General features: G+C 33.6%; 50 protein-coding genes, 1 tRNA gene, 1 other RNA gene and 2 pseudogenes (2 of these 54 cut by a window edge). 22 read left to right on the plus strand and 32 right to left on the minus strand.

The features are described from left to right. Window positions 1–1,030, plus strand: the 3' portion of a protein-coding gene (locus ACQY44_RS20815) for a DUF6377 domain-containing protein (protein WP_428232196.1). 569 nt of this gene lie to the left of the window's left edge; 1,030 of the gene's 1,599 nt are visible here — the last part of the coding sequence; the start codon falls outside the window, past its left edge; its stop codon occupies window positions 1,028–1,030. Window positions 1,031–1,075: 45 nt separating this feature from the next. Here ACQY44_RS20815 and ACQY44_RS20820 read toward each other — a convergent pair whose 3' ends face one another. The 12 genes from ACQY44_RS20820 to ACQY44_RS20875 all read right to left on the minus strand — a co-directional run bounded on the left by ACQY44_RS20820 (window position 1,076) and on the right by ACQY44_RS20875 (window position 12,350). Further along, window positions 1,076–2,299: a sterol desaturase family protein gene (locus tag ACQY44_RS20820; protein ID WP_428232197.1), complete on the minus strand. Its 1,224-nt coding sequence runs from the start codon at window positions 2,297–2,299 to the stop codon at window positions 1,076–1,078. Window positions 2,300–2,450: 151 nt separating this feature from the next. Beyond that, entirely contained in the window at window positions 2,451–3,737 is a 1,287-nt protein-coding gene (locus ACQY44_RS20825) for a Glu/Leu/Phe/Val family dehydrogenase (RefSeq protein ID WP_428232198.1), read from the minus strand. A gap of 461 nt (window positions 3,738–4,198) precedes the next feature. Further along, the gene (locus tag ACQY44_RS20830; protein WP_428232199.1) at window positions 4,199–5,053 is read right to left on the minus strand and encodes an EamA family transporter; all 855 of its coding nucleotides are present in this window, start codon (window positions 5,051–5,053) and stop codon (window positions 4,199–4,201) included. A gap of 30 nt (window positions 5,054–5,083) precedes the next feature. Continuing rightward, a complete protein-coding gene (locus ACQY44_RS20835) occupies window positions 5,084–6,403 on the minus strand; it encodes a serine hydrolase domain-containing protein (RefSeq protein ID WP_428232200.1) in 1,320 nt (439 codons plus the stop codon). 5 nt (window positions 6,404–6,408) lie between these two features. Next, window positions 6,409–6,846, minus strand: a complete 438-nt coding sequence (locus ACQY44_RS20840; protein ID WP_428232201.1) for a MarR family winged helix-turn-helix transcriptional regulator — start codon at window positions 6,844–6,846, stop codon at window positions 6,409–6,411. 257 nt (window positions 6,847–7,103) lie between these two features. Continuing rightward, window positions 7,104–7,697, minus strand: a complete 594-nt coding sequence (locus ACQY44_RS20845) for a 2OG-Fe(II) oxygenase (RefSeq protein ID WP_428232202.1) — start codon at window positions 7,695–7,697, stop codon at window positions 7,104–7,106. 188 nt (window positions 7,698–7,885) lie between these two features. Further along, entirely contained in the window at window positions 7,886–9,349 is a 1,464-nt protein-coding gene (locus ACQY44_RS20850; protein ID WP_428232203.1) for a magnesium chelatase, read from the minus strand. 239 nt (window positions 9,350–9,588) lie between these two features. Continuing rightward, a complete protein-coding gene (locus tag ACQY44_RS20855) occupies window positions 9,589–10,707 on the minus strand; it encodes a vWA domain-containing protein (RefSeq protein WP_230039497.1) in 1,119 nt (372 codons plus the stop codon). Between the two features lie 106 nt (window positions 10,708–10,813). Further along, window positions 10,814–11,191, minus strand: coding sequence for a YchJ family protein (locus ACQY44_RS20860; protein WP_428232204.1), 378 nt, complete (start codon window positions 11,189–11,191; stop codon window positions 10,814–10,816). Then, complete coding sequence (locus tag ACQY44_RS20865) at window positions 11,181–11,411, minus strand: hypothetical protein (RefSeq protein ID WP_428232205.1); 231 nt, start codon at window positions 11,409–11,411, stop codon at window positions 11,181–11,183. Before ACQY44_RS20865 ends, ACQY44_RS20860 begins: the two co-directional genes overlap by 11 nt. A gap of 247 nt (window positions 11,412–11,658) precedes the next feature. Further along, window positions 11,659–11,808 carry a hypothetical protein gene (locus ACQY44_RS20870; protein WP_428232206.1) on the minus strand — a complete coding sequence of 50 codons (150 nt, stop codon included), beginning with the start codon at window positions 11,806–11,808 and terminating at the stop codon, window positions 11,659–11,661. Continuing rightward, window positions 11,808–12,350 carry a hypothetical protein gene (locus ACQY44_RS20875; RefSeq protein ID WP_428232207.1) on the minus strand — a complete coding sequence of 181 codons (543 nt, stop codon included), beginning with the start codon at window positions 12,348–12,350 and terminating at the stop codon, window positions 11,808–11,810. Before ACQY44_RS20875 ends, ACQY44_RS20870 begins: the two co-directional genes overlap by 1 nt. 87 nt (window positions 12,351–12,437) lie before the next feature. On the opposite strand from ACQY44_RS20875, the gene ACQY44_RS20880 reads away from it, so the two are divergent. From ACQY44_RS20880 to ACQY44_RS20895, 4 genes and pseudogenes are all read left to right on the plus strand, one after another. Continuing rightward, the gene (locus ACQY44_RS20880; RefSeq protein WP_428232208.1) at window positions 12,438–12,689 is read left to right on the plus strand and encodes a hypothetical protein; all 252 of its coding nucleotides are present in this window, start codon (window positions 12,438–12,440) and stop codon (window positions 12,687–12,689) included. Window positions 12,690–13,030: 341 nt separating this feature from the next. After that, the gene (locus ACQY44_RS20885; protein ID WP_041515768.1) at window positions 13,031–13,471 is read left to right on the plus strand and encodes a KTSC domain-containing protein; all 441 of its coding nucleotides are present in this window, start codon (window positions 13,031–13,033) and stop codon (window positions 13,469–13,471) included. Between the two features lie 259 nt (window positions 13,472–13,730). Continuing rightward, window positions 13,731–14,492, plus strand: coding sequence for a DUF4369 domain-containing protein (locus tag ACQY44_RS20890; protein WP_428232209.1), 762 nt, complete (start codon window positions 13,731–13,733; stop codon window positions 14,490–14,492). An 18-nt stretch (window positions 14,493–14,510) separates the two neighbouring features. Beyond that, window positions 14,511–14,897, plus strand: a pseudogene (locus ACQY44_RS20895) (peroxiredoxin family protein); the annotation flags it as partial. A gap of 541 nt (window positions 14,898–15,438) precedes the next feature. Here ACQY44_RS20895 and ACQY44_RS20900 read toward each other — a convergent pair. The 4 genes from ACQY44_RS20900 to ACQY44_RS20915 form a co-directional block, all read right to left on the minus strand. Then, a tRNA-Tyr gene (locus tag ACQY44_RS20900) sits at window positions 15,439–15,519 on the minus strand. A 319-nt stretch (window positions 15,520–15,838) separates the two neighbouring features. Then, entirely contained in the window at window positions 15,839–17,269 is a 1,431-nt protein-coding gene (locus tag ACQY44_RS20905; protein WP_428232210.1) for an AcvB/VirJ family lysyl-phosphatidylglycerol hydrolase, read from the minus strand. A gap of 419 nt (window positions 17,270–17,688) precedes the next feature. After that, a complete protein-coding gene (locus ACQY44_RS20910; RefSeq protein ID WP_428232211.1) occupies window positions 17,689–18,378 on the minus strand; it encodes an SIMPL domain-containing protein in 690 nt (229 codons plus the stop codon). A gap of 52 nt (window positions 18,379–18,430) precedes the next feature. Beyond that, a complete protein-coding gene (locus tag ACQY44_RS20915) occupies window positions 18,431–19,069 on the minus strand; it encodes a rhomboid family intramembrane serine protease (protein WP_428232212.1) in 639 nt (212 codons plus the stop codon). Window positions 19,070–19,181: 112 nt separating this feature from the next. Here ACQY44_RS20915 and ACQY44_RS20920 point away from each other — a divergent pair, with 112 nt between their 5' ends. Continuing rightward, window positions 19,182–20,054 carry a lysophospholipid acyltransferase family protein gene (locus tag ACQY44_RS20920; protein ID WP_428232213.1) on the plus strand — a complete coding sequence of 291 codons (873 nt, stop codon included), beginning with the start codon at window positions 19,182–19,184 and terminating at the stop codon, window positions 20,052–20,054. A 64-nt stretch (window positions 20,055–20,118) separates the two neighbouring features. Here ACQY44_RS20920 and glmM read toward each other — a convergent pair whose 3' ends face one another. Next, window positions 20,119–21,507 (minus strand): phosphoglucosamine mutase, encoded by a 1,389-nt coding sequence (gene glmM, locus ACQY44_RS20925; protein WP_428232214.1) that lies wholly within the window; start codon window positions 21,505–21,507, stop codon window positions 20,119–20,121. 297 nt (window positions 21,508–21,804) lie between these two features. Between glmM and ACQY44_RS20930 the strand changes: the two genes are divergently transcribed. The 8 genes and pseudogenes from ACQY44_RS20930 (at window position 21,805) to ACQY44_RS20965 (ending at window position 37,102) form a co-directional block, all read left to right on the plus strand. Continuing rightward, complete coding sequence (locus tag ACQY44_RS20930) at window positions 21,805–22,389, plus strand: ACP phosphodiesterase (protein ID WP_428232215.1); 585 nt, start codon at window positions 21,805–21,807, stop codon at window positions 22,387–22,389. Window positions 22,390–22,423: 34 nt separating this feature from the next. Further along, window positions 22,424–24,106, plus strand: coding sequence for a gamma-glutamyltransferase (ggt, locus tag ACQY44_RS20935; protein WP_428232216.1), 1,683 nt, complete (start codon window positions 22,424–22,426; stop codon window positions 24,104–24,106). An 86-nt stretch (window positions 24,107–24,192) separates the two neighbouring features. Next, window positions 24,193–25,977 (plus strand): chloride channel protein, encoded by a 1,785-nt coding sequence (locus ACQY44_RS20940; protein WP_428232217.1) that lies wholly within the window; start codon window positions 24,193–24,195, stop codon window positions 25,975–25,977. Between the two features lie 63 nt (window positions 25,978–26,040). Beyond that, window positions 26,041–26,994, plus strand: a complete 954-nt coding sequence (locus ACQY44_RS20945) for a Fic family protein (protein ID WP_428232218.1) — start codon at window positions 26,041–26,043, stop codon at window positions 26,992–26,994. Between the two features lie 100 nt (window positions 26,995–27,094). Then, window positions 27,095–29,926: an excinuclease ABC subunit UvrA gene (gene uvrA, locus ACQY44_RS20950; RefSeq protein WP_428232219.1), complete on the plus strand. Its 2,832-nt coding sequence runs from the start codon at window positions 27,095–27,097 to the stop codon at window positions 29,924–29,926. A gap of 726 nt (window positions 29,927–30,652) precedes the next feature. After that, window positions 30,653–31,381 carry a TIGR00730 family Rossman fold protein gene (locus ACQY44_RS20955; protein ID WP_065448388.1) on the plus strand — a complete coding sequence of 243 codons (729 nt, stop codon included), beginning with the start codon at window positions 30,653–30,655 and terminating at the stop codon, window positions 31,379–31,381. A 369-nt stretch (window positions 31,382–31,750) separates the two neighbouring features. Further along, window positions 31,751–34,500: pseudogene (locus ACQY44_RS20960) on the plus strand (aminopeptidase). Window positions 34,501–34,687: 187 nt separating this feature from the next. Continuing rightward, window positions 34,688–37,102, plus strand: coding sequence for an alpha-ketoacid dehydrogenase subunit alpha/beta (locus ACQY44_RS20965; RefSeq protein WP_428232220.1), 2,415 nt, complete (start codon window positions 34,688–34,690; stop codon window positions 37,100–37,102). Window positions 37,103–37,507: 405 nt separating this feature from the next. Here the strand turns inward: ACQY44_RS20965 and kdsB are convergent, their stop codons facing one another. Then, entirely contained in the window at window positions 37,508–38,239 is a 732-nt protein-coding gene (kdsB, locus tag ACQY44_RS20970) for a 3-deoxy-manno-octulosonate cytidylyltransferase (protein WP_428232221.1), read from the minus strand. Between the two features lie 2 nt (window positions 38,240–38,241). Beyond that, window positions 38,242–38,766 carry a hypothetical protein gene (locus ACQY44_RS20975; RefSeq protein ID WP_428232222.1) on the minus strand — a complete coding sequence of 175 codons (525 nt, stop codon included), beginning with the start codon at window positions 38,764–38,766 and terminating at the stop codon, window positions 38,242–38,244. A 118-nt stretch (window positions 38,767–38,884) separates the two neighbouring features. Between ACQY44_RS20975 and ACQY44_RS20980 the strand changes: the two genes are divergently transcribed. Beyond that, complete coding sequence (locus ACQY44_RS20980; protein WP_428232223.1) at window positions 38,885–40,219, plus strand: PQQ-binding-like beta-propeller repeat protein; 1,335 nt, start codon at window positions 38,885–38,887, stop codon at window positions 40,217–40,219. A gap of 197 nt (window positions 40,220–40,416) precedes the next feature. Here the strand turns inward: ACQY44_RS20980 and ygiD are convergent, their stop codons facing one another. Further along, window positions 40,417–41,247 carry a 4,5-DOPA dioxygenase extradiol gene (gene ygiD, locus ACQY44_RS20985; protein ID WP_428232224.1) on the minus strand — a complete coding sequence of 277 codons (831 nt, stop codon included), beginning with the start codon at window positions 41,245–41,247 and terminating at the stop codon, window positions 40,417–40,419. Window positions 41,248–41,483: 236 nt separating this feature from the next. Continuing rightward, a complete protein-coding gene (locus tag ACQY44_RS20990; RefSeq protein WP_428232225.1) occupies window positions 41,484–42,908 on the minus strand; it encodes an ATP-dependent DNA helicase in 1,425 nt (474 codons plus the stop codon). A gap of 317 nt (window positions 42,909–43,225) precedes the next feature. Here ACQY44_RS20990 and ACQY44_RS20995 point away from each other — a divergent pair, with 317 nt between their 5' ends. Both ACQY44_RS20995 and ACQY44_RS21000 read left to right on the plus strand, forming a co-directional pair. Further along, on the plus strand, window positions 43,226–44,047 hold the full coding sequence (locus tag ACQY44_RS20995) for a DUF3822 family protein (RefSeq protein WP_428232226.1): 822 nt from the start codon (window positions 43,226–43,228) through the stop codon (window positions 44,045–44,047). Further along, on the plus strand, window positions 44,044–44,646 hold the full coding sequence (locus ACQY44_RS21000; protein WP_428232227.1) for an RsmD family RNA methyltransferase: 603 nt from the start codon (window positions 44,044–44,046) through the stop codon (window positions 44,644–44,646). The genes ACQY44_RS20995 and ACQY44_RS21000 overlap by 4 nt, the downstream gene beginning before the upstream one ends. A gap of 59 nt (window positions 44,647–44,705) precedes the next feature. On the opposite strand, the gene ACQY44_RS21005 is transcribed toward ACQY44_RS21000, so the two are convergent. After that, window positions 44,706–46,820, minus strand: a complete 2,115-nt coding sequence (locus ACQY44_RS21005) for a TonB-dependent receptor domain-containing protein (protein ID WP_428232228.1) — start codon at window positions 46,818–46,820, stop codon at window positions 44,706–44,708. A gap of 290 nt (window positions 46,821–47,110) precedes the next feature. On the opposite strand from ACQY44_RS21005, the gene ACQY44_RS21010 reads away from it, so the two are divergent. Then, window positions 47,111–48,469 (plus strand): sensor histidine kinase, encoded by a 1,359-nt coding sequence (locus ACQY44_RS21010; RefSeq protein WP_428232229.1) that lies wholly within the window; start codon window positions 47,111–47,113, stop codon window positions 48,467–48,469. 12 nt (window positions 48,470–48,481) lie between these two features. Then, window positions 48,482–49,171 carry a response regulator transcription factor gene (locus ACQY44_RS21015; RefSeq protein WP_428232230.1) on the plus strand — a complete coding sequence of 230 codons (690 nt, stop codon included), beginning with the start codon at window positions 48,482–48,484 and terminating at the stop codon, window positions 49,169–49,171. A gap of 32 nt (window positions 49,172–49,203) precedes the next feature. Here ACQY44_RS21015 and ACQY44_RS21020 read toward each other — a convergent pair whose 3' ends face one another. After that, complete coding sequence (locus ACQY44_RS21020; protein WP_428232231.1) at window positions 49,204–49,752, minus strand: hypothetical protein; 549 nt, start codon at window positions 49,750–49,752, stop codon at window positions 49,204–49,206. Between the two features lie 131 nt (window positions 49,753–49,883). Here ACQY44_RS21020 and ACQY44_RS21025 point away from each other — a divergent pair, with 131 nt between their 5' ends. After that, entirely contained in the window at window positions 49,884–50,129 is a 246-nt protein-coding gene (locus ACQY44_RS21025; RefSeq protein ID WP_428232232.1) for a hypothetical protein, read from the plus strand. 4 nt (window positions 50,130–50,133) lie between these two features. On the opposite strand, the gene ACQY44_RS21030 is transcribed toward ACQY44_RS21025, so the two are convergent. The 3 genes from ACQY44_RS21030 to rnpB all read right to left on the minus strand — a co-directional run bounded on the left by ACQY44_RS21030 (window position 50,134) and on the right by rnpB (window position 53,222). After that, window positions 50,134–51,054 carry a ketopantoate reductase family protein gene (locus tag ACQY44_RS21030; protein ID WP_428232233.1) on the minus strand — a complete coding sequence of 307 codons (921 nt, stop codon included), beginning with the start codon at window positions 51,052–51,054 and terminating at the stop codon, window positions 50,134–50,136. 227 nt (window positions 51,055–51,281) lie between these two features. Further along, complete coding sequence (locus ACQY44_RS21035; RefSeq protein WP_428232234.1) at window positions 51,282–52,532, minus strand: cation:dicarboxylate symporter family transporter; 1,251 nt, start codon at window positions 52,530–52,532, stop codon at window positions 51,282–51,284. 359 nt (window positions 52,533–52,891) lie between these two features. Next, window positions 52,892–53,222: RNase P RNA component class A (gene rnpB / locus ACQY44_RS21040), an RNA gene on the minus strand. A gap of 124 nt (window positions 53,223–53,346) precedes the next feature. Here rnpB and ACQY44_RS21045 point away from each other — a divergent pair. Beyond that, window positions 53,347–53,640 (plus strand): hypothetical protein, encoded by a 294-nt coding sequence (locus ACQY44_RS21045; RefSeq protein WP_428232235.1) that lies wholly within the window; start codon window positions 53,347–53,349, stop codon window positions 53,638–53,640. A 312-nt stretch (window positions 53,641–53,952) separates the two neighbouring features. On the opposite strand, the gene ACQY44_RS21050 is transcribed toward ACQY44_RS21045, so the two are convergent. The 6 genes from ACQY44_RS21050 to ACQY44_RS21075 all read right to left on the minus strand — a co-directional run bounded on the left by ACQY44_RS21050 (window position 53,953) and on the right by ACQY44_RS21075 (window position 56,887). Next, window positions 53,953–54,246: a type II toxin-antitoxin system RelE/ParE family toxin gene (locus ACQY44_RS21050; RefSeq protein WP_428232236.1), complete on the minus strand. Its 294-nt coding sequence runs from the start codon at window positions 54,244–54,246 to the stop codon at window positions 53,953–53,955. Further along, window positions 54,239–54,487 (minus strand): type II toxin-antitoxin system ParD family antitoxin, encoded by a 249-nt coding sequence (locus ACQY44_RS21055; protein ID WP_428232237.1) that lies wholly within the window; start codon window positions 54,485–54,487, stop codon window positions 54,239–54,241. The genes ACQY44_RS21050 and ACQY44_RS21055 overlap by 8 nt, the downstream gene beginning before the upstream one ends. Before the next feature lie 238 nt (window positions 54,488–54,725). Further along, window positions 54,726–55,097 carry a LysM peptidoglycan-binding domain-containing protein gene (locus ACQY44_RS21060; RefSeq protein WP_428232238.1) on the minus strand — a complete coding sequence of 124 codons (372 nt, stop codon included), beginning with the start codon at window positions 55,095–55,097 and terminating at the stop codon, window positions 54,726–54,728. An 8-nt stretch (window positions 55,098–55,105) separates the two neighbouring features. Continuing rightward, the gene (locus tag ACQY44_RS21065) at window positions 55,106–55,585 is read right to left on the minus strand and encodes a BON domain-containing protein (RefSeq protein ID WP_428232239.1); all 480 of its coding nucleotides are present in this window, start codon (window positions 55,583–55,585) and stop codon (window positions 55,106–55,108) included. A gap of 175 nt (window positions 55,586–55,760) precedes the next feature. After that, entirely contained in the window at window positions 55,761–56,246 is a 486-nt protein-coding gene (locus tag ACQY44_RS21070; RefSeq protein WP_428232240.1) for a cupin domain-containing protein, read from the minus strand. Between the two features lie 65 nt (window positions 56,247–56,311). Continuing rightward, window positions 56,312–56,887, minus strand: coding sequence for a hypothetical protein (locus ACQY44_RS21075; RefSeq protein WP_428232241.1), 576 nt, complete (start codon window positions 56,885–56,887; stop codon window positions 56,312–56,314). Window positions 56,888–57,206: 319 nt separating this feature from the next. On the opposite strand from ACQY44_RS21075, the gene dnaX reads away from it, so the two are divergent. After that, window positions 57,207–57,671: the start of a DNA polymerase III subunit gamma/tau gene (gene dnaX, locus ACQY44_RS21080; RefSeq protein WP_428232242.1), read on the plus strand. 621 nt of this gene lie beyond the right edge of the window; 465 of the gene's 1,086 nt are visible here — the first part of the coding sequence; the start codon lies at window positions 57,207–57,209; its stop codon lies beyond the right edge, outside the window.

The raw sequence follows: 57,671 nt of genomic DNA on the forward strand, positions 1-57,671 counted from the left end.
TTGGGCAGCAGAAAGTTTAAAACGTCTCAAACAGCAAGATTGGCGCGGTGCAGAATTCGCTTTTAGCTACTGGATTAATAACTACCAATTACCTCCGGATTATTACGGTATTGCTACCTCTAGCCTGGGCTATATTTATTCTGAAAGAGGATATACCAAAAAGGCCATTTATTATCTCGCACTAGCGGCTATTGCCGACGTTAAAAATGCGACTAAAGAAACCGTAGCCCTTCGGAATTTAGCCAATGAACTTTTTAAAATGGGGTATCTGGACAAGGCCAATGAGTACATCAACATTGCCATGGATGATGCGACGTTCTACAATGCCAGACATCGTAAAATCGAAATTTCATCGATATTGCCTATTATCGAGAAAGCGCAATTAAACAATGTCAAGGAAAAAAATGACAAACTGGAAAGGATCATTATTCTATTGACCATTCTGACATTGATTATCATTTTGTTTTCGATTATCATTTTCAAACAATTAAAAGAGAGAAACAAAGCCAGAAAAATAATGGCATCGTCCTACGCTCAGCTTCAGGAAATGAACATTAGTTTAAGTGAAGCCAATAAGATTAAAGAAGAATATATTACGTATTTTATCAAGGCAACATCGGCATTCATCAATAAAATAGATCATCTACAAAAAAGTACGCTTCATAAAATCATTACAAAAAAAACAGACGAAGTTATTGCAAGTTTAAAGCGTTATAATGTCAAAGAAGAGCGCGAGAACCTTTTTCATCAATTCGATGAAATTTTCCTGAAGTTATTCCCCACTTTTGTAACTGATTTTAATCATTTGTTCCCCAATGATCATAAATCCATCGTCAAAAAAGGAGAACTTTTGAATACAGAACTTCGCATTTTTGCTTTGTACCGATTAGGAATTCAGGACAGCAGTCAAATGGCGGAATTTCTGGAACTTTCTGTCGCTACAATTTATACGTACAAAACCAGAATCAAAAGCAAATCAGATTTTAAAGACACTTTTGAGGAAAAGATTATGGCGATAAAAACGATTTAAAAAAGGGTTTTGCCACTCCCGATAGCTATCGGGAGTGGCTAAAAATCATTCCGAAGGCTCTAGTTGAAGTACTACATTTTGATATCGGGTACTTAATGAAAATAATTGCTCAGCAAAAATCATAATTGCGAGCGGAACAAAGAAAAACGAAATCAGATTTTCTTCGTATAAAAAGTAAGTCGTTACAATAAAAATACGGGCATATTCGAGATAATACATCCATTTTCGTTGCTCTAACAGTGCACCACAATTTATTAAAGTTATTAAAATAATCGAAAGCACGAAAAGTTTATCAACGACATTCAAATAGTCAAAATAATAGGTAAATACAGTTAGAAACAAAGTACAAACCCCTAACTGAATATAGAGATAATTCTTAAATCGAAGTCTTTGATGCGGATTGGCTTTATCCTGCAGAAAGCGTTTTTCTAATATTGGTCGAATATCCTGATCCATGTGCGCGGGACTTCCAAAAACAGCTTTCCATTTGGCTTTAAAACCTTCAGAGCGCTTCCATAATTCGTAGATTTCAAAATAGTAATGAAAATGTTGCCACAAGAAACTGTAGCTTTTTAGCGGATGCGTTAATCCGTATTTGGGTTTTTCTTCTTCTTCCTGGAAAGTACCGAAGATCCGATCCCAAAAGGTGAACATATCACCATAATTTTTATCTAAATATTTCTCATCAGATGCGTGATGAATTCCATGAACTGACGGTGTTACAAAAACATACTCCAGCCATTTTATCCGTCCGATAACCTGGGTATGCGTAAAAAAGGAATAAGCACCATGAACAATCAGCATGGTAATAACCATAGACGGATGAAAACCTACCAGCGGGAGTATGCACCAAAATCCGGTTCTGACTACGGCCTGAAAAGTTGTAATTCTGGCTGCAGCAGTAAAATTAAACTCTTCGCTGTGATGATGTACAATATGAGCCGCCCAGAAAAAATTGACTTCATGACCTAGTCTGTGGTACCAATACCAAACAAAATCGGTAGCGAGAATTAAGGCAAACCAAACAAATATATTGCTAGGAATGTCAAACATCCTATAATTGTCATAAATCAAATAATACAGTTGATAGAAACTCGCAGCGATAAATAAATTGATCAATCGCTCTGCAATACCAATGCTGATATTTGAAACTGAACTTTCATAATTAAAAATTTCTGGTCTCTTTCGGCGTTGCGCTAATTTATATTCCAGAAATAAGAATAGAAAAAAAGCGGGCATTGCAAAAGCTAGAAAATTAATATGTTTCATTTTAAAAATTACTTTTTTGATTCGTAAAAACTCAAATACATGTTGACATAAATTTAAAAACAAAGATATTTTCATCAATTAACAATCAACTTTCTGCTGAAAATCAAATCATTAATTAATGAAAATATTCTTTATACTCTAAAAATCCTTTTTAGTTCTGCTTAAACTTCGGAGCATCTAATGCCACCTCTTTTACAGATTGTGTATCGGCTACCTTTTGTAATGCAATAATATAAGCTGCAATACGCGGCGTTACGTTATGTTTTGCTGCAACTCTAAAAACAGTTTCAAAACCTTTTTCTAAAATATCCTCCAAACGGGTATTGATTTGGTGGATTCTCCATGACTCTAAAAGTGAATTTTGCAGCCATTCGAAATAAGAAACCGTAACGCCTCCCGCATTGGCTAATATATCCGGCACAACTAAAACATTGTTATGGTGTAATATTTGATCAGCATCTGAAGAAACAGGTCCGTTTGCCCCTTCTACTATAATCTTAGCGCGAATATGACTGGCATTTTTTTGTGTGATGACATCTTCTTTCGCTGCAGGAATCAACACATCAACGTCTAATAACAACAATTCTTCGTGCTTGATGGCAACTGAATTTGGATATCCTTTAATACTTTTATTATTCAGATTATAGTATAAAATCAATTCCGGAATATTAATTCCATCAGGATTGTAAAAAGCCTCAGAAACATCACTTACCGCGACTACCTTTAATCCTTTTTCGAACAAAAACAAAGCCGAATGCAATCCCACATTACCAAACCCCTGAATCGCAACACTTGATCTTGCCGGTCTTAGTTTTAATTTATGAAGTGCCAGTAATGTAATAATGCTAACGCCTCTTCCTGTCGCTTCTACTCTTCCTAAAGATCCTCCGGAATGCAAATGTTTTCCGGTTACAACAGCATGAATTGTTTTGCCGTGAACCAATGAAAACTCATCCATCAACCAGCCCATTTCGTCGGGGCCAGTTCCCATGTCGGGTGCCGGTACATCTTTTTCAGGCCCAAAAATATCCGCTAAAGCCTTGGTATAAGCTCTGGTAATTTTTTCTAATTCTTTTTTAGAAAGTGTTCTCGGATCACAAATGATTCCGCCTTTTGCTCCTCCAAACGGAATTCCGGTTACGGCAGATTTCCAGGTCATCCAGGCGGCAAGTGCTTTTACCTCATCCAGATTTACCGCTGTATCATAACGAATTCCTCCTTTTGATGGCCCCAAAGCCGTATTGTGTATTACTCGGTATCCTTCAAAATTTTGTTCTGTACCGTTGTCTAACGTAATAGAAAAATTAACAACGATTTGCTTTTCAGGTCGTTGTAGTTTCTGCCTGATTGATTCATCTAATTTTAAAATATCAGCAGCGATATTAAAGCGATCAATCATCGATTGAAAAGGATTCTGTTTTATTAATTCTGTACTCATGATATATTTTTTTAATTTGGGTTATTTAGTTTAGAACGTTAGGTATTAGAAAGTCTTCTACTCTTCAAAAAGAGCTTTATTTTTTTGTATAATGATTACAACTGCAACATGGAATTTTCGTCAGACAGCATGGCATCATAATGTTTTTATTTCTATTTGATCTCATTGTATTCATTTTTTAATAATTCTAAAAAAAGCCTTTCATGGTGCATGAAAGGCTAAAAAAAAAAATAACTAACAAGTATTTCTCTATTAACGCCATTTCATCACATAGTTCGACATGCAACACATCGTGAAGCTGCACATGAACAGGATGATATATAGACTAAAGTTTTTCATTGTTACTGCAAATCTATAAATATATTTCTTATATTCTATAGAATTAGTCGAGTTTATTTTCAAGAGCATAAAAACATACTACAAAAACACCTGTAAATTAAGGTTTTAAGGCTTGAAAAAAATTATTTAAATTGTGAAATAACGATCAAAACAATAGATACTAAAGCTAAAAAGATTCCAACAAAATTAATTTTAGATAATTTTTCTTTAAAAAAAAGCAAACCAACAAGACTTCCTAAAATGATAACTCCCATATTCATTCCCGCAAAAACTGTCGATGGATTTTCGGCGAAAGCCTTATGCGCTTTTAAATAAAATAGAATATTACCAAAATTAAAGATTCCGACTAAAGCGCCAAAAAGGATATTTTTAGGTGCTAACGTTGTCTTTTTAGTTCTCATTTCATAGATAGAAATTAAAATTGCAACAGCTAAAGCAATGCAAAAAACAACGAACAGAGAAGTAGGATAAGGTAATGTTGTATAAAGTGCCACCTGCTTAAAAAGAATGTCAATTACTCCAAAACCAATTAAAACAGCTGCGGGCAAAAACCATTTGTTTTGTGTATTTTCAGATTGTTTTCTCAAGATAAATAAAAGAGCCAGAAAACCAACAACCAGTCCTACCACCTTATAAGAATTAAACTCTTCTTTAAAAATCAGCCAAGCGGCCAATATTGGGATAAATAATGATAGACGTTGGGCTGCATCTGTTTTTACGATCCCCATATGCTTTATTGAAGCTACTAAAACCAACAAAATAAAAGGTAATAAAACTCCTATGGCAATGTAAATATTCCAGGGCGCGTTTGCATTAATTTCGGCCAGATTTGGACTAAAAGTAAAGTAACAAAGCGCTAAAGCTGTCAAATAATTAAGGGCTATAATCTGAATTGGATTGCTATTGTATTTTCGGGTGATTTTGAAAATTACACCAACTATTACACTACAAAGAATACTTAAAACAAGAAACAACATAGGATTAAATTTAGAGCACAAAAATAGTGTTTAAACTCCTTTGGTTTTCTTTTTTATTTCTTTTATTCCGGCCTTTTTTATTTCTAACTGCGTAATTTTTCCTTTTTTATTTTTAACAAATTCAAGTGTCGTATTGTTATTGTCTGAACGGAAAAATTTGGTTGTAGATTCCGGCAGCAATTCTATATTGTAATCAAGATAATAAAGTTTGTTGTCTTTCTGTAAAATTTTGATGCCTTCATAATCACCTGTATACTCATCATAAACTTTGGTATCTATTGTGATCTGAATGTGCTGGTACGGCAAATCTACTTCTTTCCCAAAACATATTCCTGCAAGTCCGTAGGCCATATAATACGACTTCGATTGATTATTAGACAAAATAGTTATAAAAACCTTATCCTCTGTAAATTTATTAAAAGAAGTCATTGCGCCAAAGAAGCCTCCATCGTGAGCAATTAATTGATGATTTTGATTGTAGAAAGGATTAATTACAACTCCATAACCATAATTTTGATCATTATACGAAGTAAACATTTTCTTTTTTGATTCTTCAGATAATAAGGTCTGGCTATCAAAAAGCACTTTATTCCATAAATTCAAATCTTCAACAGTCGAATAAACACCGTCATGTCCCAAATTAAAATTCCAGTTGATGTACGGATTTTTCACTAATTTATTATCGTTGAAATAATACAATTGAGTCATTTTATCGACTATTATATCATTAGTTGAAACTCCTGAATTGTACATTTTTGCTTTATTGAATAAATTTTCCTTTAAATATGCTGAATACGATTTTCCGGATACTTTTTCTACAATTTGCGCTAATAAATAATAACCAATATTACTGTAAGAGGTGCTGGTTCCCGGCTCAAACAACAAAGTTTTTTTTGCCAGATACGTGTAAACAGAATCTTTAGTAAGATCCGTTTTAGACAGATACAACTCATCATAATCCATTTGTAAACCTGAATTATGGCTTAACATCATCTTTAGAGTTATTTTATCTCCTTTAGGAAAATCATTGAAATATTTATTTAAAGGGTCATCCAGTGAAAGTTTTTTACTTTCTGCCAATTGCAAAATGGCAACCGCCGTAAATTGCTTTGAAACCGAGGCTAAACTAAATTTTGAATCTATCGTATTTTTTACTTTCCATTCGTAATCAGCAAAACCATAGGCTTTTTTCAATAGTATGGAATCATTTTTAGAAACCAGGACTGTACCACTAAAATCATTAATGGCATATTGCGCATCCATATATTTCTCTAGCTTATTACTGAGTTCCTTTTGTGCATATCCAATGGTACATACCAACAATACAATTAGAATTAATCGGGATTTCATATCAACTATTTTTTGCAATTAATGATTATTGTATTAAGTGTTCTATCCAGCAATGCTATCTCTTCCAGCGATAAACCGTGAAGTGCTGTTTGTCTGTTATCTTCAATAACCGGTGCTATCAATTCAAGCGTTTTTACGGCTTTATCAGTGATTTCAAGATTAAATTTTCTTCTGTCTTCGCTATGAATCGTTCGGGTCAAATATTCTTTCTTCACCATCAATTCTATCATTCTTGTTATCGAAGCATTGTCTTTGAAAACAAGATTTGCCAATTCGTTTTGAGAAATATTTTTATTATCATTCAGTATAATCAATATCAGGCACTGATCTACCGTAATGTCTTTTACCACCTTGGTAATATTTTTCTGCGCCAGTTTTCGATATTCTTTGATTGCCTTTTCTATCGAATAAAGGGCAGTTCCGGTTGGATTTTCAAGCTTCATCTTTTTTGTTTGATGCAAATATAATTGATATATCAATATAAATTCAAATAAATATCGATTTTGTAAAAAAAAAGAAAATGCTATATATTAAAATGAGAGTTTGAACCGCAAAGCTCGATAAGATTTTTACCTAATATTACGTTAAGAAAGCACAAGGTTCGCAAAGTTGGTTCAAAACAAAACTTAGCGAACTTTGCAGTTAAAACTCTCATTTTCTATTTTCTATTTTCTATTTTCTATTTTCTATTTTCTAAAAACTAATCACTTTTAAGCCAGCCAGTAATACTCATTCTTGTATTTTGGGTAACCAAAACCTCATGAACTAGTTCATTACTTTTAAAAAAAACTGTTTTACCCTGAGTAGGCGAAATTTTTTGATTGTTGTTTTCCTGATGAATCATCAATTCTCCCCCGTCACTTTCCTGCCAATTGCTATTAAGATAACTGATCATAGAGTATTTACGACTCGGATTGTTTTTAAACTGATCTAAATGTTTCAAATAAAAATCGCCTGTTTCGTATAAAGAATAATGAAATTCATAACCTGTAATTCCGGCATAACAACTTTCGTTGAGATAAATAATAAAAGCATCAATTTGAGCAAAGAACTCATTTTCGAAGGCATTGTCATGTTTTTTATCCAGCCAGTATATAGAATCACTACGAATAGCTCCATCATAAGATGGTTTCTCTGAATTCCCGATTCCGGCTGTCAGTAATAAACTTTTCTGATTGAGATCCAGTAGATTTTGCTTTAAATGATTCGCTAACTCCGGACTTAAAAAACGCTCTGATATTCCAACTTTGTTTTCAATATAACTTGCAATCAGATCTTCGAAACCATTTTCCATTTTTGTTTTGGGAAAACTGCAAATGCAGCAACGTAGCAAGGTAGAGGAAATAAAAATGGAAAGGTTCTGTTTTTGAATAAATAAAAACCTGTTAGGTTTGATGTTCTTATTATAATTGCTACTATTCCTGAAAAAGTAAACCCGACAGGTTTTTAAACCTGTCGGGTTTGACTAATAAAAATGTTGCTTTACAATTTACTAATATAACTTCCGTACATATCCTTAAACTGATGCCCTTGTGCAAAACGGTCTTTGCTTAATTTTTTATATTCTACCAATCCCCACAAAATAAATTCCTTGAAGAAATATTGGTCTTTTTTATCTAATTGTGGCTGATATTTCTTCAGTAAAGTATCTAAAGGCGTCACTTCATCTAAAATTGCCTGATATTCTTTATCCGATGCATCATCTAATAATTCGAAACCGCTTTCGGCAAAAAACCATTCTATTAAATCTGAATATGGTGTTTTTTCGCCGGGTTTTTCTAATTTCTCGATCTTAGGCAAAAGCGTTGGAAATAAAGTTCGAATCGCCGATCCAATTAAATTCTGTGCCACCGCAGCAGCTCCCTCTTGCTCCCCTTCGTAAACTAATTCGACTTTTCCGGTAATCGCAGGAATGATTCCAATGAAATCAGACAAACGTAAAGTTGTTTTATCAACCCCGGCTTTTAAAGCACGACGTTCTGCAGTACTCATTAAATTTTCGAAAGCGGTGATACTCATTCGTGCACTTACCCCACTTTTGTTGTCTATGTATTCGCTATCACGAGCTTCAAAACTGATTTGCTCTAAAATATCTTTGGCCAGACCCGGTACATAAACTAATCTGTGTTGCGTTTCATCTAACTTCGCTTCTTGCTCTGTAATGGTTCTGGCAATGGCAACACTTTCCGGATAATGCGTCAAAATCTGAGAACCAATTCTATCTTTTAATGGTGTTACAATACTTCCACGATTGGTATAATCTTCTGGATTGGCTGTAAATATAAATTGCATATCAAGTGGCATTCTCAATTTAAAACCTCTAATCTGAATATCGCCTTCCTGCAAAATATTAAATAATGCTACTTGAATTCTCGCCTGTAAATCCGGCAATTCGTTGATGACAAAAATACAACGGTTCGCTCTTGGAATCATTCCAAAGTGAATTACCCGATCGTCGGCATATGATAATTTAAGATTTGCTGCTTTTATCGGATCTACATCACCAATTAAATCAGCAACGGTAACATCCGGTGTTGCGAGTTTTTCAGAAAAACGTTCGCTTCTATGCAACCATGAAATTGGCGTTTCATCTCCTTTTTCATCGATTAGATCTTTGGCAAAACGAGATATCGGATTTAATGGATCATCATTGATTTCAGAACCCGCGACAAACGGAATATATTCGTCCAGCAATTCGACCATTTTACGCGCCAAACGTGTTTTCGCCTGACCACGAAGTCCTAATAAATTGATATTATGACGTGATAAAATCGCGCGTTCTAATTCGGGAATTACGGTATTTTCGAAACCATGAACACCTTCAAAAACCGGTTTTCCGGATTTGATTTTCTCGCGTAGATTATTTCGCAATTCGTCTTTGATACTTATACTTTTATATCCTGCGGCTTTTAATTGTCCTAGTGTTTTTATATTTTTTATTTCCATTTTTATTGAAATATGTATTTTGTTATTAATGTTTTGTAAGTGACAAAAATTGTGTCATTACTTTGCAAAGACGCATTTGTTGTGCGCCTCTACGATATTCTTTATGCATAAAAAGCGCTTCGACTCCGCTCAGCGCGACAATTAGAAATCTGTGAACCTTTGTTACTCTGAACCTTTGAACCTTAACAAAAAGAGTTTCGACTCCGCTCAGCGCGACAACTAAAAATTGAGACTGAAAACTATCTAACTCTCTTCTTCCTATTCGTTTCATAATCTTCAAAAATCATTTCGCCCAGACCTTTTAGTCCGGTATAAAATGCTTTTCCCTGATTGGCTTCGGTAAAATGATTGACAAAACGCTGCAAATACGGATCGTTTGCAATCATAAATGTTGTAATTGGGATATGTAATTTTCTGGCTTGTTGTGCCTGTGTGTAACATTTGTCTACAATATACTCGTCAAGTCCGTTGCTGTTCATATAATAAGAACCATCACGCTCGCGCACGCAACTTGGTTTCCCGTCCGTAATCATGAAGATTTGTTTGTTGGTATTTCGTTTTCTGCGCAAAATATCCATTGCCAATTGCAACCCTGCAACGGTATTGGTGTGATAGGGACCCACTTGTAAATACGGTAAATCCTTAATAGGGATTGTCCAGGCATCGTTTCCAAAAACTAAAATATCAAGGGTATCTTTTGGATATCTTGTGGTAATTAATTCAGCCAGAGCCATGGCCACTTTTTTAGCCGGCGTAATTCTGTCTTCGCCATACAAAATCATACTGTGACTGATGTCGATCATCAAAACGGTACTCATTTGGGCTTTGTACTGGGTTTCTTCTACCACCAAATCATTTTCGGTTAGCATGAAACTTTCCACACCATTATTGATTTGGGCATTTCGTAAACTTTCTGTCAGCGAGATACGCTCTAAACCATCCCCAAAATTAAATTCACGGAATTCTCCGGTATGTTCATCACCATTTCCTGCATGTTTGGTCTTGTGATTTCCTGTTCCGGAACGTTTCAAATTTCCGAAAATCTGATCTAAGGCTTGTTGCCGAATGGCACGTTCTGTTTTAGCAGTGATTCCAAAACCGCCTGTTCCATCCTCTTTAACCTCGTCTTTTATGTAACCTTTCTTTTTTAGATCTTCGATAAAATCATCGATTGTGTAGTTTTCGTCTGTCAGTTTATATTCTTTATCCAACTCCCGAAGCCAGTCTATAGCTTCATCAAAATCGCCCGAAGTATGGGTGATTAGCTCTTTGAAAATGCCAAAAAGTTTTTCAAACGGAGACTGAAATGGGGCTTCGTACGTCTTAAAATAAAAACCTTTTTTAAATTCGTTTTTCATAATTCTAAAATTACGCTATTTTAGAATTATGAAAAAAGAAACGTTTATTAATTTTTAGTTAAAGTATTTGAATAAAACGAGTCAAAATTGGCAAGAAGTCTACTAATTATTCAAACTTTCCATCAACATAATACCAGGCACTATTTTCGAATTTAAAAGTCGAGAATTCGTAATGTACCTGAGGCTCATTGTTAGAATCGAGAAAATACGCTTTAAATTCTACTGTGTTTTCAGTAAAACTTATAATCTCCAGTTTTTGCCATTTATTGCTTGTTGCCCATTTTAAAATATCAACTTTAGAATAATATTTTCGCTCTGAAATATAAGTAGTCTCTAAAAGATAATCAACATTATGACTCGCATAAGCCGAATATCTTGAACGCATTAAAGCCAAAGCTGTTGGTGCTTTTAGATTGTTTTCAAGATACAATTCGCAACAATCTTTAAATAATAAACCGGTATCGCAAAAGCATTTATTCTCCATCAACCTGCTCCTCGCCGTTTATCTTAACATGCAATTGGTTCAATAAAACCTGATATCTGCTGATTTCTCTTAAATCTTCATCTTCTTCTGCATGATCCAGCATTTCGTCTAAAGTTTCGTTTACTTCAAGCAATTTGTTATTAGCCTCTCTATTATTTTTTGCAGCAATTAAATCAATAATTTCCTGTACGCTTACTTTTAAATCTTCGAATTTACTCATATATAGTTTTGTTATTTTTATTTCAGGTTTCAGGTTGAAATGAGAATTTACCGCAAAGTGCGCAAAGGTTTGTAAATATCTAAGGTTTTATAAAACACAAAGTTCGCAAAGCTAAATCGTTACAAAGCTTTGCGAACTTTGCAGTCTCAATATAATCAATAACACATTCTTAGCGTACTTTACGGTAAAATTTTCAAGTTTCAGGTTATGCTACACACAAACCTGAAACTAAAAAAACTTGAAACTTTTATTCTTCTTGTTTTTTATCTTCGTTAAACTTCTTAATAATTTCTTTTAGCTTTTCTTTACGTGCAATTTCAGCCTGTTTTACTTTGTTTTGGGCTTTGTGCAATTTGTCATTGTGCTTTTTGATATTCCTTTCGTTGTTGCGTCCCATTATATTTCTCTTTTAATTTCTTCTAAAGTTTTCTCGGTGTAAATTAATTCGTTGATAATTTGTTTTCGTAAATCATCGATATCATCATAATCAAAATGCTTTGCCCATGACGTTAATTGCTGCAGATTTCTAATCTGTTTGATTCGTTTTGTGGTTTCGAAACTGGTTCTCAAAATAGGTTTCCCATCATATTTTGGATTCTTTTTATGCTGATACGTTACATTATTTTTATCAAAATCAGCTTCAATATAATATAACTTTTCTTCGGCATTATCAGGATAAAACTCGTTCCAGTTAGCAAAACCTATTTTTGTTTTCGATTCGGTTTCCGGCTCCATAGCCACTAAACGCCACTTACTGTTGGCTAATCTTCCCCAATGATTCGAAACGCGATACATTCCGGCTTCGGTATAATAATAGGTACTTCCTGCTTTGCTTTCAAACTGCTTCTTTAAACCTTCTATTTCATTTGAAAGTACTTCATGGAAAACACAAAATGTATTTTTGAACGAATTAGGATGTGGCTTAAAGTTTTTTTGCATGTGCAAATATACTGAGATTGTCAAGAACTCCCTAAAACAAACATAAATTGATTAACTTTGTACCTTTAATTTTAAAATAAAAAAGTCATGTCTAAAGATTCACAGGAAAAAATGTTGCAAAAAGGAGTTTATACAGGCATCATGGAGAAAGATGAAAACAACAATTATTTTTGTGGTGAATATCTTTTAGATTATAAGCTTGCACATGCCAATCACGCTGTAGGTGATTTGATTACTATTAAATCAGTAATCGAAAATCCAAGTGATATTAGTTACGATAAATATCCTAAGAAGTCCAAAAACTTTCATAAAGCGAATCAGAAACCTGAGGATAAATAGAAAATGTTTCAGATTTTCTTTGTTTCAGGTTCAAAATGAAGGTTTAACTGTAAAGGTCGCCGAGATTTTTCGCAAAGTTCGCAAAGGTTGTTCAATACAAAGCTTTCCGAACTTTGTGTTTTTATAAACCTCCTAATTAAAAAAATTGTGTGCTTTGTGGTAAATTTATCTGTATTTAATTTCACATTTTACAACTAACTTCTAACTTTTAACTTTTTTAGTAGTGAATATTTTTTGCTTCAAAACCAAAAAGTTAAAAAAAAGTGTACCTTTGCAAAAAATTTGTCTTTTTGAACAATTAATTTCAATTTCAAACTAATAGACAAGTAGTTACCTTATTTATGAAAAAAATAGTTGAATACCGCAAGTTACTAAACGTAGACAAAACTGCAGAGTTAAAAGATTTAAAAACAATCTATCGTAATGCGATGAAAGAATCTCATCCTGATAAATTTCAAGGTGATGATGCAGGTTTGAAAGAAGCTGAAGAAAAAAGTAAAGCTATCATTGAGGCTTATCACTTTTTGGTAAGTATTAACCCTGAGACGATTAAAGCAAACTTACCTGAATACACAGAGACTATCGCAACTTCATCGATTACTGATTATAAATTTGTTGAAGGTCGTTTGATCATCGATTTTTCTAACGGAAGTGTTTACGAATACATCAGTGTTCCTAAAGCAACTTACGTAAAAATGGTAAATGCTGATTCTCCTGGAAGATTCGCAAAAAGACACATTTTGAATTCTTTCACATGGAGAAAGAAAACGAATCAAGAATAGTTTTATACTTAAATATTTACAAAAGCACTCCCTTAAAAGAGTGCTTTTTTTATGCAAAAAAAATAAAATTTTATCTATTTAAATTCATAATAATAATCTAATTAAGAGTTTTAAATCAAATTAAGCCAACAAACACACTGATTAGATGCGAATTACACCTAAAAAAACTATAACAAAATTTTAGGTTACAAAATTCTGTATGTTTTATAATTTTAGATACTTTTGTTGCACAAATCAATTAACTAATTAATTTTTTATAATGAAAAAAATACTTTTTTTACTAACCGCTTCTGTAGCGATTATTTCATGCAGCAAAGTTAAAGACGGAGAATACCTAATTACCGGAACTGCAACAGGAATTGAAAATGGAAAAACAATCATTCTTCAAGGTCTTGATCCAACTACTAAAATGGCAGTTGCTCTTGATACAGTAAAAGTTGAAAACGGAAAATTTGAAATCAAAGGAAAAGTAACTGAACCAGCTTTTCATACATTAATCGTTCAAGGTGCTAACGGACCAGTTCCTTTTATCTTAGAAACAGGAGAAATTACTGTTGCAATTGATAAAGACAGTATTCATAAATCTAAAGTTTCCGGAACTTACAACAATGATGAGTATGTAAAATTCAACGAGGATTTAACTAAAACTCAAAAAAGCTTAGTTGATTTTCAGAAAAAGAATACTCAAAAAATGCAACAAGCTCAACAAGCTCAGGATACAGCAACTATCAATGGTTTGATGAAACAATACATGACGTTACAAACAGAAGTACAAGAGAACTCTAAAAAGAAATATTTAGCTTACGCTGAAACTCACCCAAAAGCGTTCATTTCTGCTTTGATTATTCAAAGTATGATCTCTGATCCAAGTGCTGATATTAAAAAGACAGAAAGCTTATACAATGCTTTAGATGAGTCTGTAAAAAACACTACTCCTGGAAAAGAAATCAAAACAAAACTAGGTCAAGCAAAAATGCCTGCAGTTGGTGCATCAGCTCCTCCTGTTGGTAGCCCTAACTGAAGAGCAGATTTTTCAGCTCCTAACCCGGAAGGAAAAGTAGTTTCGCTTAAAGAAAGCTTAGGCAAAGTAACTATTGTTGATTTTTGGGCCTCATGGTGCGGACCATGTAGAAAGGAAAATCCTAATGTTGTAGCCATCTATAAAGAACTACACGCAAAAGGATTGAATATTATTGGTGTTTCTTTAGATAAAGAAAAAAGCAAATGGACTGAAGCTATCGCAAAAGATGGCTTAACATGGACTCAGGTTTCTAACCTAAAATTCTGGGAAGAGCCTATTGCAAAACAATACGGAGTAGAATCTATTCCTGCAACTTTTATACTTGATGCATCAGGAAAAGTGGTTGCACAGGACTTAAGAGGCCCTGAATTGAAAGCGAAAATTTTAGAGCTTTTAGCTAAATAATAGCAATATTAAGAATAAAAAAATCTCCCTTGGTGGAGATTTTTTTTGTTTTTATTATAGCAGCATTAAATTGAAAATAATTCAGAGATCAAGCGTAATCTTAGCTTTATACAAAAAGACGCTTAAATACCTCTTTAAAGGGTTAATTTAAAACATTCATAATCTTAATTTGCATTTCTTTAAATTAAGCAACAGCAAGCTAAAAAAAGCCTTTTCAAAAGATTCATTTATATGGACACAAATATTAATCAAAGTTCTAAAAGAAACCTTTCTCTTTATCGATAACTGAAATGGTGTTAGGTGAAAATAGAAATATATTTAAGTCTAATAACTCGACGCAAATTGCCATCAAAAGCGCTACCATTATAAATATTGCTAAAGATTTCAATTGACACTAAAGCATATCATCTCTATCAATATCGCAGGAACTCAAATTAATTTTCTTCCCCAATATTGGGAATTTAGATTTTTTAAATAAATAAGGAATTTATCTAAATTTTTGAACATAAAAAAAGTCCTAATTTTCATTAGGACTTTTTCGTGGGGAGAGCAGGATTCGAACCTGCGAAGTTCACACAGCAGATTTACAGTCTGCCCTCGTTGGCCGCTTGAGTATCTCCCCGAAGCTTGTATTGATGCGCTTTGTTTTGCTAAGCGGTTGCAAATATAGGAACGTTTTTAATGTTTACAAACTAAAATCGCACTTAATTTTAAGTTATTTTAAAGTTATTTTTTAATTCATTGAAATTGAATAAAATAAAAAGAGCTCCGATAGGAATATTTTTTTATTTATTTTAAAAAGTAAGATTATTCCTTTGATATATTTATGGTTTTTATTTTTATTTTAGATCTCTTTAGGCCTTCTAGCAGAGATTTTCCTTATACATCAAAAATAAAAGGTCGTAATAAATACTAAACAATACCATCATCAATAAAACTTCCTATTTAATTTCTTTTAAGATAAATTCGGCTATTTTATTGTAATCATTATTATAATGATGCGAACCGGGTAACTCAATGGTTTTAATATCCGATTCTGAAAAACGTTTACGAATTTCCACATCTTCTTCACTGCCAAAAAAACAAACCGGATTATATGCTTTAATTTTTTTCATTTCAGAGATAACATCATAATTATCATTTGAGCTTTCTAAACTAAGCATATCCGCAATATGAATTTCAAAATCGGCTTTGACATCGGGAGATAAAGCATAAACGCCTTTTATTTTTTCTTTTAATGCATCAGATAAATTAGCTGCTGTAAATGGAACAACAGAAGCTCCAAATGAATAACCTACAAGTACAAATGTTTTTTTACCCCATTGCTGTAGATAATGTTCAACAGCTTTAGAGACGGCATTAGAAGTTTCTAAAGGAGTTTTTGCAGTCCAAAAATACTTCTGAGCATCCAGTCCCACTACAGCAAGTCCTTTCTCAGCCAGTGCTTCACCAACAGACTGGTCAAAACTTGTCCACCCACCATCACCGGAAATCAAAAATGCAATGGGCAAAGCATCATCTTTAGTTTTTGTTGGAATTAATGTTAAAGGCATTTCAAAAGGCAATGGAGTAAGATGTTGTTCCTTAAGTAAAGGATTTTGTTCTAATTTTTGTTTCGCGTAATTTGGTGTACTTAAAATTTCTTTATAAGCATCTATAAATTGCGGCAGCCAGTTTTTTGTAACCGAGAAACCATGACCCACTTTTATTAATGTAATTAATTTTCCCTGGTTCATACCTTCCATATATTCTTTTGTGTCAGCATAATTACAAACCTGATCTGTAGTTCCCTGAAGTACAATAAAGGGCGCAGTTAATTTTTCTGTTTTTTCCAAATAAAAAGCCTTTCCTGCTTTTAAAACATGAGAAGTTAATCCTGATCCCTCACATAATGTTCTGTCCGTTTCTATATCAGGGCAAAAACCTAAAGCAATAGCACCGCTAAAAGTATTAGCAGGAGCCTGAGCCAACATACCATATACCAGAGTCGCTCCTGAAGAATAGCCCACCAGTATTGGTTTTAAATATTCTTTCATTTTTAATTTTTTTTGCAGCATCAGACTCAGTTCTTCAAAATCTCCGGCAGGATAATAACATTTTGATTTTTCTTTTTTAATTTCCTTAAAATAATGCTGAATATCAATACCTGCAACCAATGCTCCCTGATCAGCAATATTTTTGGCCATATCAATTACACCGCTGTTCCATCCTCCATCACCGGAAATAAACAAAACAACTGCAGTAGGAACTGTTTTGGGCTTGTATATAGTAACTTTTCCAAATGCTCCGATTTTTAGGGTATCTGCTGTTGAAGCTTTAATAGCATTGGTATTTAAAATAAAAACGGATAGAATAAATATAATTTTCTTCATATCATTATTTTTAGCATTGCGAAATAGTAAACTACGCTTTCTCATTAAACATTATTTGATATTGAAATAAATGAAACTTGTTTATAAACTTCTCCTACTCCCACTTATAAAACTACAAAGGGAATAATCAGGTTAATAAAAATCAAAATTGAACGTATATAAATATACAATATTTTTAAATAATTATAATTTAAAATAAGCTATTCTCCTCAAAAGCAAACAAATAAACCTTATCGATCCCATCTTATCGTATGTAATTTCAACACTATAAAGGATCAATACCAAAACTGTTAAATGCTAAAAAATACTGGCAAAAAAAAATCCAAATTCCCACTTAAAATGGAATTTGGATTTTTTATTTTTTAATGCATTTGAAAACCAATCGAGATTGGAATTTCAAAATTGAAATTTATATTTTGTTATTCTAAAACAAAACTCACGCTAACATTTGCAGTAACTTCGATTTCACCAATTGCTAAAGTTTCGTTTGAAGCTCCTGCTGAATCCATCGCCATAGACTTCATAGCTGCATACATAGGTTGCGGACGATAAACCTGAGTATTGTCAGAAATAGTATACGCTTTACCCACTTTTTGTCCTAAAACCGAAACATAGTCCTCTGCTTTTAATTTGGCATCTTTTATAGCCAATTTACGAGCCTCTGTTTCAAGTTGAACTAATTTAGAAGTTTCAAAAGAAACTCTGTCTATACGGTTAATTCCTTGCTGAACCAAACCGTCCATTAAGTCATCGTATTTAGATAAATCTTTTAATACAATTTCTACCGTTTGAGTAGCGTTATAACTTGTTTTCTTTTTGTCATAATCGTATTGTGGATTAAGAGCCACTTGTTTTGTTTTAAAATCTGCTGTTGGAACATTCATTTTTTTGATGAATTTTAAAACTGCGTCGATTTTCTCGTCGTTTTGTTTTTTGACGTCTTTAGCATTATTCCCTTTTGTTTCAACAGTAGCTGAAATACAAACCTGATCAGGTGCTACTTTTACTTTTCCTTCCCCGTTTACATTGATCTGAGGAATTTGTTTTGTTTCTTGAGCGTAAGACATAGTCATAAACATGATTGTTAAAAATAATACTGCTTTCTTCATTTTTGTTATATTTAAATTAATTGATGATCGAATTTCAAAAGTTGTGCCAATATTATAATTTCCCCAATTTTGCCATTACAAAAAGGATCAAAATAGGAATAGCCAATAGGATAACCATCAAACTATGGTCTGCAATTAAAGAAGGCTCTTTGATCAAAGTAATCAAATATCCACCTATAGCACCTCCAAAATGCGCTGTGTGTCCAATATTATCATTTTTGGCACGCATTCCGTAAATAGAATATAATAAATATAATATTCCGAATAGATAAGCCGGCATTGGTATGACAAAAAAGATTCCCAGCATCATATCAGGTTGCAATAATATTGCCGAATACAGAACACCTGTTACAGCTCCAGAAGCTCCAACGGCACGGTAACTATAATCGTTTTTATGAAAGAGCATTGTTAGTAAGCTTCCAAAAATCAAACTTCCAAAGTAAATCAATACAAAAGAAAAGGTTCCCAACCATTGTATTACTACAGGTGCAAAAAACCATAATGTAAGCATATTAAAAGCTAAATGCATGATATCTACATGCAAAAATCCGGATGACAGCATTCTGATTTGCTCTCCGGAACGAATACTCCCAACGTGAAATTCGTATTTTCTAAAAAAAGCAAGATCATTAAAACCTTTGTAACTGATCACAGCATTGGCAACTATAATCGCTATTAAAATGGTATTCATAAAAAATATTTAATGTGAATTGTAAATATAGTCATTCTTAAACATATGTTAGCGCCGAAGCAAAATATCAATGGTTATTCATTTTTGCTTTATATTTGTAAAAAAAATATACATGCAATTTCTCGTTTATTTATTAGCCTATCCTTTACTCTGGCTTATCTCTATACTCCCATTTCGATTATTTTACTTATTATCAGATTTTGTCTGTTTTATTATTTACAGAATCGTAGGCTACCGCAAAAAAGTCGTTCGCGAAAACTTAGCGCTTACTTTGCCCAACCTAAGTAAAATCGAACTAAAAGAAATAGAACGAAAGTTTTACCATCATATGTGCGATATGTTTCTGGAAACCATTAAAACAATGAGCATTTCACCTGAAGAAATGGACAAGAGATTTCGCGTTACCAATATCGAACTTGTAAATGAATATGCAAAAAAAAGCAAAAGCGTTATTCTTGTTGCTTCTCATTATGCAAGTTACGAATGGCTTTTGACCATTAACCCAAAAATTGATTTTAAAGGAATTGCCGTTTACAAAAGAGTTGCAAACCCCTATTTTGACAAGCTAGTTCGAAAAATACGCTCTAAATACGATACTGAATTAGTTGAAACAAGAAAAGCGATTCCAACTATGGCACAAAACCAACGTAACGGAATATTGAGCATGTACGGACTAGCAAGTGATCAATCACCCAAACTGGATCGAATTTTTCACTCGATGAAATTTATGGGTATTGAAGTTCCGGTGCATACCGGTGCAGAAATGCTAGCCAAAAAATACGATCTCAGTGTCATTTTTGTAAAGGTAAAAAAAGTAGCAAGAGGTTATTATGAAGCAACTTTTGTACCTATTGCAGATAATCCAAAAGATTATAAAAATTTTGATATTACAGAGAAATATTTAAGAGAAGTAGAAAAACAAATCTACGAAGCTCCTGAATATTATTTATGGACGCATAAAAGATGGAAACATAGGGTTGAATAAATTAAAAAAAATACCTCTTTCATAATTATGAAAGAGGTATTTTTTTTTGATGAATCGCTAAAAATTAAATTCCGGCAATTGCTTTTATTTCATCTATAATTCGAAGTGCCAGAACATCGGCTTGTTGCTGAGATGGAGCTTCAGTATAAATTCGAATGATTGGTTCTGTATTCGATTTTCTTAAATGTACCCATTCTGTAGCAAAATCAATTTTCACACCATCAATTGTTGTGATATCTTCATTTTTGTATTTTTCAGTCATCGCAACTAAAATTGCATCAACATCAATTTGAGGCGTTAATTCAATTTTATTTTTGCTCATGTAATATTCAGGATAGGAAGCACGCAAAGCTGAAACTGATATTTTTTTGTTTGCCAGATGTGTAAGGAACAAGGCCACTCCCACCAAACTATCACGTCCGTAGTGAGATTCAGGATAAATAATTCCACCGTTACCTTCTCCACCAATAATAGCATTATTTTTTTTCATCAACTCCACCACATTCACTTCACCTACAGCGCTGGCTTCATATTTTCCGCCATGAGCAACTGTTACATCACGCAAAGCACGAGATGACGACATATTAGAAACCGTATTACCGGGAGTTTTACTCAAAACATAATCGGCGCAAGCTACCAAAGTATATTCTTCTCCAAACATTTCTCCGTCTTCGCAAATAAAAGCCAAACGATCTACATCCGGATCAACTACTACACCCAGATCTGCTTTTTCTTTTACTACCAATTCAGAAATATCCGTTAAATGTTCTTTTAAAGGTTCCGGGTTGTGCGGAAAATGTCCGTTTGGTTCACAATATAATTTCACTACTTCGACCCCCATTAGTTCTAATAATCTTGGGATAATAATTCCTCCTGACGAGTTTACACCATCAACTACCACTTTAAATTTTGCGGCTTTTACAGCTTCAATATCTACTAAAGGTAAATTTAAGACCTCGTCGATATGGATATCCATATAAGCATCATTCACCGTTATTTCACCTAAACTATCCACATCAGAGAAGTCGAAAGCTTCTGCTTCAGCAATTTCTAAAATTTTTGCTCCTTCGTCTCCGCTCAAAAACTCCCCTTTTGCATTCAGTAATTTTAAGGCATTCCATTGTTTCGGATTATGAGAAGCTGTTAAAATAATTCCACCATCCGCTTTTTCTAACGGAACGGCAACCTCTACAGTTGGCGTTGTAGAAAGTCCAAGATCAATTACATTAATTCCTAAACCTACTAAAGTGTTTACAACAAGATTATGAATCATTGGTCCTGAAATTCTGGCATCACGACCAATAACAACTGTTAGTTTTTCTTTTGAAGTATTGTTTTTTAGAAAAGTACCGTACGCTGATGCAAATTTCACGGCATCAACAGGAGTCAGGTTATCTCCTACTTTTCCACCAATTGTTCCTCGTATTCCTGATATCGATTTTATTAAAGTCATTTTTGTGAGTTATGGTTATCATTTACAAATATAGAAAAGTTGCTGAGTTACTAAGTTGCTAAGTGGCTAAGATTTTCTAAAAAAGTTGCTGAAGGGCTAAGTGGCTAAAGTTCTAAGATTCCTAAAAAATCTTAAAAAAATGTCAGTTAAGAGACTGAGCCACTAGGATTTTGAAATAATCCTGAGTTATTGAGTGCAAAAAGCAAAATAATATAACAAAATGATTTAAAAAAGTTTTTATACATTTACAAGAATAAGCTCAGATTCTCAGCTTCTGAGCAACTTAAACTCAAAAAAATGAATTTCCTAGCCCACATTTATTTGTCCGGAAATAATGATTTAATCAAAATCGGCAATTTTATGGCCGACGGAATTCGCGGGAAACAATTCGAACATTTCCCTGAAGATGTACAAAAAGGTATTATTTTACATCGATCTATAGATACATACACAGATTCGCATGATGTTTTTAGACAAAGTACGAAGCGTTTACACGAAAAATACCATCATTATGCCGGAGTAATTGTAGATATTGTTTACGATCATTTTCTAGCGAAAAACTGGACAAAATATTCAGACGAAAAACTAGACGATTTCATTAATCGATTTTACAAATCATTACACGAGAATTATCCTGTTTTAACCGAAAAAACACAGCGCATAATGCCTACCATGATTCAGGAAAACTGGCTTTCGAGTTATCAAACTGTCGAAGGAATTCATTATATTCTGACTCAAATGGATCGAAGGTCAAAAAACCTTTCAAAAATGCAGTTTGCCAGTAAAGAATTGGTCGAATTTTATGCTGAATTTGAACAAGAATTTACAGTCTTTTTTGAGGATCTCAACCAACATACAAAAAATAAATTACACACTTTATAAATCGACAAGATTTCACAATATACATTTCTTCTTTATGAAAAAAATAGCATTCTTATTCAGCTTTATTTCAATATACAGTTTCGCACAACAAACCGCAAAACCGACCGGATTAGTAGCAACAAAAGCAATGGTAGTTTCTGCACGTCAGGAAGCTTCAAAAGTTGGGGCAGAAATTATACAAAAAGGAGGAAATGCATTTGATGCCATGATTGCGACCGAATTAGCGCTCGCAGTTGCCTACCCTTATGCCGGTAATATTGGCGGAGGCGGATTTATGGTTTACCGAAAAGCAAATGGCGAAGTTGGTTCCTTAGATTATCGCGAAAAAGCACCATTAGCAGCAACAAAAGATATGTTTCTGGATAAAGATGGAAATGTAATCAAAGGTAAAAGTACTGAAACCGCTTTAGCAATTGGTGTTCCCGGAACTATTGCGGGAGTTTTTGCCGTTCATAAAAAACTAGGTTCTCTTCCAATGTCAGAAATTCTTAAACCCGTTATTGCTTTAGCAGAAAGAGGTGTAGTGGTAACAAAAAAACAAGAAAAAAGGCTTCAGGATTATCACGATGTCCTTGTAAAAGTAAATGGACCAAATACATTATTAGCAGGGAATTTTAAAGAAAATGACACAATCAAATATCCTGCTCTTGCAAAAACCTTAAAACGAATTGCAAAAAACGGAAGGGATGAATTCTATAGAGGTGAAACGGCAAAAGTATTGGTTAATTATCTTCAGAAAAAAGGCGGGATTATAACGCTTAAAGATTTGGAGAAATATGAAGCCAAATGGAGAAAACCATTACAGTTTAATTATAAAGATTTAAAGATTACATCGATGGCACCACCAAGCAGTGGCGGAATCTGTCTGGCACAAATCATGAAAATGATTGCCCCTTATGATTTAGCAAAAATGGGACCTAATACTGAAGAATCTATTCAGGTAATTGTGGAAGCTGAAAGAAGGGCTTATGCTGATAGAAGTCAGTTTTTAGGAGATCCTGATTTTGTAAAAATTCCAATCAACGGATTATTATCTGATTCTTATCTAAAAGAAAGAATGTCAAGTTTTGATGTAAATAAAGCCAGTTTATCATCCGAAATAAAAGAAGGAAAAGTAAATTTTAACGAAAGTACAGAAACCACTCATTATTCTATTGTTGATGCACAAGGAAATGCAGTTGCCGCAACCACAACATTAAATGACGGTTATGGATCAAAATATTATTGTGATGAATTAGGTTTCTTTTTAAATAATGAAATGGACGATTTCAGTGCTAAACCCGGATCTCCAAATATGTTTGGTCTGGTAGGAAATGAAGCTAATAGCATTGCACCTCAAAAAAGAATGTTAAGTTCCATGACGCCTACAATTGTAGAAAAAAACGGAAAATTATTTATGGTTGTTGGCTCCCCGGGAGGATCAACCATAATTACAAGTGTATTACAAGCTATTTTAAATGTTTACGAATATAAGCTGAGCATGCAGGAAGCAGTAAACGCGCCTCGCTTTCACCATCAGTGGCTCCCGGATTTAATTACCTTCGAACCCAATGCTTTTGACGCAAAGACTATAGATCAACTCAAAGCAAAAGGATATTTAATCAATGAAAAAACTACGCCTGTAATTGGTAAATTAGATTGTATTTTAGTTTTGCCTGACAACAGGCTTGAGGGTGGTGCAGATTTTCGCGGAGATGATGCCGCCGTTGGTTTTTAAAGTTAAAAAACAGATTTATCCTTAAATGTCATACAAATTTGAATGTTAAAAGCTAAATTTGCATTATACCTAACTTTTACAACAGAATGCTAAAAAAATATTTTAGAAGACTAGAAAGCATTATTGCTTTGGCTCAATCATTAATGACACCAAAGCAATTTATTTTTTTATCAAGTGTTTTAATTGGCGTCTCTTGTTCTTTGGCTGTAATTGTCCTAAAAACTTTTGCCCATAGTGTTTTTTCATTTGCGACTTATATCAATGGTATTTTAAAACTGAGTTTCATCAATAGTATTCTTCCTATTGTGGGAATTCTGCTTACTGTTTTTGTGGTAAAAAGAATTCTAAACGGAACTATCGAAAAAGGAACTTCTCAAATTTTATATGCCGTTGCAAAAAAAGCAAGTATCATTCCAAGAAAACAGATGTATGCTCAAATTGTTACAAGCTCTTTAACAGTTGGCTTAGGAGGTTCAGCAGGTCTAGAAAGTCCTATCGTAGTCACAGGTGCTGCATTTGGATCTAATTTCGCCCAAAATTATAAATTACCCTATAAAGACAGAACTTTACTTATTGGTTGCGGCGTTGCAGCCGGAATTTCTGCTGCTTTTAATGCTCCAATTGCGGGAGTTCTGTTTGCTATTGAAGTCTTATTAGTCGATGTCAGTATTTCTGCCTTTACTCCTATTATGATTTCTGCTGCCACTGGTGCCTTGGTTTCTGCCATTGTACTGGATGAATCTATTTTATTGTCTTTTAGAAAACAAGAAGCTTTCAACTATCATAACATTCCTTTCTATGTGCTGTTAGGATTATTAACCGGATTTATAGCGGTGTATTATGCCCGAAATTTTCAAAGAGTAGAGCATTATTTTGCTAAATCAAAGTTAAGTGCTTATAGAAAAGCCTTATTTGGTTCTTCACTTTTAGCTTTGCTTATTTTTGTTTTTCCAACACTGTTTGGTGAGGGATATGAAAGCATTAAAACCTTATCTGAAACTGATCCCGGAAAAATACTGGACAATACTTTATTTGCGGATTTTAGGAATAATCAATGGGTTTTACTTCTTTTTGTCGGAGCCACCATGATGGTAAAAGTATTTGCTTCTGCACTAACAATTGGAAGTGGTGGAAATGGAGGTAATTTTGCTCCGTCTTTATTCTTAGGATCCTATCTGGGTTACTTCTTTTCAAAATTAATCAACCTTATCGGCTTGGCAAAATTGCCAATTAGTAATTTTACCATGGTTGGAATGGCCGGTATCTTAAGCGGATTATTCCATGCACCACTTACTGCTATTTTCTTAATTGCCGAAATTACAGGCGGTTATAGCCTGATGATTCCACTTATGATCGTTTCTTCGATAAGTTTTGCAATTTCCAAACGTTTCGAAAAATACTCTCTTGATGTAAAAGGTCTTGCTAAAAAAGGTCACGCTTTTACAAGCAATAAAGACTCAAACATTTTATCAACTTTAGACATTGATACCATTATTCAGACAGATTACTTAACGGTTCATCCTGATGAAAACTTAAACAAATTAGTTGATCTTATTTCACATTCTAATCAGGTTGTTTTTGCAGTTGTGAACAATGATAAAGATCTTGTAGGTGTAGTTCACTTTAATGATATTCGGGAAATTATTTTCAATTCCTATCAGGTAAAATATACTTTGATCAAAGATGTTATGAAAACGCCGGCCGCTACAATTTCATCTGATGACAGCATGGAAATTGTCATGAGTAAATTCGAAAAATCAAAATCAGCTTTTCTTCCGGTCTTACGAAATGACAAATACTTTGGTTTCATCTCTAAATCTATAGCCCTCGAAGCTTACAGAATGAAATTACGTTCTATGACCATTGAATAAGCTTAATATCGGATAGATTGAAAATTTGATATATCCGATATTAAGAAGTACCTTTGTGGGATTATGTGGAATATAGACGTAACATACAGGACAGAATTTCAATCAACTTTTGATCGATTGTACCAAAAAAGGCTTGATTTGCAAAACAGCAGACCATTGCCCAATATTGCTTTGCATAAAATTCGAGAAAGTTTATCTCTGGAATGGACTTATAACTCTAATAGTATCGAAGGAAACACCATGAGTCTGCGAGAAACTCAAATGGTGATTCAGGAAGGCATTACAATAAAAGGAAAGTCACTAAGGGAACATTTTGAAACACATAATCACGACAAAGCAATTGATTATTTATATTCGATTGTCGACGACAATTACAAGCTTCGAAGTATTGATATTCTTTCGATTCACGGATTGGTACTGCGTTCTATCGAAGATGATTTTGCAGGACGATTAAGAAACGGCGGTGTTCGTATTTCAGGTGCAAATTTCATGCCTCCAAACGCCAACAAAGTTTCAGATTATCTCGATGAATTAATTGATTTTATTAATACAAATCCGTTAGGATTAAACGATATCGAACTCGCAACTATTTACCATCATAAACTAGTCTGGATTCATCCTTTCTTTGATGGTAATGGCCGTACGGTTCGTTTGAGTATGAATCTGCTATTGATGCGTTATGGTTTTCCTCCTGCTATTATTCTAAAAAATGATAGGAAAAAGTATTACGAGGCACTCAATCAGGCTAATAATGGCAATTACCAAAAATTAACTCTTTTGATGTGTCAGGCTTTAGAACGTACGCTCAACATCTACTTAAGTTCAATGCCGGGAAGTACTTATGATTTTCAGCCCATACAAAATATTGTAAGCGAACCTGAAACTCCTTACGGCCAGGAATATGTTAGCTTATTAGCCAGAACCGGCAAAATTGATGCTTATAAAGAAGGCCGAAACTGGTACACCACCAAAGAAGCCATTGAAGAATATATGGCAACCCGAAAAAGAAAACGCTAACTTAGGTTAGCGTTTTTTGTTACTAATTGTAACATAAAGTTTTGCTATCGAGCACAAAAAGAACAAATCAAAGTGGTAACTTTGCGTTTTGCTCAAAATTATGTTAGAAAAAGACAATACTATTGAAGTTCTTGGTGCAAGAGTTCATAATCTGAAAAATATAGACATTTCTATTCCGCGTGAAAAACTGGTGGTTATTACCGGTTTATCGGGTTCGGGAAAATCTTCTTTGGCATTTGATACCATTTATGCCGAAGGACAACGTCGTTATGTAGAAACTTTTTCGGCTTATGCCAGACAGTTTCTTGGTGGCTTAGAACGCCCGGATGTTGATAAAATTGACGGTCTTTCGCCAGTAATTGCGATTGAACAAAAAACAACCAGCAAAAGCCCTCGTTCGACAGTTGGGACGATTACAGAAATATACGACTTCTTACGACTTCTTTATGCTCGTGGTGCAGATGCCTACAGTTACAATACCGGAGAAAAGATGGTTTCCTATTCTGATGAACAAATTAAGGATTTGATTATTCAGGATTTTAAAGGAAAACGCATTAATATTCTTGCTCCGATTATTAGAGCCAGAAAAGGTCATTATGCCGAGTTATTCCAGCAAATTACCAAACAAGGTTTCTTAAAAGTTCGTGTTAATGGCGAAGTTCAGGATTTAGTTTCAGGAATGAAACTGGATCGTTACAAAACCCATGATATCGAAATTGTAGTCGACAGAATGTTGATTGAAGATACCGAAGACAATCAAAAAAGATTATCCGAAAGTATCAATACTGCCATGCATCATGGCGAAAATGTGTTAATGATTTTAGATCAGGATACGAATGAAGTTCGCTATTTCAGTAGAAACTTAATGTGTCCTACAACCGGAATATCGTATCAAAACCCTGAACCTAACTTATTCTCTTTCAACTCTCCAAAAGGAGCTTGTCCGCATTGTAACGGATTGGGAACCGTGCATGAAATAAACATCAAAAAGATTATTCCAAATCCTAAATTATCGATTAAAGCCGGTGGTTTTGCTCCGCTTGGTGAATATAAATCGTCCTGGATTTTTAAGCAATTAGAAGTTATCGGAGAGAAATTCAGTTTCAAAATAACAGACCCGATTGAGAAAATTCCGGAAGAAGCCATGACCATGATTTTGCATGGTGGCAAAGATAAATTCGTTGTAAATTCTAAAGATTTAGGAGTAACCCGTGATTATAAAATAGATTTTGAAGGAATTTCGCATTTCATCAAAAATCAGTTTGACGAAACTTCTTCAACAATCATAAAACGTTGGGCGAAAGACTTTATGGACGAAGTAAATTGTCCGGTTTGTGATGGTTCACGTTTGAAAAAAGAAGCTTTATTCTTTAAAATCAATGGAAAAAATATTGTTGAGTTGTGTGATATGGATATCTCTGATTTGACTATCTGGTTTCAGGATTTAAACAAACATTTATCAGACAAACAACTTTTGATTGCTTCAGAAGTAGTAAAAGAAATCAAAGATCGATTAAACTTTCTGATGAACGTTGGATTGAATTATCTCGCCTTAAGCCGAAGTTCAAAATCACTTTCAGGTGGTGAAGCACAACGTATTCGTCTGGCAACACAAATTGGTTCGCAACTGGTGGGTGTTTTATATATTCTCGATGAGCCAAGTATTGGTTTACACCAAAGAGACAATGAAAAATTAATTCATTCATTAGAACAATTACGTGATATAGGGAACTCTGTTATTGTCGTAGAACACGATAAAGACATGATCGAACGCGCTGACTATGTAATTGACATTGGTCCGAAAGCAGGAAAATACGGAGGTGAAATTATCAGTATTGGAACTCCTGCAGAAACTTTAAAATCGAACACGATTACCGCTCAGTATTTGAATGGTAAAATGAAATTGGAAATTCCGAAGGAACGTCGCAAAGGAAACGGTAAATTTTTAAAACTAACCGGAGCTACAGGAAACAACCTTAAAAATGTTTCTATCGAATTACCTCTTGGAAAAATGATTTGTGTTACCGGAGTTTCAGGAAGTGGAAAATCGACTTTAATCAACGAGACGCTCTACCCTATTTTGAATGCTTATTATTTTAATGGTGTAAAAAAACCACAGCCTTATAAAAAGATTGAAGGTCTTGAACATATTGACAAAGTAATTGATATTGATCAAAGTCCGATTGGAAGAACACCTCGTTCGAATCCGGCGACTTATACCGAGGTTTTTACAGAAATTCGAAATCTCTTTACGATGACTTCTGAGAGTATGATTCGTGGTTATAAAGCAGGGCGTTTTAGTTTTAATGTAAAAGGAGGACGTTGCGAAACCTGTGAAGGTTCCGGAGTCAGAACTATCGAAATGAACTTTCTTCCGGATGTTTATGTAGAATGTGAAACTTGTCAGGGAAAACGTTTTAACAGAGAAACTTTAGAGATTCGTTATAAAGGAAAATCAATTTCGGATGTATTGAATATGACGGTTGATGAAGCGGTTCCGTTCTTTGAAAATATTCCGAAGATTTACAGAAAAGTAAAAACAATTCAGGATGTTGGTTTAGGATATATTACACTTGGACAACAAAGCACAACACTTTCAGGTGGTGAAGCGCAACGTATAAAACTTGCCGGAGAATTGTCTAAAAAAGATACCGGAAATACCTTTTATATTTTAGACGAACCCACTACAGGATTGCATTTTGAAGATATTCGGGTTTTGATGGATGTAATCAACAAATTGGTTGATAAAGGAAATACTATCCTGATTATCGAACATAACATGGACGTAATCAAACTTGCTGATTATATTATTGATATTGGCCCCGAGGGAGGAAAAGGCGGCGGACAATTGATCGCAAAAGGAACTCCGGAAGAAGTAGCAAAAAATAAAAAAAGCTACACGGCTAAGTTTTTGAAAAAGGAATTGGAATAATTAATTGTATCTATAAAAATGGACGGATTAAAATCCGTCCCTACAATATTACCCGAAACTACGGCTCTTTAAGTATTTTGTATTTGACCTAAAAATGAGATCGTTGTCAAAGTTTTAAACTTTGACAAAGATTTACGTACATGGTCGTTTACATATTTTGCACTCCTAAGGAACGAAGGATAACAAGATTTTGAGTATGGATTGTGAAAGACAAATTACATCTGTAGTTACAAAATGAATCGACTTAAGGTTCTTTTATCACAACTTTATAAAAGTTCCGGAGGAACGACATATTTTATAGCAACGGATTTTAATCCGTTGACAATTTCGACGAACATAAATATTTTAGTCCTACAGAATGATTCATTTTTAATCTACTGATACTCAATTCACAACCAAAAATACAGAGAAAGAAATGTTACATTTCAATTAATAAATCCTTGTTTCTGTAACAATTCTCGAAAAAAGCAGTAATTTAGTACGCCCTTTTTGCCAAAGTTTTTGATTTTGGCAATTTTTTATGGACTAGAAATAATGTTTAAACTGAAAACTAGTGCTCTAGCCCTGATGAGAGCGGCATCCTTTTGTGGCGTCCAGATAGCTATCGGGACGCCACAAAAGATATAGCAGACAGCAGGATTAAGCTCCTGCCTTAGAATACATTCAGGATGACAATTTTATAAGGACACAACTTAAATAAAAATATAAATAATTAAAATACCTAAAATGAGATTAGAAGATTTTGATAATGATGAGGACAAAGTGATTCAGGACCGTTTGAAACAAAAAACGTGGAATGAAATTAGAACAAACGACAGCTGGGCGATTTTTAAAATCATGGCTGAGTTTGTAAACGGTTACGAAAGCATGGGACGTATTGGTCCGTGTGTATCTATTTTTGGTTCGGCGAGAACAAAACCAGATGATAAATACTATTTATTGGCAGAAAAAATTGCTTACAAAATCAGTAAAGCTGGTTACGGTGTGATCACAGGAGGTGGCCCCGGAATTATGGAAGCTGGAAATAAAGGAGCACATTTAGGAGGCGGAATTTCAGTTGGTCTGAATATCGAATTGCCTTTTGAACAACATTTTAACCCATATATCGACCACGATAAAAACCTGAATTTCGATTATTTCTTTGTAAGAAAAGTGATGTTCGTAAAATATTCACAAGGTTTTGTAGTAATGCCGGGAGGTTTTGGAACTCTTGACGAAATGTTTGAAGCGATTACCCTGATTCAGACGAAGAAAATCGGGAAATTCCCAATTATATTAGTTGGTGTAGAATTCTGGTCCGGATTGATCGAATGGGTAAAAACAGTTTTGGTTGAAAAAATGCATACTGTAAGCCCTGAAGATTTAAACTTATTCAAGATCGTAGATACTGAAGATGAAGTTGTTGATGTATTAGATAAGTTCTACAAGAAATACGATCTAAGTCCTAATTTCTAATATTTTTTTCATCATATAAGTGATATAAGATAATTTAAGTTGACGCAGACTAAACTGATTCGCTAAAGCGAAGACGCTGATAAAAACGGATTATTTAGGTCTTGGAATTTATAAAATTGGAATTTTATTTTTCAACTTATATAACTTATATGATGAAACTAATTTAAATCTTACAAAAAAAAATTAAAGCTGTTTTAAAAACAGCTTTTTTTATACTATTTTTACAATAAAACCAAAATAACTTTACGCTCGTACCTTAAATTACATCTTTTAATTTTTAAGCCATCATTGAAATCATTTTATAAAATTATATTCTTCGTTTTTGTTTTGATGAGCTCATTAAAACAGTATGCACAACATCAGTCTAAGATGGAAGTGGCAGTTAATCTTGAACTTAAGACGCTGAATGTAAAACAGGATATCACCTACTATAATACTTCGAATGATTCTTTGATTTCTATTGTTTTAAACGATTGGAATAATGCTTTCTCCGATAAAAACACGCCATTGGCCAGAAGATTTTCGGATGAATTTTACAGAGGATTTCATTTGGCGAAAGCAGCGGAAAGAGGAAACACAACAATTCTGAATCTAACCGATTCGGATAACATGGCGTTGGAATGGGAAAGAACTGCTAAAAATCCTGACTTTGTTGTTGTAAAACTGAACCGTAAGTTACGTCCCGGTGAGAAAATCGATTTACATTTAATATATATTGCCAAGATTCCGAGTGATAAATTTACGCGTTATGGTTTTGACCAAAATGGCGGAATGAATTTGAAAAACTGGTTTTTAAGCCCGGCTCGTTTTGAAAATCATCGTTTTATGAAATATAATAATTTCAATCTGGATGACATTGCAAATGCGAGTACTGATTATGAAATGGATATCAAAATCCCAAATCAGTATTCGATTACTACTGATTTGAATTTGGTTGCCAAAGAGGAAACAAATCCTTCATTCAGCACTTATTTTTTTGCCGGAAATAACAGAACCGATTTTAATCTTTTCATCGAAAAACAAAATAGTTTTATAAGCTATGAAAATGGTTCATTAGAAGTGCTTTCGAATCTTAAGAACAAAAAAATCAACGAAATTCAGAAAGCCATTATCATCAATCGCGTGGTATCGTTTGCCAGTGCTTTTATTGGGAAATATCCGCATCAAAAAATTACTGTTTCACAGGTAGATTATGATCGAAATCCCTTTTATGGCCTGAATCAGTTACCCTCCTTTATTAGTCCGTTTTCTGATGAATTTATTTTTGAAATTACTTTCTTAAAAACATTTCTGAATAATTATCTCAGGAATAGTTTACGCTTAGATCCCAGAAAAGACAATTGGGTCTATGATGGAATTCAGATCTACGCGATGATGAAATTTATGGAAGAAAACCACCTCGATCAGAAGATGCTTGGCCGGCTTTCAGACATGAAACTCTTTAAAGGCTACAACATTACCAATCTTACTTTTAACGAGCAATACAGCTACTATTATATGCTGATGGCCAGAAAAAATCTCGATCAGCCGCTTGGAGACCCAAAAAACACTTTAATAAAATTCAACGAACAAATTGCCAGTAAATATCGTGCTGGTTTAAGTTTGACTTATTTAGATGATTATCTGAATCATAATATTGTTCCTGAAAGTGTACAGGAATTTTATAATCTCAACAAAACAGAACAAACAAATCGCTACAATTTTGAAAAAATCCTAATTAAAAATAGTCCAAAAAATATTGATTGGTTTTTCAATACTGTAATTGATTCCAGAGACATTATCGATTATAAGTTTTCGAATGTTTCCAGAACAAAAGACAGCGTACAATTTCAGATAAAAAATAAAACCAATAACTTTATTCCGATTCCGGTTTATGGAATTAAAAAAAATGAAGTCGTTTTTAAAAAATGGGTTGAGCCAAAAAACAATGATTCGATCTATGAATTTGCCAGAAAAAATGCAGATAAATTAGTTTTGAATTATGATAATGAGGTTCCGGAATACAATCTGAGAAATAACTGGAAATCATTGAAAAGTCTGGTGATCACGAATCGTCCAATAAAATTTAATTTTGCAAAAGATTTAGAAGATCCTTATTACAACCAGATTTTATACATCCCAACGCTTAGTTATAATTTATATGATGGTGTTACTCCCGGAGTTCGTTTTCACAATAAGACCATTCTAGACAAACCTTTTACTTTTGATATTACTCCGGCCTACTCTATTAATGCCGGAACAATATCCGGTTCTTCTGCTTTTGTATGGAGTGAATACTACCGAAACAGCACACTATATAATGTAAGATATTCTGTTAGTCAAAATTATTTTCATTACGCACCTGATGCCACCTACTTAAGACTGAATCCTATGGTTCAGTTTCGAATTCGTGAGGAAAATTTCAGAGACAACCGGAAACAGCTTATTATGTTTAGGCAAGTCATCGTAAATCGTGAAGCAAGTAAGTACATAACAGACAATTCAAAACCAAATTATTCTATATTTAATGCCCGCTATTCGAATACAAAAACCGAATTAATTAATCATTTTAGCTTCATGACAGATGTTCAGTTTGCGGGAGATTTTGGAAAACTTGCCGGAGAAGTCGAATATAGAAGGTTATTTGAAAACAACCATAAGTTAAACATTAGGCTGTATGCAGGGAGCTTCCTCTATAACACAACAAATTCAGATTATTTCAGTTTTGGTTTAGACCGTCCCACTGATTATATGTTTGATTATAACTTTTACGGACGATCAGAAAGCACCGGTTTCTTTAGTCAGCAATATGTGATGGCTGAAGGTGGTTTTAAATCAAAATTAGAGCCAGCCTACGCCAATCAATGGCTGACAGCGTTAAACGCCAGCTATTCTATCTGGAACTGGATTGAAGTTTATGGTGATATAGGTTTTATGAAAAGTAAACATCAAAGTGAGAATTTTGTTTACGACAGTGGCATTCGATTAAATTTGGTTCCCGATATTTTGAAGTTTACTTCCCGGTTTACTCTAATAACGGTTGGGAGATTTCTCAAAATAAATACAACGAAAAAATACGATTTGTAATCACTTTATCACCAAAAACATTAGTTAATCTTTTTACTAGAAAATGGTTTTAATTGAATAAATTTTAAACAAAAACATGCGTTATTATCATCAAAAAACACTTTAATATAAAAATAACTCAAAAAACATACCTGATTTTTTGAGTTTAAATACATATAATTAAATTATATTTATTTTAAAGAATTATGATTATTGATTGTTTTTAAGTAATTTCGCAGTCTAACATGACCCTACAAGATTATGATAAAAGAAAAAAGCAATACTACACTAACATTTGAAGATTTCAAAACTGAGGTATTGAACGACTACAGAATTGCAGTAACCAGCCGCGAATGTAGCCTTTTAGGTCGTAAAGAAGTATTAACAGGAAAAGCCAAATTTGGAATATTTGGTGACGGAAAGGAAGTGCCACAGCTTGCTATGGCAAAAGCCTTTAAAAACGGAGATTTCCGTTCCGGATACTATCGCGATCAGACTTTTATGATGGCTATTGGAGAACTAAATCCAAAACAATTTTTCGCAGGTTTATACGGGCACACCGATTTAACATATGATCCAATGTCAGCCGGAAGACAGATGGGCGGACACTTTGTAACGCACAGTTTAAACGAAGACGGATCCTGGAAAGACCTAACAAAACAAAAAAATTCAAGCGCAGATATATCACCTACAGCCGGACAAATGCCAAGATTATTAGGATTGGCTCAGGCATCAAAAATTTACAGAAATGTTGATGGCATCAAAACCAAAGACAAATTCTCTGTAAACGGAAACGAAATCGCCTGGGGAACTATAGGAAATGCAAGTACATCTGAAGGTTTGTTTTTTGAAACCATAAATGCTGCTGGAGTTCTGCAAGTACCAATGGTAATGAGTGTTTGGGACGATGAATACGGAATTTCGGTTCACGCTAAACATCAGACCACCAAAGAAAATATTTCTGAAATTCTAAAAGGATACCAACGCGATGAAGATGCAAACGGGTATGAAATTTTTAGAGTTAAAGGCTGGGATTACGCGGAGCTGGTTTCTACTTACGAAAGAGCTGCTGCAATTGCCCGCGAAAATCATATTCCTGTTTTAATTCACGTAAACGAATTAACACAACCACAAGGTCACTCGACTTCAGGTTCGCATGAACGTTATAAAAATGCAGAAAGACTGGCTTGGGAGAAAGATTATGACTGTATTCGCCAAATGCGTTTATGGATGATTGCTATCAATATTGCATCACCGGAAGAATTAGCAGAAATAGATGCTGAATTGAAAAAAGAGGTCTTAGAAGCCAAAAAAGAGGCCTGGAATTCTTTCATCAACCCGATTATTGAAGACCAAAAGAATCTGATGATTTTATTGGAGCAAATTTCTGCTGCCAGTATCAATCATAAAGATAAAATTCAAAAATACATCTCTGAATTAAGCGCTATAAAATCACCTTTAAAAAAGGAAATGCTGGTAATCGCCAGAAAAATATTGCGTTTTATAGAAATTCCAAATAGTAAAGTATTACTATCGAATTGGATTACCAATTATATCGAAATCACGCAACCACGATTCAGCAGTCATCTACACTCAGATTCGGATAAAAATGTTTTTTCAGTAGAAAAAGTACTTCCTGAATATGCAGATGATGCAAAAGCAGACCAGGATGGCCGAATGATTATCCGTGATAACTTTGATGCTTTGTTTACCAAATATCCCGAAACACTCATCTTTGGTGAAGATGTCGGAAACATTGGTGATGTAAACCAAGGTTTAGAGGGTATGCAGGAAAAATACGGTGAACTTCGTGTTGCCGATGTTGGTATTCGTGAAGCTACAATTATTGGTCAGGGAATCGGGATGGCTTTAAGAGGTCTACGCCCAATTGCTGAGATTCAATACTTAGATTATTTATTGTATGCGATTCAGATTATGAGTGATGATTTGGCGACTTTACAATACAGAACTGTTGGTAAACAAAAAGCTCCATTAATTATCAGAACGCGCGGACATCGTCTTGAGGGTATCTGGCATTCCGGTTCTCCAATGGGAATGATCATCAATGCTATTCGTGGAATCCACGTTTTAGTTCCCAGAAATATGACTCAGGCAGCAGGTTTTTACAATACGCTTTTAGAGACTGACGAACCGGCTTTGGTAATCGAATGTTTAAACGGTTACCGACTAAAAGAAAAAACGCCTCTAAATTATGGTGAGTTCAAAACGCCAATTGGTATGGTAGAAACCCTAAAAGAAGGTGCTGATATTACCTTAGTTTCTTACGGATCAACCTTAAGATTGGTAGAGCAAGCTGCAAGTGAGTTATTAGAATTGGGCATTGATTGCGAAGTAATCGATATTCAGTCTTTACTTCCGTTTGATGTGAATAAGGATATTGTAAAAAGCATCGCCAAAACAAACCGTCTTTTAGTAATTGACGAAGATGTTCCCGGTGGAGCTTCAGCTTTTATCCTGCAACAAATTCTGGAAGAACAAGATGCTTATATTCACTTAGACAGCAAACCGCAAACTCTTGCTGCAAAAGCACACAGACCAGCTTACGGAACTGATGGTGACTATTTTTCTAAGCCTTCTGCCGAAGATATCTTCGAGAAAGTTTATACCATGATGAATGAAGTTAATCCTTCTAAATTCCCTGCTTTATACCAGTAATTTAGTTTGATTTTTTAGCTATAAAAAAAAGCTTGTAAACAATTGTTTACAAGCTTTTTAATTTTTGATGTCTTTGCGAGCAACGAAGCAATCTCATTACTATATATTGATTTAATATAGTAATTTTCAGGAGCTATTCCCGCTATCCGTTTCAATCTTTTGTGCCTCCCGATAGCTATCGGGACGGACACAAAAGGATTTCCACTTCTATCGGGGCTAGGAAATTCGTTTTCACAAGAACATTATTAATTTTAACATATCGCTTGTCATCCTGAGCGAAGTCGAAGGCGCACCAATTGGAACGTGGGCTTCGACTTCGCCTGACAAAAATGAGCATAAAAAAAATCCGTATAAATCCGCGTTTTAGCGTTAGCGAATCCGTATAATTCGTGTGCCATCTCGCAATCAGACTCCTAAAATAGTACGAGCCTTTTCTAAATCTTCAGGCGTATCAATTCCAATACCAACATGGGTGGTTTCAACCATTTTAATACGTTTACCGAATTCTAAATAACGAAGCTGTTCCAGTTTCTCAGAAGCTTCTAAAGACTTCATTGGTAAACTATAAAAGTCTAACAAGGCCTGTTTTCTAAAAGCATAAATCCCAATATGCTGAAAATAACGCACACCAACATTTTTGTCTCTGGGATACGGAATAACCGAACGGGAAAAATACAATGCAAATTGCGACTGGTCTACCACCACTTTTACATTATTCGGATTGTTGATTTCATCTTCATCTGTAATCTCTCGCATCAACGAAGCCAAATCAATCTTGTGATCTTCATCATCTTTAAACACCGATAAAACCTGTTCTAAAGGCCCTGCTTCTGTAAAAGGTTCATCACCTTGCACATTTACCACAATATCAACATCTAAAGTTGCTATAGCTTCAGCAATACGATCACTGCCTGATTCGTGTTTTTTGATACTCATAATCGCTTTACCGCCATGCGAAACAATTTCATCAAAAATCAAATCAGAATCTGTTACTACAAATACGTCATCAAACAATTTTGTAGCAACCGTTGCTTCATAAGTTCTTAAAATTACAGTTTTGCCTCCAAGATCCTGCATCAATTTTGCAGGAAATCGTGTTGAAGCATATCGCGCCGGAATTACCGCTATTATTTTCATTTTTAATTATTTATCAGTTTTGAATTTATAGATAAAACTAAGCCTTTTTTATCTTGTATTTTTTGAATATCACTTTCCATTAATTGCACTGTCTTTTTTGAAAACCCTTCTATAATATAATCAGCGGTATAAAATTCTTTATTATAATATAATTCCCCGCCGTCGTAACTACTGTCACTAAACGAAAAACAATCTCTTGTCCGATTTTTAAACATCTTTATAAATCTTCTTTCAAAATAAAATCGATTCAATGGATATTCTTTTATTTCTACTATATTTCCAAGAAAATTTATTTTTTCAACAATAACTCTTTCTTTGTCAGAATCTATTGTGAATTTTAAATTTATTGAGGCTACAAACGACAAAGCTCCAACAATTAAAAAAAATACAAACCAAAAAACCATTCCAATTATTGACCCTGTAATTGCAAAAAAAAGTATTATAACTACTGCAACAATTGCGAAAAGTATAAATTGTTCTTTTCTAGATGATTGATAAACTTTGAGATTTTCGTTTACTATTTCCATATAAAAACAAATATACTATTCACAAAGATGTTTCTAAAATATATTTATAACATTTTCATTAAAGCTTTGTATTTTAATCTGTTATAATATTTTTATTTTTATAGAATAAAATAAAAACATGAAAAGAACTTTTACTTTTACCCTGCTCTATTTCTTTTTAATTTTTACTTCCAATACTTTTTCACAAAATCAATCAAATGCGTTTTCAGATCGCATTTTTGAAGGAAAAGGATATCAGCCTTTAGCCAATCTTAAATGGAAATTTAAAACCGAAGGTAAAATTTTTTCCTCTCCAATTGCAAAAAATAGCATTGTCTACATTGGCAGCGAAGATGGTTTTCTTTATGCTATTGAAGAAAAATCAGGAGACTTAAAATGGAAATTTAAAACTAATGGGGCCATTCACAGCAGTCCGGGTATTTTTGAAAACACTATTTATTTTGGAAGTTTTGACGGAAATTATTATGCCATAAATGCACTAAATGGAAAACTGCTTTGGAAATTTAAAACCGGCGGAGAACACTGGCTAGGCGAAATTGGTATGTGGGGAATGAAACCTGAAACGCAATACATGGAAGATTTATGGGACTTTTATCTTTCATCACCTGTTGTATATAAAAACGGAAAATCGGCTTTGGTTTTATTGGGAAGCAGTGATGGAAACGTTTATTCTTTAGATGCTAAAACAGGAGCTTTAAAATGGAAATTTAAAACTAACGGTCCCGTTCATGGAACTCCGGTAATCGATAAAAACAAAATGTATATTGGCGGTTGGGACGCTACTTTATACGCTTTAAACATCGAATCGGGAAAGGAAATCTGGCATTTTGCAACCGGAACACAAATGGGTTTTACAGGAATACAATCATCTGTTGCAATCTCAGATGGTACAGTTTATTTTGGCGCCAGAGAACCGTTCTTTTTCGCATTAGATGCTGAAACAGGAAAACCAATCTGGAAATACAATGCTGAAAATTCCTGGATCTTAAGTTCTGCCGTTATAAAAGACAATACCGTTTATGTAGGAACTTCAGACACCTATGCTCTATTAGCATTAGACGCCAAAACGGGCGCTGAAAAATACCAATTCAAAGCTAATGGCTATGTTTATACATCTCCTGCAATAGCAGGAAACACGATTTATTTTGGGGATTTTACAGGTAATTTCTTTAGTTTGGATTTACTTTCTGATGGAAAAAAATCAAACTTTATAAGTACGGATAATCGAAAAGAATTTGCTGCTTCTATTTTAAAAAACGATTTATTAGATTTTGGATATGCGGCCCAAAACGAAGATCTTGCTGTTTATGATAATAACAAAAAGGTAATGGATCAATTTTACAAATTAGGCCCAATTGTTTCTTCGCCATTCATTCATAATAACACAATTTATTTTGGAAGTGCTGATGGCTATTTATATGCCTACAATTTAGAAAAACAGAAAAATTTGTGAGTCACTATAATTCGCTTTTACTACTTCTAACCTAATATGAGAAACGTATTTTATCGTAAAGCGCGTAAGGTTTTTTATTTGCTAGGTTTTATAAAACGCAAAGTTCGCAAAGCTTTATCAATATAGCCTTGCGAACTTTGCGTTTTATAAGCATAATCCCGAACAAAAAAACTTTGGAGCGCTTTACGGTAAAATCTCTACATAATCTTTACCGAAGTCATACTCAAAGAACCCGCCAATAACTTATCATTGAACAAACTCAAGTCTTCTGATTTTTCTTTTAGTCCTAAAGTGTACAATAAAGGCAAATAATGATCCGGTGTTGGAATCGCCAATTGAGTCGCTTTATTCATTCTTTCGAAATCAATCAATGGCTGAAAATTTCCATTTAATAAATAATCATTGATTGTCTCACGGGCTTCAATTGCCCAATCGAAACCATAATTGTCTTTATCAAAATTTCTAAAATCGACCAAACGAAGGTTATGAACAATATTCCCGCTTCCTATAATTAAAACTCCTTTGTGGCGTAAAGACTGAAGTTTCTGCGCCAACTCAAAATGATAGTTTCCGGACTTAGTATAATCAATACTCAACTGAATTACAGGGACATTGGCTTCAGGATACAAATGTTTGATCACACTCCAGGCACCGTGATCCAAACCCCAATGTTCGTCTAAATCGATGTGAACCGGTTCTAATATTTTTTTGGTTTCTGCAGCCAGTTCAGGACTTCCTTTTGCAGGATATTGCACATCGAATAAAGCTTGCGGAAAGCCTCCGAAATCATGAATCGTTCTTGGCATTTGCATGGCAGTAACTTTGGTTCCGTTCGTAAACCAATGTGCCGAAATACATAAAATCGCATTGGGTTGCGGTAATGTTTTTGCCAGATTACGAAAGCCCGCCACAAACTGATTTTCTTCGATAGCATTCATGGGACTGCCATGTCCTAAAAACAAAACCGGCATTTTATCTGTATTCGAAAACGCAGACGAAATCGAATGTAAGTCGTTTAGTGTTGTCATTGTAAGTTTCTTTATTTTGCCACGACCCGAGCGATAGCGAACAGGCGAAGCAATTTCACGAATTATTTTTATAAACTAAATAACTATCTACTGGTAATTAACAAAATAGCATCAAAATTACCGTGTCATTTTTTTTCTTGCCACAGATTAAAAGGATTAGAAAGATTTTTTTAATCTGTGAGAATCATTTTAATCTGTGGCTAAAATAATTTGTGCTAATTTGTGAAATTAGTATTTTATTCCTCAAAACTCTCGTCTTTAAATCCTATCAAATATAATTTATTTTTAGCACGCGTCATAGCGGTATAAAGCCATCTGATGTAATCGCGATCGATTCCGTTTGGTAAGTAAGGCTGTTCTATAAAAACAGTATTCCATTGTCCACCTTGCGATTTGTGACATGTAATGGCGTAGGAGAATTTAACCTGTAATCCATTGAAATATTCGTTTTCTTTTACTTTTTGGAATTTCTTATATTTCGTCGATTCGCTTTCATAATCTTTCATCACTTCTTCATACAAACGATTTGATTCTTCGTAGCTTAATGATGGCGATTCACTTTTAATCGTATCCAATAACAATACGGTTTCAAAAGGCTTCTGATCCGGATAATCGACCATCCTGATCTTTACTTTGGCAAAATTAAATCCGTATAATTCTTTGATTCCAAATAACTCCAAAACTTCAATAATATCACCGTTGGCAATAAATCCTGCTTCATCTGTTTCTTTCAACCAGAAATAATTATTCTTTACCACCATCAAAAAATCCCCAACCGAAAGTTCACTTTCTTTAAATAAAATTCGGGTTCTGATTTGTTCATTGTACTGATTCGCTCTCTTATTCGAACGAACAATAAAAGCGGTATCTTCAATACTGTAATTACTATACGCTGAATTAATAGCGTCCTGAATATCATAACCATCTGTTAGACGAACGATATCTTTGAATCGTTTTACATTAAACTTAAATTCCGTTATAAAAGTATCCTTAAGTAATTCACGTAATTCAGTTGCATTGTACAAAATTCCTGAACTTTCTTCCTGACGCATTACTTCGTCGAGTTCGATATGTTCGATTTCTTTGTTATAATGAACGCTTAAAGTTTGCACATCAAGCGCAGGACTTATATCTAAATTCACGGGTGGCAACTGAGCAGTATCTCCCAAAAGAATCATTTTGCAGTTGGTCCCGGAATATACATACGAAATCAAATCATCCAAAAGCGACCCGTTGTCATACAATTTCGAATCAGAATTACTATCTGAAATCATCGAAGCCTCATCGACGATAAAAATGGTGTTTTTATGTTTGTTTAATTGTTTGGTAAAAGCAATACCTCCACCAGCAGACTTCTTCGGAAAATATATTTTTTTATGAATCGTAAATGCCGGCGTATTCGAATAATTGGCAATCACTTTTGCCGCGCGGCCCGTTGGTGCCAGCAAGACAAACTTTTTATTGATATCTCCCAAGTTATTTACGATTGTAGAAATCACCGTTGTTTTTCCGGTTCCTGCATATCCTTTTAATACAAAAATAGTATCGTTATGTGTATCTGTCAGGAAAATAGCGATTTTTTGAAAAAAGATATCCTGTTTATAAGTGGGCGCAAAAGGAAATCGTTTTTGTAAAACGCCATAAAAAAGGGATGAATTCATAGAGGAAAAATTGAGATACAAAGTACGGGCTTTTAAATTGTAATGTCAATGTCAATTATAAAAATCAATATCAATGTCAAAATTCAATTACAATATCAATTTTAATCACAATCGAAAAAAAACAGTACCAAACCGTATGCTAAAAATTAATGTATTCAAAAAAACATTGAAATTGAGCCATTTAAATTTTGACAATGATTTTTGTAATTGATATTGAATTTTGAATTTTGACATTGATATTGTTATTTATTTTATTTGTAAGTTTGTAATCGCCTTAAATTCTTTCTTGTAAAACAGGTAACGAATTGTAAATCAACATGTCATTGCAAAATACTAACATCACTTCCAAAAATTACAAAAAGCTTTCTATTCAGGTTTCCCTGAATGGTTTTTCGTTTTGTTGTTTTGATACTCTAAATAATACCATTACAGCATTTAATGAAGTCAATTTTGACACTGCACAAAAAGCATCCAAAATTGAAGAATTATACAGTGCCGCATTTAAAAATCATCCGGAATTAAAAGATACTTACGACGAAATCCTCGTAATTCACAATAACAATCTTTCGACTTTTGTACCAACGGCCTTATTCGACGAAAATTTCTTAGGAAGTTATTTGCAGTACAATACAAAAGTTTTCGAAACTGATTTTTTTACTTTCGATAAGATTTCAAATTACGAAATGAATTCGGTTTACATTCCGTACATCAATATCAATAACTTTTTGATTGATACTGTTGGTTCGTTTGATTACAAACATGTCAACAGCATTTTAGTCGAAAAAATACTGGAAGCTTCAAAAAATAATGACGAGAAAAAAATGGTAGTGAATTTTAATCCTAACCATTTTGAAGTTATCGTGGTTCAAAATCAAAAACTGCTGTTATTCAATTCTTTTGAATACCAGACCCCGGAAGATTTTCTCTATTATTTGCTTTTTACAGCAGAACAATTGAGTTTAAATCCGGAAAGTTTTCAACTTGAATTATTAGGGACCATACATCAAAACGATCCGTTTTATGCGATTGCATACAAATACATCCGCCACATTTCCTTTTTGGATGTAAGTACCTTACAACAAAAAAACACCTTTTCAACTGCTCAAAATCAAAAACATTATATCTTATTTCAATCATGAGAATCATTTCAGGTAAATACAAAGGACGCCGAATTTTTCCGCCAAAAAACCTTCCTGTAAGACCAACGACCGACATGAGTAAAGAAGCATTATTTAATGTTTTGAACAATCATTTTAGTTTTGAAGGTTTAAAGATTTTGGATTTATTTGCCGGAACAGGGAATATTAGTTTTGAATTCGCTTCACGCGGAAGCGCTCCTATTACATCCGTCGATGGCGATTTTGGATGCGTAAAATTCATTAAACAAGTTGCATCAGAATATGATTTTGACATTGCAGCAACTAAAAGCGATGTGTATAAATTTCTGGACAACTGCAAAACTTCTTATGACATTATTTTTGCTGATCCGCCTTACGGATTAGATCAGGCTGCATTTGAAAAAATTGTTCTAACGGTTTTCGAAAGAGAATTACTGAACGAAGACGGAATGATGATCATCGAACATTCTAAATATACAAAAATGGAGCATTTGAGTAATTTCTCTTTTCAGAAAAACTACGGTGGTTCATTCTTTAGTTTTTTCGAATTGAACTCAACTGATGAAGAGGAAGAACTGACTATTAAATTAAATAAAGCTACAGAAGACGATGAAGGTTAATCTTCTTTTTACTTCTTTACAACATAAAATCCCTTGAAATTCAAGGGATTTTTTTATTTTTAATTAAGTCTATTAGAGTTCTCTTCCATGCTTTTACCTTTATACTCTGTTTCCTTTACTTTTCCAAAAGAGTATTTAATCGAAATTGCAATCTCATGCTCATCCACCAGATATCTTGCTTTTGAACTAATGTTATTAATTGTAAAGACTTCTTCTTCATTTATCTTTTTAAAGACATTATTAAAGTACAGACTACAATTCCAATTTTTAAAAAAAATCTTCGAAACTGCCATGTCTACAATTGCTCGTGCATTTCTTTCAAAAACCCCTTTATTTTGTTTCGTAACTGCCCTAAAACCAAGAACTGCCGTATATCCTTTTGGAATTTTGAATTCGTTGTTTGAATAAAAATACGTATAGGGTTTTGAAGATAAAAATACTGCAGAAGCATCTTCTATCTTCTCCGAAACAAAAACGAGTGAATTCGTCATAGTCCAGAATTTATAAGTAAAAGGTAATTCGAAATCAAGTACGAATGCTGATTCCTTGTCAAAATTCACATCTTTAAAAGTCATGATGTTCAGCTCCTTATCAAAGAAAAAACTATTGTAAACCGGATTTATATTTTGATAATACGTCAATTTCACCGATTTATCATGATACTGAAAAGTCGAAGAAATTTCGTTGACAATCGTGGGATCCAGATTGATATTTCTGGCATATAAAAAATAAGGATTTATATATGTAGTTCCCTGATTTAAAGAAGAATAACTGGGTCTGGAAATACTTTTGGCATAATTTAAACTAATATTTTTTGTACTGTCTAAAGCAACTGAAAATTGTGCTTTCGGAAAAAAAATAGTATAGTTTTTATTAATTAAAGGTGCTAAATCGGTTTTAAATTTTCCGTCTACATTGGTGTTTTCTACTCTAAATCCGACCGAGAAATCGACTTTTTTAATCTTTCCGGAAAGCTGACTATAACCTGCTAAATTTTGTTCTTTAAAATCATAATGGCTAAGTTCACTTTTACTTTTTTCATAATCAAATATGTCCGAATCAGATTTTGAATCTGCAGCAGCATACAATCCTCCTATTTCAAATTTCATTTCGTTTTTAAACTTCTTTTCAACATCAATTTTTCCTGAAAACACATTCACTTTAAATTTTTGATCCCGAAATTGTGCCAGTTCAAATTGAGTATTATTATAATTATTCTGAACCTGACTCCACAATCCCTGATCAAAATTAGAATATTGAAATCCAGTGAAAACCTCTGTATCTATAGCTTGTATCTTTTTTGTATAGTTAAGAAATGAGTTTACAAAATTCTTTTTACTGTCATTATCACTGTAGGTCAAAACATTATTTTCTACCTCTTTATTTTTATTATCTGTAATAGTATTGATAGGGAAAACGTCTTTTTGAAGTTTACTATTCACACTAAACGAAAAAGAATCATCTTCATTTATTTTGTAAAATAAACTGCCGCCAAAAATAAATTGACTTTTTTTTGAATAAGCTGTCACATCATATTTAGAGGTAATTTCGGCATTAGGAATCTGATAGTCTATACTATGATTTTCCCAAGGCTGTAGGTCATTGTAACTAAAATTGGCTTTCCACTCTAATTTATTCTTTTTAAAACTGGTATTCAACCCAAGAGAATTGCTGTACTTTTTCCTGAAAGAAGCAACTTCAGAAATCTCCGTTCTAAAACTATCTTTTTTGCTGAATTTACGTGTAATTAAAATTACAGAACGGCCTTCAGCTTCGTATTTAGAAGATGGATTCTGAATGATTTCGATTGTTTTGATATCGGCTACAGCCAAAGCATTCAAATCGTTCATTCCCACTTTTTGATTGTCAATATAGATTAAAGGATTTCCTCTCCCAACAACTGAAATACTTTCTCTATCTGAACTCACCTGAACTGTTGGCAATTTTGACAATAAATCTATTGTATTAGGAATTGCGTTATAAATAGAACTGGCTACATCTACTTTTATATTTCCATTTGTATTGGTAAAAGTCTTTTTATTCTGACTGACAACTACTTCATTAAGATCAGTCGAAATACTGTCTTTTGGAGTTTTATTTTGCGCATTTCCTATTAAAGAAATGAAGAAAAACAATAAAATCAGAAAAAGTTTAAAAGGCAAATAGAGGTTCATTTATAGTTGGTTTTAAAGTTGCAATCCTGCAAAAATGCTTCTAAAAAAGTGTACTGGAGGTTAATTGAAGGTTAATGCGGAGTTAATGTGTTTATTGTTTCATAAAAGCATTATTTTTGAATTGGGAAATTTGTCGTAGGTTTTACTGATCAACATGCATTGATTTCACGCAGATTCTGCAGATTTAGCAGATCAATTTAAATCTGTTTAAATCTGCGTGAAAAACAAAAAAAAATCTGTGTAATCCTATATAAACCCGATTGCTCTGCGGGCCATAACAAAAACAACTCATGAAACAAAGAATCAATTTATTAATAGTCTTTTCTGTCGTCGCTTTGATTGTTTTATCAGCTGTACAATGCTATTTGGTAAAAACGACTTACGATTATAAAGTGGCGCAGTTTCATACTGAGATCAAGAATGAAATTGCTAAAATTTCCAATAATTACAGTGACATTGATTCGGTTATTATTGCTAAAAAAGAGGCACTCTACAAACAGTTATCTGAAAATTATATTCAGGGCAAAAAAACCAAATCAGAAGTGAAGTCCTATATTCTTGACAATGAATATAACGATGTTTTAACCCAGAAAATTCAACGTAAGTTTCAAAGAGACTTACCCAACCTAAAAATAGATTTTGCTATTGTACTGAACAAGTTTGTGCTGTATCAAAACGCAAGAAAAGCGGATACCATTTTCTCCGAAAAACCTTTCATTCAAAACAAATTATACGGAAATCTGAGATCTTTAAACCATGCCTTTTTAGTTCGCAATTACGTTGGTACGACAAACGGAACTTACGCCAGTCAGGATTATAAATTATTGACAGAAGATTCAATGTATGTTTCTGTAATCGACTGGGAAATGATCATTTTAAGACGAATGATGTTCATTTTAATTCTGTCTTTGCTTTCGATAGTAACGCTGATAACGCTTTTTGTCATTGCTATAAAAGCTTTAATCAAACAGAAAAAGGTAAACGAGATCAAAACAGATTTCATTAATAATATTACTCACGAACTTAAAACACCTTTGTCGACTTTAGGGATTTCTACTAAGATATTAGAACGAAAAGATATTCGGGACAATGATGAAAATTTTAATGCCATCGTCAATACCATTTCCCGTCAGAACAATCGTTTACAGAATTTAATCGATCAGGTTATGGCAAATTCATTGGCTGAAAATGGAATTGAATTGCAAAAAGAAAAAATAGAAACGGAAGATTTTCTGTTAACAATCGTGAATGATTTTAAGATTACATATCCAAAAATCAATCTTCAAACTGATTTTCAAACGCAGAAAACCATTTTAGTTTTAGATAAGTTCCATCTGACAACCGCTTTTTTAAATGTTCTGGAAAATGCCGTAAAATATGGTTCAAATAAGATTACGATAAAAACAAGATTAGTTCAAAATCAATTTTCTATTAGTATTGAAGATGACGGAATTGGAATTGAAAAGAACAAACAATCACTTCTATTTGAAAAATTCTATCGCGTAGCACAAGGAAATCTTCATAATACAAAAGGCTTAGGTTTAGGATTGTATTATGTGGATCAAATTATAAAAGCGCATCAGGGCTCTGTTAGCGTTATGAGCGATATAGGAAAAGGAACCAGGTTTACTATTTTATTAAACGTTTAACATTACATTATTTTGAAAAAATTACTTTTAGCTGAAGACGATTTTGATTTTGCCGGGATTTTAAAAAAATATTTAGAATTGCATCAATTTGAAGTTATCTGGGCAGAAAATGGAGAAATAGCCTTAGACTATTTTAAAAACGAGGCTTTTGATATTTGCATTTTTGATGTCATGATGCCAAAATTGGACGGATTTTCATTGGCCGAAAAAATAATTACAATCAATCCTGAGATTCCATTTATTTTTCTAACTGCAAGAAAGTTAAAAGAAGACAAAATCATTGGGTTAAAACTAGGTGCAGACGACTATATCATAAAACCTTTTGAAGTCGACGAACTCATTCTGCGCTTGCAGAATATTCTAAAGAGAATCGAACAAAAACGAAGTCTAAACGGAGAGAATATAATTGAAATTGGTTCTTATATTTTTGATAATGAAAGATTAACTCTAAATAATAAAAATCATGTCCAGCAGCTCACAGAAATGGAAGCTTCTCTTATTGAGTATTTATATCTGAACCATAACCAGTTATTAAAGAGGGATCAAATTTTAATGTCTGTCTGGAAAAAAGATGATTATTTCTCAGGACGAAGTATGGACGTTTTTGTCAGCAGGCTTAGAAAATATTTTAATTCAGATCCAAAAATCAGAATTGAAAGCACTCGAAATATTGGTTTAGAATTTAAAATAGAAAAACCTTGATAAATCAAGGTTTTCTACTATATTTCTTGTGATTATTTCCCGATAACCCAGCCTAAAGTAATATTGCTGACAGGGACAAATTCAGTATCGTATTTATCAAAATTTACTCCGGGACCTAAATGTATCTCAAGATTAAATCTACCTTTGTAAGTACGTTGAAATCCCCACAGTGCTGCTACAGTAAAGGAAGGATCATAATTTCCATATTTTTCGTTGGTATTTAATGACTTAAAATTGTAATAAGCAGATGCAGCTACAAAATTTCCTGAATTGCGAGCGGTCCTTTTGCCTTTACCTGCTCTTTTTTCTAAATTATAATAATGACGAAACTGTTCATTGATCGTAGGAAAAACATACCAGCTTGATTCATCATAATAACTGCTATAGCGATAACCAACTCCTAATGTTACCTCAGAATAAAGTGTGTTTTTAGCATCAAAACCATGCTCATAAACAAAGCCCGGAAATAACATATTAATCTTAAACTGATTTTTGACTACAGAAACCGGAGCATCATTTTGAGCCTGAACAGCATTAATAAAAATAACAGCAAAAAGTAAGAACAAGTAGTTTTTTTTCATATTTGGTTTTAAATTAGTTGGCGTAAAAATAGCACTTAATAAAACAACCTTCTTAAAATATTTTCTGACTATATATTAATAAAGGATTTTACTGTAAATGATATAAGTTTTAGAATCAATTGTATAACATCATGCACAAACTGCGTAATACATTTGTAATGAAAACTTTAAAACCAAACATCATGAACCTAAAAAGATTTTTCGGAGGGTTACTTACGATCCTCGGAATAGTTGGTTTGATTTACACTGCAGTTATATTCGCAGGTACTTCAGGCGAAACACGAGACATTAAATCATTAATTATCTACGGCATACTTGGTATTGTCTTTTTCATGTCCGGCATTAGCTTAGTTCGTGCTACAAAAGATGAAGCATAGACTGCTAAGACAATAAAACATTACTTATTTTTTGATATAGAGGAGTTTTAACGCCATATTTTGCAGCTTCCTTCACAACAAATCTTGTAAGCGAATTTGCTTCTATTTTATTACCCGCCAAATAATCTCTATGCATAGATGAAGTCGCTTCCTTAGGCGATTTCTCTAGTTTTATGATGGTCTGATTTACAATATCTTCGGGTAATTTCAAACCTTTAGCTTTAGCGACCAATTCAATTTCAGTAAGCAATGCTATATAAATTGCCTTTGAATCCGGATTGTTTAAAACTTCGCCAATATTCTGATTTAGATAAGAAGTCACCGTAGCCAGAGCAGAAATAAAAATGAATTTCTCCCAAACGGTTTCTTCGATATTCTCGACCAAATAGCTCTCAATTTTAGCTTTTTGAAAAATACTTTGTAATTCATTTAATTTTGAAATCGGAGCCGTTTCAGAACCAAAAAACAGTTTTTCGTAAAAACCAATTTTGCGAATTGTTCCAGGTGAATGAATCATCGAAATAATGTAAACACAACCTTGCAAAACTTCATTGTCAGGATATAGTTGTAGAATACGTTCCGGCGCGTCAACGCCATTGTATAACGGAAGAATTGTAGTTGCTGCAGTGATACACTTTTTTAACGAAAGCAAACTTTCCTCAATATCATAGGTTTTGGTAGCGCAAATTAAATAATCGAGGATTCCAATTTCATCAGGATTATTCGAAACTAATTTTGGATAGACAATTATCTCAGAATCATCCGTAATGATTTTCAAGCCATTTTCTGCAATTGTTTTTTGGATTTCACCACGCGCAATAAAGATGATTTCAACATCATCAGACTTGTAATAGGCTTTCGCCAGAAGTCCTCCAAAATAACCACCTACTCCACCGAGTCCCAAAATTCCGATTCTTGTTTTCATAAAAAATTATTTAAATTCATTTTTTTTACCCCGAAAGCGATCGGTATCAAATTCCAATACTATAAAGTAAAGCAACCAAGTAGTTTATCTTTTCTCCCTTCGGTCGAAAAGACAAAAATACAGTTACTGCTTCGTAAAATAAACACAGACCAATAAAAAAAATCCACATAAATCTGCGTTTTCACGATAGCGAATCCGTGTCATCCGCGTACAATCCCGCAAAGTAATTATTCTTCTAAAACAGGATCAAGATTCAACTCCGTAAAATCATGTTCACTTTTCGAAATTACGATCGTCGCCACTGTATTTCCTATCAAATTGGTTATAGCGCGGGCCTCGCTCATAAATTTATCCACGCCCAGTAAAAAAGCCAAACCTTCCACCGGAATTTTATGCAAAGCGGTCAAAGTTGAAGCCAAAACAATAAATCCGCTTCCCGTAACTCCCGCTGCACCTTTTGAAGTGATCATCAGAATTCCGATTATGCTCAATATTTCGAAAAAACTCAAATGCACATCATACAATTGCGCCAGAAATATAACCGACATCGACAAATAAATCGAAGTTCCGTCAAGATTGAAAGAATATCCCGTTGGAATCACTAATCCCACGACTGACTTACTACAGCCCATTTGTTCCAGTTTCATCATAATACTGGGCAAAGCGGCCTCAGACGATGAAGTCCCAAGAACTAGTAAAAGTTCCTCTTTAATATATTTTAGAATCGAAAGAATACTGATTTTGTAGTACTTTAAGATACTTCCTAAAACTAAAAACACAAACAACGCCATCGTCAGGTAAACGCACAACATCAATTTGCCTAAAGGAATCATAGTTCCCAGCCCGAACTTACCAATGGTGTAAGCCATTCCGCCAAAAGCACCAATCGGAGCGAGATACATAACATATTTTAATCCCGTAAAAACCACTTTCGAAAAACGTTCTAAAACCAGAATCGTCTGCTCTCTTTTTTTATAGAAATTCAATGTAATTCCGCAAACAATCGCAGCCACTAAAACCTGTAAGGTAAAATTCGAAAAGAAAAACTGCAGCCACGAAAAATGTTCAGCAGTACCTTTTGTATACTGGCTGGCATCTCCAAAAGTCAAACCAGACCGATCTATTTTTCCGGGTTTAAAAAAATAGGCTACTGCTACACCAATTGCCAAAGCAACTGTCGAAACTACCTCAAAATAACCGAGGGCTTTAATCCCAATTCGTCCTACTTTCTTAAGATTACCCATTCCGGAAATTCCCAAAACAATCGTCAGAAAGATGATTGGACCAATAAAAAGTTTAATAATATCGATAAATCTTTTTCCTAACATTTCCATTTTTACCCCATTTTCGGGCGAGAAATGTCCAAGTAGAATTCCGGCAATAATAGCAATCAGAACCCAAAAAGTAAGATTGGTAGTTATAGTATAAAAAACACTTTTTTTAGGTTTAAATGTCTTTTGAGGATTGGTTATATGCATAAGGACAGATTAGTTTTTATTTAAGTAGAACGTAACGGTTGGCTTTTGAATATCTGATTTTGAAGAATTTTCTTCAGTAGAAGAAGCGAATATAAATGCGCTTATAAGAAGGGTATATTTTTTCATGATTTAATTTTTTATCAAATAAAGCTATTTGCAATATCGTTTTCGTGCTTAATAATTTTTTAAAATAACAAAATAAAGTTAACTTAAAGTATTGACCGGAAAACAAATAAGAAAAAAGACTTCGAAAAGCAATAGTATTACTGAACAGAGATAAATAAAATACAGTACGAATGCAAATTTCGCAGTAGGATTTTTTAAATTAATATTAGTTGCGATTGAGATGCTTAATATTAAAAAAATGCAGACCTATAAGCCGGATTCTGTCTCTGATAAATCAGAGCCTTATCATTTATCTAGACTTACAATTACTCATAAGTTCGAGCTACCTACCCTTCAACAACGGACGAGAAGCCCTTAAATGCTGATATACTTGGTATTTCACCGCATAGAGTTTACCTGGTTTCACTACAGCATTACCTGTACATACTTTCTGTTGCACTTGTCCTGAAGTTATTACTAACCCCGACGGGTGTTACCCGCTATGCTTCTCTATGGTGTCCGGACTTTCCTCCCTCCCGATCCCGATAACAATCGGGACGGGACGACGATAAGGCGGTCTGCGGCGCAAAAGTAGCGATTTATACACTAACAATAATGATTTTAAATTTTAGTTTTTTGCCTTATTTTGATAACTTTTTAATTTTAAAAGAGTTATCTTTAAAATCCATAATTTTAAAATTCAATTATCATGATTAGAATGTATCACTACGCAACTGTTTCAAAAGCTTTAGATCAATTGAATGAAAAAGGATTTACGTTTGATTTTAATTTAAACTCAGATGTGATTAAAAAAAATCCTGAAAAATTTGAAATTGTTCATGTGTATCGATACGAAGGGGATTCAGACCCTGGCGATGAAGCAGTTGTATACGGAATTAAATCAATATCAGGTAAAAAAGGCGTTTATGTAGCAGGCTTCTCCGCCGACTCAGATCAGGAAACTGCCAAATTTTTAAGCGATTTGAGTATAAAAGGAAGATAATAAATAAACAATCAGTCGCTGAGTTTAAAATGCTTTATACTCAGCGACCTAAATACTTAATTTGTTATTTTCAAACGATTAATTCCTGTGTAAATTCACTTTCTTTTTTTATTAGTTACTATCACTTAAATCGTCGGATATCTAATTTTTCTACAATCTATGTTATGCCGAGGAATGACAAAAATGAAAGTAAACGTTGCGAACTTTGCGTAAATCCTATGCGTTCTTTGCAGTTAAAAACGTTCCTCGAAAAGAGAAAAAAATCCTCGTGAATCTGCGTGCCCTTTTTTTGTGCTCATTTCACTAAAAACTCTAAAACTGACTTTTTAAATCCATTCTTCCATGAATAATTCGAATAATTTCAATTTCACTATTTGAAATAATCCGATAAAAAAGTATATGTTGATTCGATTTAAAACCAAATAATTTTTCTGCTATGATATCGTATTTTTTGCCAAGATTTGGATTTTCGGCTATTTCCAGGCAGGAATTTAAAAGTAAAAGATAATATTTATCCGCCTGACTTTCTGACCATTCATCATAAGTATAATTCCAAATATTAGTTAAATCTTCAACTGCTTTATTCGTTAGATGATATTTAGCCATTTTTTCTCTTTGCTTTTAAACTTTCAAGATGTTTATTAGCGTCAAAGTTTTCAGCACGTCCACTGTCAATTCCGTCCTGAACTGCTTTCTTTAAAATAATTAGTTTATTTTCTTCTTCTTCCAAGAGGCGTAATCCGGCCCTGACAACTTCGCTGGCATTTTTAAATCTTCCCTCAGAAAGACTATTTTCAATGAAGTTTTCAAAGTGATTTCCCAGTGATATTGATGTATTTCGTCCCATAACATTTATACTTATTTCAAAGTTACCAATTTTAGGTAACACTTCAAAACTGTAACAAACTTTAAATTTAGATTCTTTGCATTCTTTACGGTTAAAAACGTTCCTCGAAAACACCAAAATCCTAATAAATCAGCGCTTTCTTGACAGCGAATCCGTGTCATCCGCCTGCCATCTCTCACCAATAGCCAAAAAAAAGTCCATCGTAAGACGGACTTAAAAAAACAACTAATAAAATAAATTATGCTGTTGGTATTTTTAGCTTCCAACCCGGCTGAATCAAAGCTGGATTTTTAATAATATCTCTATTAGCTTCAAAAATAGCTTCCCAGGAAACACCGTGTGCTTTTCCTATTTTCGATAACGAATCACCACTGACAACGGTATATTCTGTTGTTGTTCCTTCAGCAACAGTAATATTCATCACCACATCTGCCGATCTAAAATCAGGATCTGTTTTGCCGTAAGCCTGCCAAAGTTTTTCCTTGTCTTCTGCAGATTTTGCTGTACCATCAATATACAATACATTATCCTGCTCTCTTATTTGCAAATTGGCTATTCCTAAATTAGTAGCCAAATCTGTCAACTCTTTGTATTTATCTTTTAAACTCATAGCTTCCTTTATTTAATAGTTAACTTATTTTCCACCTTTTTAGGCTTCAATTCCTGTACACTTTTTATCAAATTCGGCAATTGGTCTCTTTTGATAGTTCCGGTAAGCGTTACCACACCATCTTTCACTGTAGCACTCACTCCGTTATACGTTTTCACCACTTCATTTACGGAAGTACTTAAAACGCTATCGGGATTAATTTCAACAGGAGCGGGAGTACTCACAGTTTCCGGTGCTGCGATTTCGCAATTATTCACTACTGATTTAACGCCTTTAATACCTTTAATAATACTCTCCGCATTTTGTTTAAAAACATCATCTTTACAAATACCTGTAATAGTGGCAACACCATCTTTTACAGTAACTTCAACTCCTGGTAAAGCACTCAGTTTTGCAGTAATCTCTTTTTGAATATCTGCATCTTTAGGTCCACAAGCCACTAATGAAATAGCAAGACTCACTCCTAATAAAATAGATTTAATTCTCATAATAGATATTTTTTTAATTAATTAACTATTTAAAGTTAACGAATTAATCAATAACATATTACAAAATAATCTTACAATTTCGATTCTTGATGATTTCTTAAAAATAGCGCATAAAAAAAGTCCTGAATTTTGTGATTCAAAACTTTTTTACTTTTTGGAAAATTCCCATCGTTATTTAGTCCAAATAATTCTCAGGATACATTTTTTGTCCATACTTTTCAAAAAGGGAACTTATTTTCTCTTTCGTTTCATTTTCTGAATTTGAAGAATCACTTTCTAAATAATTTGCCATTTCCTCAAACAAATCATCCAATCCGGCTGGAGCTACCGTACATAACAATTTAGCAGGTTTGTCGGTTATATTTTTAAAACCATGTACAATTCCTCCTTTCGGAATATTGATAAAAGAATGCTGCTTCGCGATATAATTTCCCGATTCTGATTTGAACGAAACTTCTCCTTCCAACACATAAAAAGTTTCTGTGAAATCAGCATGCGAATGCAAATTCGGGCCAGCTCCCGGAGGAACCGACATTTCGATTACAGCATATTCTCCATTGGTTTCTTTTCCTGAAATGATGATGCGATAGTTCCCTCCGGCTATTTTTAGTTTTTGGCCTTCGGTTTCGTTAACGGTTATGATTGGTTTTACTTCTCTCATTTAATATTGGTTTGATTACGATCACGGGCAAGACGCTCGCGCCAGCGTGAAAGCGAGAATATAGATTATTTAGAAATTATATCAAAAATGCTCTTTTGTTTCAGCAATTTAGCCTGTAAAAATGGAATGCCAACCGGAAAACACCATGCGCCGGCAAAATAAAGAAAATCAGGAATTCGATTATTCTTATGCAATAGTGTTAACTTTTTTGAAATAAAGTAGCTGAGATAGATGTAACTAAAAAATACAATCAATAAATAAAGGCCTGCAATGCTCCCTATAATAGCCCAGGTAGAATTTTCTAATAAAAATTGTTTTTTCGTGATGTCCAGACCAAGATTTATAATAAACATAATCAGGCAATAAGAAAAAAATATCCAATACGAAATTTTAAAATAAAGCGTATTTGACCTCTCTTCCTCTTCAACATAATATACTACAGCCCAAACCCAGATAAAATAAATTAAAACCGCAATTGTAATTGAAATTAAAAATAGAGGAAAAATAAACTCAAAATTCGCAAATATCGAAATTAAGGTAATTATTGCAGATATCGCCATTGCAAGAAAAGGAACTAACATTAATAATATTGCTAAAGTTCCTGGTTTTAATTTTAAAATTCCTGTGAATATTTTTTCCATTATAATAAGGTTAGTTTATGTATTGCACTTTAAAAACTCAAAATCAATTAAGCTAAAAATGCGCTTTTGGTTCCTGCTAAAATAATCCTTTTTTGTTACAAATAAATTAAGCATGAAAATTATGGAATACCCAGTTTTATTATGCTACACCAAATTGACAAAAAAAGCTTTTATTTTCTTAATTTATTAAAGGTTTTTCATCAAAATTAACGCTTACTTTCTCATATTCAAAACACTCAAAAATCCTCTAAGATTTGTTGTTTTCAGATTTGTGAATTGGCAATTTTCAGCCTATCTTTGCTATCGAATAATAAAGAATATGGAACAATTTGTAGTATCGGCCCGTAAATATCGCCCACAAACCTTTAAGGATGTTGTAGGTCAGAAAGCCATTACCAACACTTTGCTGAATGCCATAGACAGCAATCACCTTGCTTCTGCCCTTTTATTCACAGGACCACGTGGAGTTGGTAAAACGACTTGTGCACGTATTTTGGCCCGCAAGATCAACCAGCCCGGGTATGATGATCCTAACGAAGATTTTGCTTTTAACGTTTTTGAGTTAGATGCGGCTTCCAACAACTCGGTTGACGACATTCGTAGCCTGATTGACCAGGTTCGAATCCCACCACAAACCGGACAATATAAAGTCTATATTATTGACGAGGTTCATATGTTGTCTTCGGCAGCTTTTAATGCTTTTTTGAAAACGTTAGAAGAACCGCCAAAACATGCTATCTTCATCTTAGCAACTACAGAGAAACACAAGATTATCCCAACGATT

Source organism: Flavobacterium sp., assembly GCF_965277525.1.
Lineage (GTDB): Bacteria > Bacteroidota > Bacteroidia > Flavobacteriales > Flavobacteriaceae > Flavobacterium.

Bases quoted from the DNA above. Each gene is read 5' to 3' on its own strand.
- ACQY44_RS21000 (WP_428232227.1), top strand. From the start codon at position 44,044: ATGAGAATCATTTCAGGTAAATACAAAGGACGCCGAATTTTTCCGCCA.
- ACQY44_RS21055 (WP_428232237.1), bottom strand. From the start codon at position 54,487: ATGGGACGAAATACATCAATATCACTGGGAAATCACTTTGAAAACTTC.
- ACQY44_RS20945 (WP_428232218.1), top strand. From the start codon at position 26,041: ATGTGGAATATAGACGTAACATACAGGACAGAATTTCAATCAACTTTT.
- ACQY44_RS21020 (WP_428232231.1), bottom strand. From the start codon at position 49,752: ATGAAAAAAAACTACTTGTTCTTACTTTTTGCTGTTATTTTTATTAAT.
- ACQY44_RS20880 (WP_428232208.1), top strand. From the start codon at position 12,438: ATGTCTAAAGATTCACAGGAAAAAATGTTGCAAAAAGGAGTTTATACA.
- ACQY44_RS21065 (WP_428232239.1), bottom strand. From the start codon at position 55,585: ATGAGAATTAAATCTATTTTATTAGGAGTGAGTCTTGCTATTTCATTA.
- ACQY44_RS20865 (WP_428232205.1), bottom strand. From the start codon at position 11,411: ATGAGTAAATTCGAAGATTTAAAAGTAAGCGTACAGGAAATTATTGAT.
- ACQY44_RS20930 (WP_428232215.1), top strand. From the start codon at position 21,805: ATGAATTTCCTAGCCCACATTTATTTGTCCGGAAATAATGATTTAATC.
- ACQY44_RS20990 (WP_428232225.1), bottom strand. From the start codon at position 42,908: ATGAATTCATCCCTTTTTTATGGCGTTTTACAAAAACGATTTCCTTTT.
- ACQY44_RS20955 (WP_065448388.1), top strand. From the start codon at position 30,653: ATGAGATTAGAAGATTTTGATAATGATGAGGACAAAGTGATTCAGGAC.
- ACQY44_RS21030 (WP_428232233.1), bottom strand. From the start codon at position 51,054: ATGAAAACAAGAATCGGAATTTTGGGACTCGGTGGAGTAGGTGGTTAT.
- ggt (WP_428232216.1), top strand. From the start codon at position 22,424: ATGAAAAAAATAGCATTCTTATTCAGCTTTATTTCAATATACAGTTTC.
- ACQY44_RS20965 (WP_428232220.1), top strand. From the start codon at position 34,688: ATGATAAAAGAAAAAAGCAATACTACACTAACATTTGAAGATTTCAAA.
- uvrA (WP_428232219.1), top strand. From the start codon at position 27,095: ATGTTAGAAAAAGACAATACTATTGAAGTTCTTGGTGCAAGAGTTCAT.
- ACQY44_RS20820 (WP_428232197.1), bottom strand. From the start codon at position 2,299: ATGAAACATATTAATTTTCTAGCTTTTGCAATGCCCGCTTTTTTTCTA.
- ACQY44_RS20850 (WP_428232203.1), bottom strand. From the start codon at position 9,349: ATGGAAATAAAAAATATAAAAACACTAGGACAATTAAAAGCCGCAGGA.
- ACQY44_RS20845 (WP_428232202.1), bottom strand. From the start codon at position 7,697: ATGGAAAATGGTTTCGAAGATCTGATTGCAAGTTATATTGAAAACAAA.
- ygiD (WP_428232224.1), bottom strand. From the start codon at position 41,247: ATGACAACACTAAACGACTTACATTCGATTTCGTCTGCGTTTTCGAAT.
- ACQY44_RS20825 (WP_428232198.1), bottom strand. From the start codon at position 3,737: ATGAGTACAGAATTAATAAAACAGAATCCTTTTCAATCGATGATTGAT.
- ACQY44_RS20890 (WP_428232209.1), top strand. From the start codon at position 13,731: ATGAAAAAAATACTTTTTTTACTAACCGCTTCTGTAGCGATTATTTCA.
- ACQY44_RS20905 (WP_428232210.1), bottom strand. From the start codon at position 17,269: ATGAAGAAAATTATATTTATTCTATCCGTTTTTATTTTAAATACCAAT.
- ACQY44_RS20840 (WP_428232201.1), bottom strand. From the start codon at position 6,846: ATGAAGCTTGAAAATCCAACCGGAACTGCCCTTTATTCGATAGAAAAG.
- ACQY44_RS20915 (WP_428232212.1), bottom strand. From the start codon at position 19,069: ATGAATACCATTTTAATAGCGATTATAGTTGCCAATGCTGTGATCAGT.
- ACQY44_RS20875 (WP_428232207.1), bottom strand. From the start codon at position 12,350: ATGCAAAAAAACTTTAAGCCACATCCTAATTCGTTCAAAAATACATTT.
- glmM (WP_428232214.1), bottom strand. From the start codon at position 21,507: ATGACTTTAATAAAATCGATATCAGGAATACGAGGAACAATTGGTGGA.
- ACQY44_RS21035 (WP_428232234.1), bottom strand. From the start codon at position 52,532: ATGCATATAACCAATCCTCAAAAGACATTTAAACCTAAAAAAAGTGTT.
- ACQY44_RS21060 (WP_428232238.1), bottom strand. From the start codon at position 55,097: ATGAGTTTAAAAGATAAATACAAAGAGTTGACAGATTTGGCTACTAAT.
- ACQY44_RS20885 (WP_041515768.1), top strand. From the start codon at position 13,031: ATGAAAAAAATAGTTGAATACCGCAAGTTACTAAACGTAGACAAAACT.
- ACQY44_RS21075 (WP_428232241.1), bottom strand. From the start codon at position 56,887: ATGGAAAAAATATTCACAGGAATTTTAAAATTAAAACCAGGAACTTTA.
- ACQY44_RS20980 (WP_428232223.1), top strand. From the start codon at position 38,885: ATGAAAAGAACTTTTACTTTTACCCTGCTCTATTTCTTTTTAATTTTT.
- ACQY44_RS21070 (WP_428232240.1), bottom strand. From the start codon at position 56,246: ATGAGAGAAGTAAAACCAATCATAACCGTTAACGAAACCGAAGGCCAA.
- ACQY44_RS20920 (WP_428232213.1), top strand. From the start codon at position 19,182: ATGCAATTTCTCGTTTATTTATTAGCCTATCCTTTACTCTGGCTTATC.
- ACQY44_RS21005 (WP_428232228.1), bottom strand. From the start codon at position 46,820: ATGAACCTCTATTTGCCTTTTAAACTTTTTCTGATTTTATTGTTTTTC.
- ACQY44_RS20860 (WP_428232204.1), bottom strand. From the start codon at position 11,191: ATGGAGAATAAATGCTTTTGCGATACCGGTTTATTATTTAAAGATTGT.
- ACQY44_RS20940 (WP_428232217.1), top strand. From the start codon at position 24,193: ATGCTAAAAAAATATTTTAGAAGACTAGAAAGCATTATTGCTTTGGCT.
- ACQY44_RS20910 (WP_428232211.1), bottom strand. From the start codon at position 18,378: ATGAAGAAAGCAGTATTATTTTTAACAATCATGTTTATGACTATGTCT.
- ACQY44_RS20870 (WP_428232206.1), bottom strand. From the start codon at position 11,808: ATGGGACGCAACAACGAAAGGAATATCAAAAAGCACAATGACAAATTG.
- ACQY44_RS20830 (WP_428232199.1), bottom strand. From the start codon at position 5,053: ATGTTGTTTCTTGTTTTAAGTATTCTTTGTAGTGTAATAGTTGGTGTA.
- ACQY44_RS21010 (WP_428232229.1), top strand. From the start codon at position 47,111: ATGAAACAAAGAATCAATTTATTAATAGTCTTTTCTGTCGTCGCTTTG.
- ACQY44_RS20975 (WP_428232222.1), bottom strand. From the start codon at position 38,766: ATGGAAATAGTAAACGAAAATCTCAAAGTTTATCAATCATCTAGAAAA.
- ACQY44_RS21050 (WP_428232236.1), bottom strand. From the start codon at position 54,246: ATGGCTAAATATCATCTAACGAATAAAGCAGTTGAAGATTTAACTAAT.
- kdsB (WP_428232221.1), bottom strand. From the start codon at position 38,239: ATGAAAATAATAGCGGTAATTCCGGCGCGATATGCTTCAACACGATTT.
- ACQY44_RS21045 (WP_428232235.1), top strand. From the start codon at position 53,347: ATGATTAGAATGTATCACTACGCAACTGTTTCAAAAGCTTTAGATCAA.
- ACQY44_RS21025 (WP_428232232.1), top strand. From the start codon at position 49,884: ATGCACAAACTGCGTAATACATTTGTAATGAAAACTTTAAAACCAAAC.
- ACQY44_RS20995 (WP_428232226.1), top strand. From the start codon at position 43,226: ATGTCATTGCAAAATACTAACATCACTTCCAAAAATTACAAAAAGCTT.
- ACQY44_RS20855 (WP_230039497.1), bottom strand. From the start codon at position 10,707: ATGAAAAACGAATTTAAAAAAGGTTTTTATTTTAAGACGTACGAAGCC.
- ACQY44_RS20835 (WP_428232200.1), bottom strand. From the start codon at position 6,403: ATGAAATCCCGATTAATTCTAATTGTATTGTTGGTATGTACCATTGGA.